The sequence below is a fragment of the Bowmanella denitrificans genome, from assembly GCF_039522935.1.
In the GTDB taxonomy this organism is placed as follows: Bacteria; Pseudomonadota; Gammaproteobacteria; order Enterobacterales; family Alteromonadaceae; genus Bowmanella; species Bowmanella denitrificans.
The window spans coordinates 1,179,678-1,237,348 of record NZ_BAAAEI010000006.1 but is presented as its reverse complement, the minus strand read 5'-3'; the positions used below and the strand labels follow the sequence as shown (position 1 = coordinate 1,237,348).

Annotated in this window: 50 protein-coding genes (1 of these 50 only partly in view); 23 read left to right on the top strand and 27 right to left on the bottom strand. The window is 50.0% G+C overall.

Features of this window, described 5'->3' with window-relative positions; genetic code table 11:
• From ABD028_RS08165 to ABD028_RS08145, 5 genes are all read right to left on the bottom strand, one after another.
• Positions 1 to 661: the beginning of a metallophosphoesterase family protein gene (locus ABD028_RS08165; protein WP_343843948.1), read on the bottom strand. It extends 1,334 nt beyond the left edge of the window; 661 of the gene's 1,995 nt are visible here — the first part of the coding sequence; it begins with the start codon at positions 659 to 661; its stop codon lies beyond the left edge, outside the window.
• Between the two features lie 167 nt (positions 662 to 828).
• Positions 829 to 2,490, bottom strand: coding sequence for a hypothetical protein (locus tag ABD028_RS08160; protein WP_343843945.1), 1,662 nt, complete (start codon positions 2,488 to 2,490; stop codon positions 829 to 831).
• A 67-nt stretch (positions 2,491 to 2,557) separates the two neighbouring features.
• On the bottom strand, positions 2,558 to 4,615 hold the full coding sequence (locus ABD028_RS08155; protein WP_343843942.1) for an alkaline phosphatase PhoX: 2,058 nt from the start codon (positions 4,613 to 4,615) through the stop codon (positions 2,558 to 2,560).
• 213 nt (positions 4,616 to 4,828) lie between these two features.
• Entirely contained in the window at positions 4,829 to 5,554 is a 726-nt protein-coding gene (gene lpxH / locus ABD028_RS08150) for a UDP-2,3-diacylglucosamine diphosphatase (protein WP_343843939.1), read from the bottom strand.
• Between the two features lie 6 nt (positions 5,555 to 5,560).
• Entirely contained in the window at positions 5,561 to 6,058 is a 498-nt protein-coding gene (locus tag ABD028_RS08145) for a peptidylprolyl isomerase (RefSeq protein WP_102796807.1), read from the bottom strand.
• A gap of 138 nt (positions 6,059 to 6,196) precedes the next feature.
• Between ABD028_RS08145 and cysS the strand changes: the two genes are divergently transcribed.
• From cysS to ABD028_RS08130, 3 genes are all read left to right on the top strand, one after another.
• The gene (gene cysS / locus ABD028_RS08140) at positions 6,197 to 7,579 is read left to right on the top strand and encodes a cysteine--tRNA ligase (RefSeq protein ID WP_343843936.1); all 1,383 of its coding nucleotides are present in this window, start codon (positions 6,197 to 6,199) and stop codon (positions 7,577 to 7,579) included.
• Between the two features lie 413 nt (positions 7,580 to 7,992).
• Complete coding sequence (locus ABD028_RS08135; RefSeq protein ID WP_343843933.1) at positions 7,993 to 9,129, top strand: beta-ketoacyl-ACP synthase III; 1,137 nt, start codon at positions 7,993 to 7,995, stop codon at positions 9,127 to 9,129.
• 13 nt (positions 9,130 to 9,142) lie between these two features.
• The gene (locus ABD028_RS08130; protein WP_343843930.1) at positions 9,143 to 9,568 is read left to right on the top strand and encodes a 3-phosphoshikimate 1-carboxyvinyltransferase; all 426 of its coding nucleotides are present in this window, start codon (positions 9,143 to 9,145) and stop codon (positions 9,566 to 9,568) included.
• Between the two features lie 71 nt (positions 9,569 to 9,639).
• On the opposite strand, the gene ABD028_RS08125 is transcribed toward ABD028_RS08130, so the two are convergent.
• Positions 9,640 to 11,811: a malate synthase G gene (locus tag ABD028_RS08125; RefSeq protein WP_343843928.1), complete on the bottom strand. Its 2,172-nt coding sequence runs from the start codon at positions 11,809 to 11,811 to the stop codon at positions 9,640 to 9,642.
• Between the two features lie 422 nt (positions 11,812 to 12,233).
• Complete coding sequence (locus ABD028_RS08120; protein WP_343843926.1) at positions 12,234 to 13,175, bottom strand: LysR family transcriptional regulator; 942 nt, start codon at positions 13,173 to 13,175, stop codon at positions 12,234 to 12,236.
• A gap of 166 nt (positions 13,176 to 13,341) precedes the next feature.
• Between ABD028_RS08120 and ABD028_RS08115 the strand changes: the two genes are divergently transcribed.
• Both ABD028_RS08115 and ABD028_RS08110 read left to right on the top strand, forming a co-directional pair.
• Positions 13,342 to 14,937, top strand: a complete 1,596-nt coding sequence (locus ABD028_RS08115; protein WP_343843923.1) for an isocitrate lyase — start codon at positions 13,342 to 13,344, stop codon at positions 14,935 to 14,937.
• Between the two features lie 98 nt (positions 14,938 to 15,035).
• On the top strand, positions 15,036 to 15,452 hold the full coding sequence (locus tag ABD028_RS08110) for a VOC family protein (RefSeq protein ID WP_343843921.1): 417 nt from the start codon (positions 15,036 to 15,038) through the stop codon (positions 15,450 to 15,452).
• A gap of 107 nt (positions 15,453 to 15,559) precedes the next feature.
• Here ABD028_RS08110 and ABD028_RS08105 read toward each other — a convergent pair whose 3' ends face one another.
• From ABD028_RS08105 to ABD028_RS08025, 17 genes are all read right to left on the bottom strand, one after another.
• Entirely contained in the window at positions 15,560 to 17,905 is a 2,346-nt protein-coding gene (locus ABD028_RS08105) for a hypothetical protein (RefSeq protein WP_343843919.1), read from the bottom strand.
• A complete protein-coding gene (locus tag ABD028_RS08100; RefSeq protein ID WP_343843917.1) occupies positions 17,892 to 18,575 on the bottom strand; it encodes an ABC transporter ATP-binding protein in 684 nt (227 codons plus the stop codon). Before ABD028_RS08100 ends, ABD028_RS08105 begins: the two co-directional genes overlap by 14 nt.
• Complete coding sequence (locus ABD028_RS08095) at positions 18,568 to 19,839, bottom strand: efflux RND transporter periplasmic adaptor subunit (RefSeq protein WP_343843915.1); 1,272 nt, start codon at positions 19,837 to 19,839, stop codon at positions 18,568 to 18,570. The genes ABD028_RS08100 and ABD028_RS08095 overlap by 8 nt, the downstream gene beginning before the upstream one ends.
• A 52-nt stretch (positions 19,840 to 19,891) precedes the next feature.
• Positions 19,892 to 20,488 (bottom strand): hypothetical protein, encoded by a 597-nt coding sequence (locus ABD028_RS08090; RefSeq protein WP_343843914.1) that lies wholly within the window; start codon positions 20,486 to 20,488, stop codon positions 19,892 to 19,894.
• Positions 20,481 to 21,065, bottom strand: coding sequence for a hypothetical protein (locus ABD028_RS08085; protein ID WP_343843911.1), 585 nt, complete (start codon positions 21,063 to 21,065; stop codon positions 20,481 to 20,483). Before ABD028_RS08085 ends, ABD028_RS08090 begins: the two co-directional genes overlap by 8 nt.
• Positions 21,066 to 21,069: 4 nt before the next feature.
• Positions 21,070 to 22,245, bottom strand: a complete 1,176-nt coding sequence (locus ABD028_RS08080) for a hypothetical protein (protein WP_343843909.1) — start codon at positions 22,243 to 22,245, stop codon at positions 21,070 to 21,072.
• 423 nt (positions 22,246 to 22,668) lie between these two features.
• On the bottom strand, positions 22,669 to 24,594 hold the full coding sequence (locus ABD028_RS08075) for a tetratricopeptide repeat protein (protein WP_343843906.1): 1,926 nt from the start codon (positions 24,592 to 24,594) through the stop codon (positions 22,669 to 22,671).
• Positions 24,595 to 24,798: 204 nt separating this feature from the next.
• Positions 24,799 to 25,605, bottom strand: coding sequence for a substrate-binding periplasmic protein (locus tag ABD028_RS08070; protein ID WP_343843903.1), 807 nt, complete (start codon positions 25,603 to 25,605; stop codon positions 24,799 to 24,801).
• Positions 25,606 to 25,783: 178 nt separating this feature from the next.
• Positions 25,784 to 26,506: a YebC/PmpR family DNA-binding transcriptional regulator gene (locus tag ABD028_RS08065; RefSeq protein ID WP_102796275.1), complete on the bottom strand. Its 723-nt coding sequence runs from the start codon at positions 26,504 to 26,506 to the stop codon at positions 25,784 to 25,786.
• A gap of 102 nt (positions 26,507 to 26,608) precedes the next feature.
• The gene (locus ABD028_RS08060) at positions 26,609 to 27,178 is read right to left on the bottom strand and encodes a rhomboid family intramembrane serine protease (RefSeq protein ID WP_343843899.1); all 570 of its coding nucleotides are present in this window, start codon (positions 27,176 to 27,178) and stop codon (positions 26,609 to 26,611) included.
• A gap of 56 nt (positions 27,179 to 27,234) precedes the next feature.
• Positions 27,235 to 28,398, bottom strand: coding sequence for a glutathionylspermidine synthase family protein (locus ABD028_RS08055; protein WP_343843897.1), 1,164 nt, complete (start codon positions 28,396 to 28,398; stop codon positions 27,235 to 27,237).
• A 143-nt stretch (positions 28,399 to 28,541) separates the two neighbouring features.
• Positions 28,542 to 29,153 (bottom strand): DUF1190 family protein, encoded by a 612-nt coding sequence (locus ABD028_RS08050; protein WP_343843894.1) that lies wholly within the window; start codon positions 29,151 to 29,153, stop codon positions 28,542 to 28,544.
• 8 nt (positions 29,154 to 29,161) lie between these two features.
• Complete coding sequence (locus ABD028_RS08045; RefSeq protein ID WP_102796013.1) at positions 29,162 to 29,578, bottom strand: DUF350 domain-containing protein; 417 nt, start codon at positions 29,576 to 29,578, stop codon at positions 29,162 to 29,164.
• A gap of 68 nt (positions 29,579 to 29,646) precedes the next feature.
• Entirely contained in the window at positions 29,647 to 30,294 is a 648-nt protein-coding gene (locus tag ABD028_RS08040; RefSeq protein WP_343843890.1) for a YjfK family protein, read from the bottom strand.
• Positions 30,284 to 31,282, bottom strand: a complete 999-nt coding sequence (locus tag ABD028_RS08035; protein ID WP_102796276.1) for a potassium channel family protein — start codon at positions 31,280 to 31,282, stop codon at positions 30,284 to 30,286. Before ABD028_RS08035 ends, ABD028_RS08040 begins: the two co-directional genes overlap by 11 nt.
• A 65-nt stretch (positions 31,283 to 31,347) precedes the next feature.
• Positions 31,348 to 32,028 carry a PspA/IM30 family protein gene (locus ABD028_RS08030; protein ID WP_102796015.1) on the bottom strand — a complete coding sequence of 227 codons (681 nt, stop codon included), beginning with the start codon at positions 32,026 to 32,028 and terminating at the stop codon, positions 31,348 to 31,350.
• A 13-nt stretch (positions 32,029 to 32,041) separates the two neighbouring features.
• Positions 32,042 to 32,431 carry a DUF2170 family protein gene (locus ABD028_RS08025; RefSeq protein WP_102796016.1) on the bottom strand — a complete coding sequence of 130 codons (390 nt, stop codon included), beginning with the start codon at positions 32,429 to 32,431 and terminating at the stop codon, positions 32,042 to 32,044.
• A gap of 161 nt (positions 32,432 to 32,592) precedes the next feature.
• On the opposite strand from ABD028_RS08025, the gene ABD028_RS08020 reads away from it, so the two are divergent.
• A complete protein-coding gene (locus tag ABD028_RS08020) occupies positions 32,593 to 32,865 on the top strand; it encodes a DUF6471 domain-containing protein (RefSeq protein ID WP_102796017.1) in 273 nt (90 codons plus the stop codon).
• 79 nt (positions 32,866 to 32,944) lie between these two features.
• Here the strand turns inward: ABD028_RS08020 and ABD028_RS08015 are convergent, their stop codons facing one another.
• The gene (locus ABD028_RS08015) at positions 32,945 to 34,582 is read right to left on the bottom strand and encodes a methyl-accepting chemotaxis protein (RefSeq protein ID WP_343843884.1); all 1,638 of its coding nucleotides are present in this window, start codon (positions 34,580 to 34,582) and stop codon (positions 32,945 to 32,947) included.
• Positions 34,583 to 35,190: 608 nt separating this feature from the next.
• Between ABD028_RS08015 and queA the strand changes: the two genes are divergently transcribed.
• The 10 genes from queA to ABD028_RS07965 all read left to right on the top strand — a co-directional run bounded on the left by queA (position 35,191) and on the right by ABD028_RS07965 (position 47,610).
• Positions 35,191 to 36,243 carry a tRNA preQ1(34) S-adenosylmethionine ribosyltransferase-isomerase QueA gene (gene queA, locus ABD028_RS08010; protein ID WP_343843882.1) on the top strand — a complete coding sequence of 351 codons (1,053 nt, stop codon included), beginning with the start codon at positions 35,191 to 35,193 and terminating at the stop codon, positions 36,241 to 36,243.
• A 181-nt stretch (positions 36,244 to 36,424) separates the two neighbouring features.
• Positions 36,425 to 37,540 (top strand): tRNA guanosine(34) transglycosylase Tgt, encoded by a 1,116-nt coding sequence (gene tgt, locus ABD028_RS08005; RefSeq protein WP_102796020.1) that lies wholly within the window; start codon positions 36,425 to 36,427, stop codon positions 37,538 to 37,540.
• Positions 37,541 to 37,682: 142 nt separating this feature from the next.
• Entirely contained in the window at positions 37,683 to 38,021 is a 339-nt protein-coding gene (gene yajC / locus ABD028_RS08000) for a preprotein translocase subunit YajC (protein ID WP_343843879.1), read from the top strand.
• Between the two features lie 65 nt (positions 38,022 to 38,086).
• Positions 38,087 to 39,931: a protein translocase subunit SecD gene (gene secD / locus ABD028_RS07995; protein WP_343843876.1), complete on the top strand. Its 1,845-nt coding sequence runs from the start codon at positions 38,087 to 38,089 to the stop codon at positions 39,929 to 39,931.
• A gap of 11 nt (positions 39,932 to 39,942) precedes the next feature.
• Positions 39,943 to 40,884 carry a protein translocase subunit SecF gene (gene secF / locus ABD028_RS07990; protein WP_343843873.1) on the top strand — a complete coding sequence of 314 codons (942 nt, stop codon included), beginning with the start codon at positions 39,943 to 39,945 and terminating at the stop codon, positions 40,882 to 40,884.
• A gap of 126 nt (positions 40,885 to 41,010) precedes the next feature.
• Complete coding sequence (locus ABD028_RS07985) at positions 41,011 to 42,966, top strand: TonB-dependent receptor plug domain-containing protein (protein WP_343843871.1); 1,956 nt, start codon at positions 41,011 to 41,013, stop codon at positions 42,964 to 42,966.
• A 109-nt stretch (positions 42,967 to 43,075) separates the two neighbouring features.
• Positions 43,076 to 43,690: an aspartyl/asparaginyl beta-hydroxylase domain-containing protein gene (locus ABD028_RS07980; protein ID WP_343843868.1), complete on the top strand. Its 615-nt coding sequence runs from the start codon at positions 43,076 to 43,078 to the stop codon at positions 43,688 to 43,690.
• On the top strand, positions 43,662 to 45,812 hold the full coding sequence (locus ABD028_RS07975) for a phytanoyl-CoA dioxygenase family protein (protein ID WP_343843865.1): 2,151 nt from the start codon (positions 43,662 to 43,664) through the stop codon (positions 45,810 to 45,812). The genes ABD028_RS07980 and ABD028_RS07975 overlap by 29 nt, the downstream gene beginning before the upstream one ends.
• A complete protein-coding gene (locus ABD028_RS07970) occupies positions 45,809 to 46,993 on the top strand; it encodes a hypothetical protein (RefSeq protein ID WP_343843862.1) in 1,185 nt (394 codons plus the stop codon). Before ABD028_RS07975 ends, ABD028_RS07970 begins: the two co-directional genes overlap by 4 nt.
• A 101-nt stretch (positions 46,994 to 47,094) precedes the next feature.
• The gene (locus ABD028_RS07965) at positions 47,095 to 47,610 is read left to right on the top strand and encodes a GNAT family N-acetyltransferase (protein WP_343843860.1); all 516 of its coding nucleotides are present in this window, start codon (positions 47,095 to 47,097) and stop codon (positions 47,608 to 47,610) included.
• A 24-nt stretch (positions 47,611 to 47,634) separates the two neighbouring features.
• Here ABD028_RS07965 and ABD028_RS07960 read toward each other — a convergent pair whose 3' ends face one another.
• Entirely contained in the window at positions 47,635 to 48,114 is a 480-nt protein-coding gene (locus ABD028_RS07960; protein WP_343843858.1) for a hypothetical protein, read from the bottom strand.
• Positions 48,115 to 48,205: 91 nt separating this feature from the next.
• A complete protein-coding gene (locus tag ABD028_RS07955; protein ID WP_343843856.1) occupies positions 48,206 to 48,964 on the bottom strand; it encodes a sulfotransferase domain-containing protein in 759 nt (252 codons plus the stop codon).
• Between the two features lie 713 nt (positions 48,965 to 49,677).
• On the opposite strand from ABD028_RS07955, the gene ABD028_RS07950 reads away from it, so the two are divergent.
• The 7 genes from ABD028_RS07950 to ABD028_RS07920 all read left to right on the top strand — a co-directional run.
• On the top strand, positions 49,678 to 49,974 hold the full coding sequence (locus ABD028_RS07950; protein ID WP_343843853.1) for a DUF6916 family protein: 297 nt from the start codon (positions 49,678 to 49,680) through the stop codon (positions 49,972 to 49,974).
• A 39-nt stretch (positions 49,975 to 50,013) separates the two neighbouring features.
• A complete protein-coding gene (locus ABD028_RS07945; RefSeq protein WP_343843850.1) occupies positions 50,014 to 50,556 on the top strand; it encodes a phage tail protein in 543 nt (180 codons plus the stop codon).
• Positions 50,557 to 50,567: 11 nt separating this feature from the next.
• Positions 50,568 to 51,089: a phage tail protein gene (locus ABD028_RS07940; RefSeq protein WP_343843847.1), complete on the top strand. Its 522-nt coding sequence runs from the start codon at positions 50,568 to 50,570 to the stop codon at positions 51,087 to 51,089.
• Positions 51,090 to 51,100: 11 nt separating this feature from the next.
• A complete protein-coding gene (locus tag ABD028_RS07935; RefSeq protein WP_343843844.1) occupies positions 51,101 to 51,658 on the top strand; it encodes a phage tail protein in 558 nt (185 codons plus the stop codon).
• A gap of 87 nt (positions 51,659 to 51,745) precedes the next feature.
• Positions 51,746 to 52,978 (top strand): S8 family peptidase, encoded by a 1,233-nt coding sequence (locus tag ABD028_RS07930; protein WP_343843842.1) that lies wholly within the window; start codon positions 51,746 to 51,748, stop codon positions 52,976 to 52,978.
• A gap of 35 nt (positions 52,979 to 53,013) precedes the next feature.
• Positions 53,014 to 54,279: a TIGR03032 family protein gene (locus tag ABD028_RS07925; RefSeq protein ID WP_343843839.1), complete on the top strand. Its 1,266-nt coding sequence runs from the start codon at positions 53,014 to 53,016 to the stop codon at positions 54,277 to 54,279.
• 90 nt (positions 54,280 to 54,369) lie between these two features.
• Positions 54,370 to 57,671, top strand: a 3,302-nt coding sequence (locus ABD028_RS07920; protein ID WP_343843835.1) for a beta strand repeat-containing protein, incomplete at its 3' end; no start/stop codon positions are given.

Sequence of the window (57,671 nt, the reverse complement as noted above, 5' to 3'; positions counted from 1 at the left end):
TTTGACCGTATTTAGCGCCAATCAAACCGTCATGGCTGGCCACCACAATGTGATCCACCTCGTCCCTGTGACTGAGTACAATGTCTTTTATCCATGTATAAGCCACGGGCAAATTGTAGTAAGCCAGGCCAAAAATCAGCACATTTTCTCTTATCACATAGTAGTTTACCCATTCATAGCCGGGCATATGCACCGCGTCTTCGGGAATAAAACTACGCATATTGTCTATCCACTCCAGGGTATAGGCATAGCTGGTTTCGTGATTGCCCATCACCGGCAGAAACTCAATACCCTGTTGCTGGTACTGTTTAGCGACAGATACCCACTCGGCAAATTCAATGCTGCTGCCATTGTCGGTGAGGTCGCCAAGGGCGATCACCATGTTTACTCCCTTGTCGGCCTGATGCTTGAGGACCTCATCCATAGGGTGCATGGCCACATGCGCCTGACCGCTGGCGTCACTGCCGCCCTGGGTGTCAGGTAATAATCCCAACACAAAACTGGTGGGTTGAGCGGGCTGCGGCTCAGGTTGAGGTACGGGCACTGGGTTAGGAGGCTTAGGTGTGTCATAGTCGGAGCCGCCACAGGCACTAAGTACCGTGGCAACTAAGGCGCAAACTAAGGATTTGGAGAATGTTGTTGGATTTTTGAAAACGGTCATACAGTTTCCCTGAAGTTAAAAGACCGCTACTACAACAGCTGCAGATGAATTATTTATTCAGGGAAAATGAAGATTATTTGAATGATTTTTGACCATTTGTCGGGGCGTTTGATATCTATTGGTTTACACGATAAAGGCGCTCAATAGAGCGCCTTTAAGATTAGTGATTAGAAAGCACTGAGAATTTTTTCAATGCCGGTTGGCTGATTGGCTTCCACCTCTTTATGCAGCACGTTATCAAGTGGGGCAATCACCGCATCGCGGCCCTGAATATAGCTTTGTTCCTCAACAATCACTTTATAGGCTTTGTTTAATGCCAGGGCCCGTTCGAGACTGGGTAGCAACAAGGTGGAGATATCCTTGTTCAACCTTGCGAACATGGCTTGTCTGGGCTGCCCCTGGGCGTCGAAAAACTTGTCTTTCACTTCCTGATTGGCACGGAATTCATCCCCGGTAGGGTTGTTTTTCAGGTAGTAGCTGTATTCATATTCACCGTCACTGTCGCGTTTGGGCTCTGGGATGCCGACCAGAGACTTTTGCTCCCAGTGATACCAGCCTTGCTGAAAGCTGTCTTGCCCCAGCTTGCGGAAAAAGGAGATATTGGTATCCATCAATACGCCCATGCCGCTATGACAACCCGCACAAGTACCATGTTCCTCAAAGGTTTGTGGACGCAATTCGCCGCTTTTGTCTTCAATGAAGCCTTGATAGGTCCAGCCCTGTGCAACCTGTACACCTTGCTCGGCGTTACCACGCAGCAGCTTGGTGCGACTGGGAAAGTCATGTCGTTCCTTGATTTCATCCGCCACAATGACTTCTAATTGGTAGTAGTTAAGCCATTGATCTTTGCGGGCATAACGCAGCTCTTTCATGCGGGGGGCCATGCTAACCTGCTGGTCGTTGATATCCAGATAACGCACCGAATGCAGAAACTCCGTTCCCTCCGGGAATAATTTTGCGGCGATATGCAGTTTGCCAGCCTGTTGGGCCAATCTGGCCTTACCCACATAGCTCATGTGGCGCTGCTCAAGCGGTGCCCAGTCGTATTTCACCCGCCTGGCAGTACCAAGCTGACCATCTTTATCTAAATCTACTTTCAGCTTGGTTTCGTCTGCTGCTTCAATAACAACATCCTGCTCACGGATCATCGCCTCGACTATCGCCAGATTGATTTTGTAAACACTCAAGTCGAACTGGCCTTGTTCGTTTTGTTGTAGCAAATCGGCCAGACGAATACTGACATCATCGGTGGAACCATTGGTGGGCATAAAACTACCCGGCATGGGGTAGTAGGCGTAGCTGCGCCAGCCGGTATAGCCGCCATCAGGTGAGCGATCAAAACCTTGTTGATCAAAATTAAAATAGCTGTCCGGCATATAGCCGTCCCAGCGGCCATTACCATCTTGATCAAACCTGGTCGCCTGTTCTTTAAGGCGCTGGCTTAAGCGAATACTGCCATCGCTGTTGAGGTAATTGTTCTGACGCACATAGCTGAGAATGTCCTCATCCGTGATGTTGGCAATTTGTGCCCGTCTGTCTTTAAACAGATTCAGCCAGGGGTTAAGTAAGGCTTTTTCCGGGAAACTGTATTCTTGTTGAACGTCGGTATCGTTCAATAGATTTGGCCGTTTGCTGTTGGTATGACAGGCGTAACAAGGATTGGCTGTTTGGGTTTTGCTGACAATGGGATCGGTATAGCACTGCGGGGGAATATAGGGAGTGGAATGACTGAGCTTATTGATAAATTGCGCTTCGCTGGCCTGTGCAGGTATCAGGCACTGGCTGACTACAAGCACCGACGCCAAAGTACAAAAAATACGGGACTGCATAATGATACTCTCGAATATACGGAAAAGGGGGCAAATGCCCCCAACAAAGCGTAAGTTTACTCTGTACTTATTCAGACTTGGCCGGGAAAGGCCCCACGTAACCAGTGTAGGCGCGGTTCTCACCGGTACCGGTATCCTTGTCGCCATCAGATTCACCGTAAGGGTGCTGGATGACGCTGGTCAGATATGCCCAGCCATTGATATTGGGGTACCAGTAGGGCGATGTGGTTTCTGAACCATAAGGAGTCGTCTGGATACGTGACAACTGCTGGTTTTGCAGATCATATGCCCAAATCACGTCATTCTGGTGACCGCTACCGGTATCTTCACCGATGATCAAAATGTCATGACCTGTCATATAAGTGACGTTATCCGGATTGGCGATGCCGTCGATATGGCAGTCGTTCATACCATTGGCAAATTCGGCCGGGTTAGCTTTTACAGCAATAGTATCGGCCATACCTGCCACGGCAGGGATACCCTGAATCAGGCCGCTGATGTTGCCTGCCACATAGTCAGAGCCAATAGCCACGTCGGCTGCCACATCCAGTTGGTAAACGCCGCCACATTGGTTGTAACCCATCTTAATGTCGTTGTTGCCACCCTTATCATAAGAGCTGCTGGCGCTGCCATTTTTACCGAAATCTTCCATACCACGGCCAATTTCTGACATGGCAAGGTACAGTTTGTTGCGGGTAGGATCGAAGGTAATACCTTCTTCCTTGCGCAATTCGGTGGTGGCGCCCATCATCGCGGCATAACGACGGGTTTCCAGGCGGGAAGCAACCTTTTCCATGCCGTCTTTTAGCTTTAGACATTCCTGACCGATGCCATTTTGGTTGACGGAAGTAAAACCAGCTGCGCAGGCGCCATCCACCGGGTCAACCGTATCAAAGATATCGGCGAACTTAAGCTGCATGTTGCCGTCTACATAGGGTTTGATTTCTTCATCAGTGGCGTGACCCAGCTCAATCCAGCTCAGATTGGCGGCACCCATGCTCTCAGCGCTGGTCTGGTTCCATTTCATGGCATACAGCTTTCCGGCTGTGAGGTCGCCGGCTTCATCGGCAATATACATATACAGGCCAACGTTGGTGCCATCATCGGTCAGGTAGACGGTTTTTTGATCTGGCATCACATAGGCCAGTTCATAGGCCAACCGGCCGAAAGAATAATGCTTCTTCAGGTCGGCTTCGGGCACGGCGTTACTGGCATCAATGGCCACTTCAATAGGCCAGCCCAGTTGATAAGGATTCCACTTACTGACGTCGTTATTGTGGTATTCCATAAAGGGCGCGGCATAGCCGTCATCCAATGCGTCCTGGCCGGTTACCAGGTAGCGGGCATCCGGTTCGTATTCCTCTGATGCAAAGTGGGTATTCCAGGGGGTGACGGAACCGGCACAATGTACCCAGCCACCGTTGATGTTGGACATATCCAACTGCCACAATTTCTTAACACTCAGTTCGCCGTTTGACTTGTCCTGGTTCAGCTCCATCATAAACATGGCGCCGGGACGTGATTCAATTTGAGATACCGAGAACAGACGGTCATCAATTGGCAGCAAAGAGGTAAATTCGTTGGAATCGGAAATCTTGCGAGAGCCATCTTCTGAGAACAATGGCTGCCCACTGCTGTCCACCAACTGACCAAAGGCGACATCGCCATATTCATCGCCAGAACGGGCCAGAATATGATAATCCACATTTAACATGCGAGTTTCAGTGCCATCAACAGCTTTAGCTGTACCCACCAACACCTGCCGCTTCTCATAGTTGGATGATGGGGCCGCCACACTGTCAAACTGAATGCGGGCAGAAGCGGAAAGCGGTTGCACACCTGTGGTTCCTGAACAAACCACTGTTTCACTCTGCACTTCATCTGCGTCCAATGTCTGGTTTTTGTTCTTGTCCAAACCCGCTTGCATCTTGGTGGCACCATTAGGGCACTCTGCCGTGGCAGCCATTTCTACGATAGCGGTCAGACTGGTCAGGCCGTCGATACCATTGGCGCCTTGAGCCCCGTCTTTTCCATCGTCACCGTCACCACAGGCAACCAGGGTGGCCAGGGGAATACCAATAAGTAAGGTGCGAATGCAAACAGCGAGTCTTGACTCGTTAAACATGGACTGGTCCTCTTTGTTTTAAGAATATTGTTGTTTGCTTCCTCTGCCTGGCTGATTGCACCAGAACAGTTAAAAATCAGAAGCTTGAGTTAGTAAATCCGAAAGAAAGTAACAAGGCTGTTTGACACTGCACTTGCAGTTTTATGAAGATTGCGTGATGGAATTATGACAATGGAGCGAGCGCAGAATCTCTGGATTGCGTTCGCTCAGGGACTAGAGCTTGGTATGGTGAAGCGTCAGCTCATTGTCGCTGGCGAGCAGGTAACTGCCCTGCTCATACCAGTCCCCCAGTACAATGCGTTTGGCGGGCTGGTTGTTTAATCTGAAATGGTGGATGTCCGGTCTGTGGGTATGGCCATGGATCAGCAGTGTTACACCGTTTTCCAGCATAACCCGCTCTACTTCAGAGGGCGTAACATCCATAATATATTCGGGTTTGTTGGCATTATGCTGCTTACTTTTGGCTCTGGCATTGCGCGCAACCCGGCGGCGATACCAAAGTGGCATGGCCAGCATCAGTCTTGGCCACCACCAGCCGCGGGACTTTTTACGAAAAGCCATAAACACTTCATCGCGGGTGCACAGACTGTCACCATGCATAATTAATGCTTTTTGCCCATGCAGATCTATAACCTGCAGCTCGGGTAGCAAAGTCATGCCGGTTTCCCTGGCAAAACTTTTACCAATCAGAAAGTCTCGGTTGCCGTGAATAAAAAACACGGGCACGCCGTCTTCTGTCAGTTTTCTGAAGGCCGCTTTTATCTGCTGGTTGAACGAACTCTGATCATCGTCACCAATCCAGGCTTCGAACAGATCGCCAAGCACATATAATGCCTTGGCTTGTGGGGCTTGCTGCTGCATAAAACGTAGAAAGGCCTGAGTAATATCAGGCCTGTCTTCGCTTAAATGCAAATCTGCAATAAACAGCGTTTGCGACATCAAGGCTTATTCACTGACCTCAACGGATTGAATCAGCACATCTTCGTTAGGTACATCGTCATGGTAGCCCTGGCGACCGGTTTCGACTTTGCGGATCTTATCTACCACGTCCATACCGGCGGATACTTCAGCAAACACACAATATCCCCAACCCTGCATATTTTCAGCGCGGAAATTCAGAAAGCTGTTATCGGCCACGTTGATAAAGAACTGGCAGGTCGCAGAGTGCGGGTCATTGGTACGCGCCATCGCTACGGTACCGCGATTATTGGCCACGCCGTTGTTGGCCTCGTTCTGAATGGGATCTTTGGTGGTTTTTTGCTGCATACCAGGCTCCATGCCGCCACCCTGAATCATAAAGCCGTCGATAACGCGGTGAAAAATGGTATTGTCGTAGAAGCCTTCTTTAGCGTAAGCCAGGAAATTTTCTACGGTTTTAGGTGCCTTGTCGGCCAGCATAGACAATTCAATGGCGCCGTAATTGGTGTTTAGGGTGACTTTCATAAAACAAATCCCAAAATGATAAAGGCGCTAGTTTAGCCTAAAGCGCTCAGGCTTGGAACTTTGCCCGTGCGCCCTTGGCGAGCTTGATATAAAATCGCCCTTCCTTAGCTGCCAAGAATTTTTTAAATAGGAGTGTCCATGCTACAGATTTTCAATACCCTCACTCGCCAAAAAGAGGAATTTAAGCCCATTGCGGCTGGCAAGGTGGGATTGTATGTCTGTGGGATCACTGTCTATGACGTCTGCCATATGGGTCATGCCCGCACATATCTGAGTTTCGATATGATGGTGCGCTACCTGCGCCATCTGGGATATGCAGTAAACTATGTGCGTAACATCACCGATGTGGACGATAAGATTATTCGCCGAGCGGCCCAAAATGGTGAAACGCCCGCGCAATTAACCGAGCGCACTATCGCCATGATGCATGAGGATTTTGCCGCGATTAACTTGCTGCCAGCAGATATTGAACCCCGTGTTACCACCCATATGGGGGAAATTATTGCCATCATCAAAACCTTGGTGGAAAAAGGCCATGCCTATGTGGCACCGAGCGGCGATGTGTTGTTTGATGTCAGTACCTTTAAAGAATATGGCAGATTGAGTCGCCAGGACCTCAGCCAATTGCAGGCAGGGGCCCGGGTGGAAGTCAATGAGGACAAAGATGACCCGCTGGATTTCGTATTGTGGAAATCGGCCAAAGCTGGCGAAATAAGCTGGGATTCACCCTGGGGAGCCGGTCGACCTGGCTGGCATATTGAATGTTCGGCCATGAGTGAAAAGCATCTGGGCAGCCATTTTGATATTCACGGTGGTGGTTCAGATTTGATTTTTCCTCACCATGAAAACGAAGTTGCGCAGTCCTGCTGCGCCTCCAGTCAGCCTTTTGTGAATTACTGGGTGCACTCCGGCATGGTGCAGGTCAATCAGGAAAAAATGAGTAAGTCGCTGGGCAATTTCTTTACCCTGCGTGACGTGCTGAAGGAATACGATGCGGAAACGCTGCGCTATTTCCTGTTGAGTGCACATTATCGCAGCCAGTTGAATTACTCAGAGGACAATATTAAACAGTCTCGCGCCGCCCTGGAGCGCTTATATACTGCTCTGCGGGATGTACAAGCGGATCAGTCTGTGGATATCGCCCATGGTGGCTATCTGGCACGCTTTAATGCCGCCATGGATGATGACTTTAATACCCCTGAAGCGTTTTCTGTACTGTTTGACCTGGCCCGCGATATTAATAAGCACAAAGCACAACCCGAAGCGGCCGGAAAACTGGCTGGTGTGCTGCTAAAGCTGGCCTCCGTATTAGGTATACTGCAGGGTGACGCTAAGACGTTTTTACAATCCGGCACAGATGCCGATACCGATGTGGCCGAGATTGAACGTCTGATTCAGGCCCGGGCCGATGCCCGCGCAGCTAAAGACTGGGCTGCCGCCGACGCTGCTCGCAACGCACTGACCGAAATGGGGGTGGTGCTGGAAGATGGACCTCAGGGCACGACCTGGCGTAAAGCCTGATTGCCTAGCCTGCGTTCCCGTTTTTAGCTGCTGAGAGAAAATAGCCCCAATATTCAGAAAGATGGGGCTATTTTTGTTGGGCTAAAGCCCAACCCACAGTGGGTCGGAATTTATTCCGACAGCAAAGCTCATTTAAAGCACCGTGGGTCGGACTTGAGTCCGACGGGATGTAAGCTAAATGGTCAGTAATCAGTCGGCAGTTAGCAGAAATCCGTTGACAGCGCGCGAGGGCGAGTCAGACTAAACAGCCAACAGCCAACAGCCAACAGCCAACAGCCAACAGCCAACAGCCAACAGCCAACAGCCAACAGCCAACAGCCAACAGCCAACAGCCAACAGCCAACTCCGACCAGTGAATGACAACATAGTCCCTTTTCAGTATCCTATGGGCTGAATCACAGCGGGAATTTTCCATGTCGCAAGCAGTTTCTCAGACCGTGGTAATCAGCGGTAGCGGTCTTTGGACCCCCCCTTATAGCATCAGTAATGAAGAATTGGTTAGCGCCTATAACGCCTGGGCCGATCAATATAATCAGGAACATCAACAGGCGATTGAGGCTGGCAGCATGGAAGCCAAACCCTATTCCAGTGCCGAGTTTATCGAAAAAGCTTCAGGCATTAAGAGTCGCTATATTTATAGCCGGGAAGGGGTACTGGATATTCAACGTATGTATCCCAGCTTTCCCGAGCGTGCCGACGATGAGATTTCTCAGCAAGCCGAAATTGCTATCGCTGCCGCCAAAGCAGCCTTGCAGGCGGCCAATAAGCAAGCCGCAGATATCGATGCCGTTATCGTATCCTGCGCATATACCCAGCGGGCCTATCCGGCCATTGCCATAGAAGTGCAGGAAGCGCTGGGGATTGAAGGCTTCGGCTTTGATATGCTGGTGGCCTGTTCGGCGGCTACCTTTGGGCTGCACCGCGCCTATGAGATGGTTAAAGCCGGTACGGCCAGGGCCGTATTGGTAATTAACCCGGAACTGGTGTCCCCGCAAATTAATTACACTGACCGCGACAGCCATTTTATTTTTGGTGACGTGGCTACCGCCAAGGTCGTTGAACGGGCAGAGACGGCAACCAGTGAGCATCAGTTTGAAATACTCAGCACAAAAGCGGTGACTAAGTTTTCTAATAATATCCGTTCCAATTTTGGTTTTATGAGCCGTGCTCAGGATGTGGATCCTTTCGCCATAGATAAGCTGTTTCATCAAAACGGTCGCAGCGTGTTTAAGGAAGTGTGCCCAATGGCCGCAGCGCATCTGGAGAGCCACGTGGCACAGCATGGTTTAAGCGCAGCAGAGGTAAGACGCTGGTGGCTGCATCAGGCCAATATCAATATGAACCTGTTAATTGCCAAAAAGCTGTTAGGTCGCGATGCCAGTGCCGATGAAGCACCCATTGTACTTGACCGTTATGCCAATACCGCCTCGGCAGGCTCAATGATTGCCTTTAATTTGCATCATCAGGATATGCAGGCCGGTGATATTGGTGTGCTTTGTTCCTTCGGTGCCGGCTATTCCATCGGCAGTTTAGTTGTGCGTAAACGTTAGAAGAGCTTCAGGGATGACGCAAAAAATACAGACCGGCGGCGATGTCCGCCAGGAACCGGCCATGCAAAACCTGCTTGGCCGTATGCCAAAGGCAGTGGCCGACAGCTTTAACGATGAGCAGCTTAACCATCTGAAACTGGCACTGGGGGCGCGCAACTGGGGACGTCATGCCCTGGATATCCGTACCACCTTGCCGGTACCTTTTACCCGCTGGCGTTACTACCTGGTGTTGTTGATGGGTAAAAACCGCCGGGAATTGTCCGAGCGGGAGAAAGCCTTATCTGCCCTGGCATCTGCTGCACTGTTAAGTGCGTTTATTGTGTTCTGCGTATTGCTGGGCTTGCTGGTGCTGTATCTGGTTAAATCGGCGCTGGGCATCAATCTGTTTGACGGTTTTTCGCTGGGGATTTGGAGCGAGTTTAAAAAGCTCTTCGGGTAACGTTTCGGGTTGGGACGAAACGTTACCCGTCAAGCTTAAAACCTACAGCATAGTTGAAAGATAACCAGCCACTAGCCTTGTAAACGGGCTTTCATTTCGCGGCGTTTTTTATGCAGCACAGGCTCGGTATAGCCGCTTGGCTGTTCGATACCGGCGAAAATAAGTTCACTGGCTGCCTGAAAGGCGATGGCGTTATTCAGGTTTGGCGCCATGGGGATATACTCAGGATCGCCCGCATTTTGCTTATCTACTAATACCGCCATTTTTTCCAGTGACGCTTGCACCTGCTCCTTGCTGAGCAATCTATGTTTCAGCCAGTTGGCAATATGCTGACTGGAGATGCGTAAGGTTGCCCGGTCTTCCATTAAGCCGACGTTATTGATATCCGGTACTTTTGAACAACCCACTCCCTGGTGAACCCAGCGCACCACATAACCCAGAATACCTTGTACATTGTTATCCAGTTCCCGTTGAATAAGCTCCTGGCTTAACGTGCGGCCCGATTCCAGTAACGGGATTTGCAGAATGCTGTCCAGCCCGTCAAACGCCTCCTGCGCCAGTTGATTCTGAACAGCAAACACATCCACCTGATGATAATGCAGGGTATGCAGAGTTGCAGCGGTGGGCGAGGGAACCCAGGCGGTGTTGGCACCGGCCTGGGGATGACCTGACTTGGTTTGCATCATATTGGCCATTTGATCCGGAATCGGCCACATGCCCTTACCAATCTGCGCTTTGCCGGACAGACCCGACGCCAGGCCTGCGGCTACGTTGGCCCGCTCGTACGCCAGGATCCAGGGCAGGGTTTTCAGCTCTGCCTTGGGGGCAAAGGGCCCGGCCAGCATACTGGTATGGATTTCATCACCGGTTCTGTCCAAAAAGCCGGTATTGATAAATATCACTCTGTCACGGGCGGCGGCAATACAAGCACGCAAATTCACGCTGGTACGTCGCTCTTCATCCATAATGCCCATTTTCAGGCTATATGTCGGCAGGTTAAGCAGGGATTCCACCCGGCTGAACAGTTCATCGGTAAAGGCGACTTCGTCCGGGCCGTGCATTTTGGGTTTAACAATATACACGCTGCCGGTTTGGCTGTTTTTAAATTTACCCAGCCCCAGCAGATCGTGCTTGGCAATCAGTGAGGTGATCACCGCATCCATAATGCCTTCGGGAATCTCCTCGCCGTCAAACAAGATGGCCGGGTTGGTCATCAGATGGCCGACATTGCGCACTAACATCAGGCTGCGCCCCTTCAGGCTGAACGCCTGACCCTGGGCTGAGAGATACTGGCGATCCTGGTTCATAGTGCGCAACTGGGTTTGACCACCTTTTTCCAGCTCCGCGGTTAAAGTACCCTGCATCAGGCCCAGCCAATTCTGGTAAACCAGGGTTTTGTCTTCACCGTCCACGGCGGCCACGGAGTCTTCACAGTCCATAATGGTGGTAAGCGCCGATTCCAGCAGAATGTCTTTAAGGCCGGTTGGGTCGGTTTTACCTACGGGATGATTTGCATCGAACTGTAACTCTGCATGCAGGGCATGATGTTTAAGTAATATCGCCAGAGGGTTTTCCTGGTTGCCCTGATAGCCTGCCAATGCCTCTGGGGCTTGCAGTCTGGTCTGGCGGCCGTCTGTTAGCTCAATAGCCAATTGCTGGGATTGAATGCAATAACGAATAGCATCCTGATGTGAGCCTTGCTCCAGGGGGGCAATGGTATCCAGCCAGTGTTTGGCCCAGGCCACGACTTTTTGCCCGCGTACCGGGTTATAACCTTTGCCTTTTTCAGCACCGTCAGTTTCGTCAATCACGTCTGTGCCATAAGCGGCATCATATAAGCTGCCCCAGCGGGCATTGGCCGCATTTAAGGCATAACGGGCGTTATTAATGGGCACCACTAACTGCGGACCTGCCATGCTGGCGATTTCTTCATCCACTTGGCTGGTGCGGATCCGGCTGTCTGCCGGTACGGCTTGCAGGTAGCCAATATCGGTTAAGAAGCGTTTGTAATCAGCCCTATCAAGGGCGGGGTGGCGACTATGGTAGTCGTCAATCTGCGCCTGCAGCACATCGCGCTGTGCCAGCAGCGCCTGATTTTGTGGGATCAAATCGGCCAGTAAGGATTCAAAGCCGACCCAGAATTGCTCTGCTTCCACTTCACTGCCCGGCAATGCCTGTTCCTGAATAAATTGGTACAGGCCGGGGTAAATGGCCAGGCGGCCCTTGTTGATCATCTCTGCCATGCTGGGCTCCTATTGTAGGGTAAATGGCCATCCGGCCCTGAGCCATAAACTGGCTTCGTCACTATAGTCTGTCAGGCCAGTCTAGACAGGTCTGCTCTCTTTGTTGAGTTTATGAAGTTGATACTGGGTATTCACACTATTTATAGTCTGTGTTGGCGGTTGGCGGTTGGCGGTTGGCGGTTGGCAGTTAGCCGTTAGCAGTTGGTAGATGGTAGATGGTAGATGGTAGATGGTAGATGGTAGTTTGATGCTTGATCCGCCCATAAAAAAGTAGTTAAGGTGTGTTGTCCTTTGTTGTTGGGTTGAAACCCAACCCACAGTGGGTCGGACTTTAGTCCGACAGGATTTAAGTGGTCAGTCGGCTACCATCAGGTAGCAGAACGCAGTGGGCTAAGATCCTGTGGGCTGAGCAAACGACACAGTCATTTTTCCAGTTCCTTGGCAATATCAATAATCAAGCGGCGCAGCCAGATATGCCCGGCGTCATGTTGTAGCAGCGCGCTCCAGGCCATTTTCAGGGCGATGGGTGGGATATCAAAAGGCGGCTCCAGGATCACCATATTGCTGTCGTCTTTATAAATTTTGGCAGCACGACTGGGCAGGGTGGCAATCAGATTCTGCTCGCGAGCTAGTTGCAAGGCCACATGATAATGACGGGTAAAAACGCGAATATGCCGTTTTTTGCCCAGTTTTGCCAGTTCCAGGTCGACCCACCCGAGTTTTTGCACTTCGTTGGGATCAATACCTACCCCTACGCCAAAGCCGGTTTTACTCACCCAGATATGCTGACCTTTAAGGTATTTTTCCAGGGTGAAGTGTTTGACCACCGGGTTTTGTTTATTCACCACACAGGAGAAGCTGTCATACCAGATGACTTTTTGATGGAATGACAACGGCAGCTCTTCAAAACGGTTAATGGCCATATCCACTTTGCCATGTTCCACATCATGGTAAGTCACGTCAGACGGGGTAATCACATCCAGGGTGATGTTGGGGGCCTGATGATTGAGCTGGCGAATCACCTCCAGCAACAAGGTGGATTCGGCATAATCGCTGGCCATAATGCGAAAGGTGCGTTCGCTGGTCAGCGGATCAAAGTCGCTTTGTGGCTGAATGGCCGATTCCAGGCGCGAAATGGCATCGCGCACCACAGGTTGCAGCTGCAAAGCCCGCTGGGTGGGCGTCATACCATCACTGGTGCGCACCAGTATTGGGTCGTTAAACAAGTCGCGTAAACGTTTCAGGCCGTTACTCATGGCGGGCTGGGTAATGGACAGCTGGGCCGCAGCGCGGGTCACACTTAATTCACGCATCAGCACATCAAAATACACCAACAGATTCAGATCGACCTTGGCTATATTCATAAGATTAATGACCGGTATGAGATTTATAAATTGGTTGAATCCTAACCCGGATGACTATGCTTGTCATCAGCAGATTCGCCCGTAGAGGCAGCATAACTATCTGTACACAGCAAAGTTGAAGCGCTGGATGGTGTTACCAAACCAGCAAACAAACCGGAGAACTATTATGTCAGCCTACCTACAGGATATTGAACACTTTAAGCACCTGCTCAAAGAGCGCCACACCTGGGGAGCGATTAACCCCGAGTATGCGGCGCGCATGAAGGCGCAAAACCCGTTTAAGACCGGCCTGGATATTGCCCGTTATACCGCCGCGATTATGCGTCGGGACATGGCTGAATATGACGCTGACAGCAGCGCTTATACCCAGTCACTGGGTTGCTGGCATGGCTTTGTGGGCCAGCAAAAGCTGATTGCCATTAAGAAACATCATGGCACTACGGATAAACGCTATTTGTACCTGTCCGGCTGGATGATTGCTGCACTGCGCAGTGAATTCGGTCCGCTGCCGGATCAGTCTATGCACGAAAAAACCGCAGTCCCGGCACTGATTGAGGAACTCTATACCTTCTTGCGTCAGGCTGATGCCCGTGAGCTGGGGGGCTTGTATCGCCAGTTAGATGATGCCAGAGCGGCGGCAGATACTGCCAAAGCGGCTGCGCTGGAAAATCAGATAGATAACTTTGAAACCCATGTGGTGCCGATTATTGCCGATATTGATGCCGGTTTTGGTAACGAAGAAGCCACCTATCTGCTGGCTAAGAAAATGATTGAGGCCGGTGCCTGTGCCATTCAGATTGAGAATCAGGTGTCTGACGAGAAACAATGTGGGCACCAGGACGGTAAAGTCACCGTGCCCCATGCCGACTTTTTAGCCAAAATCAATGCGGTCAGATATGCCTTCTTAGAGCTGGGAGTGGAAGAGGGGATTATTGTTGCCCGTACCGACTCCCTGGGCGCCGGTCTGACCAAACAAATTGCGGTAACCAACGAACCTGGCGATCTGGGTGACAAATACAACAGCTTCCTGGATGGTGACTATATTGACAGTGCTGACGATATCCAGAATGGCGATGTATTAGTCAAAGCCAATGGCAAGCTGCTAAAACCCAAGCGCCTGGCGTCCGGGTTATTCCAGTTTAAAAAAGGCTCAGGGGAAGATCGGGTGGTGCTCGACTGTATCACCAGTTTGCAAAACGGCGCCGATTTGTTGTGGATCGAGACAGAGAAGCCACATATAGGCCAGATTGCCGGCATGGTAAAACGCATCCGCGAAGCCGTGCCGAATGCCAAGCTGGTGTATAACAACAGTCCGTCGTTTAACTGGACGCTGAACTTCCGTCAGCAGGTGTTTGATGCCTGGCAGGCGCAGGGTAAAGATTTAACTGGCTATGAGCGTGCCAGCCTGATGAGTGCTGAGTATGACAGCACTGAACTGGCGCAGGAAGCCGATGCCCGCATTCGCAGTTTCCAGGCTGATGCGGCAAGGGAAGCGGGGATTTTCCATCACCTGATTACCCTGCCGACTTACCATACAGCGGCCTTGTCTACCGACAATCTGGCGAAAGGTTACTTTGGCGGTGAAGGCATGCTGGCCTATGTTGAGGGGGTGCAGCGCAAGGAAATTCGCGAAGGCATTGCCTGTGTCAAACACCAGAATATGGCCGGTTCCGACATGGGCGACGATCACAAAGAATACTTCTCTGGTGATGCTGCCCTCAAGGCCTCTGGTAAAGACAATACCATGAACCAATTCGGTTGATACAACCGCTGCTTGACAGGCCACCCACAACGGGTGGCCTTTTTGCTTTGGGCCGACTACCCTGAATGACGCCGCTGATCTGGTTAAGGAGTGATATTGTGCGCGTCGATTCATCCGTTTCGGATATCTACCCCTGTCTTATCTATGACAATGCACAGTCAGCCATTGACTGGCTTTGTCAGGCATTTGGCTTTACCTGCCGTTTTGTGGTGCCGGGGGAAAATGAAGAGATTATTCACAGTGAGCTGTCACTGGGCAGCAGTGTGGTTATGTTAAGCTCGCCTAAAAAGCAATTTAACTGGGTTTGCCCCCATCAGGCCGGTGGCCTGCCGATGATGCTGAGCCTGTACGTGGCAGATCCAGACGCTCATTACAAGCAGGCCCTGGCGGCTGGTGCCGAGATTATTCAGCCGTTACAGGACGAGGAATATGGCGCCAGAGGCTATATGGTAAAAGATCCGCAAGGGCATATGTGGTATTTCGGCAATTACCGGCCCGGACAATATTGGCAATAGCTGCAAGGCTAGCATAATGCCTACGTTGGCCGTTGGAGTCGCGCCTTAGCTGCCATGACATGCTATCGTCTATGGTCGTGGCAGCGCCTGCGATTAATTACCAGTTGCTACTGCTGTTTAAGCAAACTGGCCAGCGTGGTGCGTTGCAAGGGAATAAACGGCAACCATGTCACCAGGGATATGACGATGCCTAAAAACAGTCCGCTGGCCAGAGTTTGCATGACGCTGAAGGTCAGCCCGTCGATAGACAGCCAGTTCAGTGCCAGTGCCGTCAGCCCTATCGCTACCAGCAGGCTGATAAGATTTCCCCTTACATTTTGCCAGTACAATACAAAGAGGGGAGCGCCAACCGCCAACTGAATACCAAAATCGAGCCGCTGCAGGCTGAATTTGGCTTTAAGCTGATAATAGAGATTAAGCACCACCACACCCAGCAACAACAAGGCGATCAATGCGGCGCCGCCGAGCAGCTGATTGGCCAGTCTGTCCTGCGCCGCCACCACCTCAGTGATGGAGCGCTTGTGCGTAATTCTGGCACCCGGCATAGCGGTTTGTAGCCAGGTTTCTAATGCTTGTTCCAGAGAGTCGGCCGGGCTGGAGGCAAAGTAAAAATGCAATTCTGTGTGCCGTTCGTTATCCGCCCCTTTTAAGGGTAAATACAGCATCGGCATCGGCGCATTGTACCTGCCTGTATGCGGGGCATTGGCAACCTGACCAATAATATTCTGTTTGCCTTCAAAGCCGATATCTAAGCGGCTCCCCTTAATCTGCTCAAAACCCGCATCTTGCAGTAGCGCTGCCGCTGCCTGATTAACTATCACACCTTGTTGCCAGTCTGGTGGTGGTCGATCGCCCGAGAGCGATAACAACGCAAAATAAGACGGGCTGACCCGCAATACCCCAACTTCCACTGCTTTGCTGAATCTGGGATCTTCAATCATCAGCGAAATTGGCTGGTCAAACGCACGATCAGACAGGGCTAAATCACCTTTTGCAAGGCCGGGATACTGCCCGGATAGCAAAGGCTGAATCAATACGCTGCGCGGACGCTGAGCCACACTTTGCTGAATTAAATCTGGCGGTAAATTGCTCTGTTGTTCAAATCGCCACCGATCTTGTGCCACGGCAAACACGATGCTGACGATACCCGTGGCCAAACACAGCTGCAGGCAAAGCATGGCCTGCCCAACCATTAGCTGACCGCGTGAAGCGGCTTTGGTCATCTGGCGATTAAACAAGGTGGTTTTGAGCATTTGCCACAGTGGTATGTGCATGCAGCATCCCAATAAAATGGCCATGACCAGTATGGCAATAACGAAGTAGCCGGATGACGTTGACAGGTCACTGGTCTGCAGATATTGCGCCAGTCCCGGTAGCTGGTGTAAGGCTGCCAGGCCCAGTTTAAGCAGCAGCCACGCAATTGATGCCATCAGCGTCAGCATAATAGTGGCCATTAGCCACTGCGGCCGTAAAAGATGCAGCATATCCGCGCCCAGTACCAGCCTGATCCTGTTGTTCTCCATCTCTGTCATCGCCTGGTGGCTGAACAGTGCGGTGGTATTGGCGACAAGCAGCACGGCCAGTCCCAGCAACAGCACTATTGCCAGCAGCCACAAGCGATAAAGATGGGCAAATTTTTCCGGTTGTAGCTGTATTCCTGGCAATACCAGCAGCTTTGAACCGGCGGTATCCATACGCATGCCTTGCACGCTCAGGTCCATGGCCGACAGGCGTTCGGTCAGTGCCTCGGCACTCAGCTTGAGCTGAGCTTTGGGGTTTGCGACCAGAATGCCGTAATAGCCCGGCACCGCCAGCAGAAAACGACTTAACATGGGTTCATTGGTAAAGGGCGCAAGCATATGCATATATTCGCCCGACAGAAAAACATCGTTTTGCCAGGGGCCAAGCTGATTAACCGACGCGGGCAAGATCCCCTGAATCACCAGACCGTGGGCTAATCTGGGGTGTGACAGCCGCTGACCTATTGCGGCCTCGGCAGAGGCAAAATGCAGGTTGGCCATCGCTTCGCTGATATAAACACCCTTTTCATGGTCACCGCTAAGAGGCAGTCCCAGTAAGTCTGGTAACCCAGGGGAAAAATACACCAGATTAAACTTATGCTCGGTGCCATCTGGCAGCATAAGTTGCCCTGGGCGTGGAAACAGATAGCCTGCCTGGGCAATGTTGTCCATCTGCCCGGCCGCCAGCAGGGCCTGGCGGTTTATGCCGGCCAGACGTCCGTCCTGCTGCACCCGGGCTAAGGTAAAATACTGCTGGGACTGGGAAACCCAGACGGGGGTGGGCTGAAACAGTATACTGCCAAACTGCATACACAGGGCGAATAAGGCGCAGCACAGGGCGAAGCCGCAGGTCAGCCACAAGGCTTTACCCAGGTGTTGTTGCCATTGTTGCCACATAAGGGTCAGGTTAAACATCCGGTTAGTCTGCTGCATCGAAAATTCTGCCGTCTTTAAGAAAAATCTGCCGCTGACAGCGCTTGGCTAAACCATTGTCATGGGTAACCATCAGCAGGGTCGTACCCCGTTGATGGCATTCCAGCAGCAACTGCATCACGGCTTCGCCCGAATGCGAGTCCAGATTGCCGGTGGGTTCGTCGGCTAGCAGCAGGGCTGGCTGGTTTACCAGTGCGCGTGCCACTGCGACCCGCTGTTGCTGCCCCCCAGACAACGCATCGGGCCGCAGGTGCAATTTGTCCGCCAGTCCAACCTGCTCTAATACTTGCTTACTCAGTCTTGCATAGTCAGAAGTTGGAATGCTGGGATTGTAGCGCAGGGGCAGGGCGACATTTTCCAGCGCGCTGAGGCTGCCAATTAAGCTGAAATTCTGGAACACCCAGCCAATATGGCGATTACGCAAAATGCTGGTTTGGCGGCGGGTCAGGGCGTTAACGTTCTGGCCTTTGAGCTGGTATTCCCCGCCGCTGGTTTTGTCCAGCAGGCCCAGAATAGACAACAAGGTCGACTTGCCGCCACCGGACGGCCCGACAATGGCCACGGCTTCACCGGCATCAATACTCAGATCGATACCCTTAAGTACGTTATGGGTGGTTGCGCCCTGACCAAAGGCTTTACTGGCCTGTCGCAGATGGATCAGATTATTCAATGTTCATGTCCTTTTGGGTGATGCGCGGTTTGTTTTGCCAGGCTGGCGGATACTGAATCAGCACCTTTTGTTGTGCCTCGATCCCGTGCAGAACCTGCACATAGTGCTGGCCAACCAGACCGGTTGCCAGGGGTTGGCGAATATAGTCCTGCCCTTGTTGTACATAAAAGAGATTTTCGCTGTTGGCTTTAATGGGGTATGCCGGCAGGGGCAATCGCAGGCTATGGGCAATGTCCGCCACCAGGATACTGGCAGACAGCTCCATATTGTCTTTGGCGGCCGCGGGCAAAGGTGCGTCGAACGCCAGGGTGACCTGCATCAGGTTGTTTTCCACCTTAGGGTAAATCCGATATACGCTGGCGGAAAACTCTCCTGACAGCATACTGACTTCGGCAGCCATGCCCAGGGTAAGGTGTAAGGCATCGGCGGCACTGACAAATACATCGGCCATCAGCATATCCGGGTCCAGAATCACCCCCAGCACATCTCCTTCGCGGGCCACTTTACCCAGTTCCACCTGTTCACCCAGGCTGTTCAGAATGCCGTCTTTGGTGGCGTAGATATTTAGTTTGTCGATATCCTGGCGGGCGATATCCAGCTTCTCTTCGGCGGCTTTGAGGGTATACTCGGCGGCCTGGCGTTTTGACGACAATGCCTGCTGCCAGAAGGTATAGCTTTGCTGGGCCTGAGTCAGTTGCAGCGTTGCCTTGGCCAGAATGGCTGTGGCGCGCTGATGTTCCAGTTCAGAAACAATCTGCTTCTGCTTTAATTGCGTCAGTATATCCAGTTCCTGCCGGGCCATTTCCACATCAATACCGGCCACATCCAACTGCTTTTTAACCTCCATGCCCTGACGTTCAATGTCCACCAGAGCAGACTGATATTCGGCCTGCGCCTGATACCAGTCCAGCCTGGCTTGTGCCAGTTGCCTGACCAGCCTGGGGCTTTGCAGTTGTACCAGCAAGTCACCTTTTTTCACTGTGGTGCCGGGATACACTTTCAGATCGGCAATCACCCCCTCCACTTGCGCAATGACCGAGGTATTACTGACCGCACTTAAGCGCCCATAGCCGCTGACCCTGGCCTGCACTGGCCCCCAGTCGGCCTGCGCAACTTTCAGATCTGCCGGCGCGGCAGGGGATAACTGCTGCCCCAGCAACAATACAAGCCAGATCAGAATGGCCAGTCCAGCGGCTGTTGTGGTTAACAGTAGCGCCCTTTTCCAAGGGCTGTTGTTAGCCGGTATCGTTAATGGTTCCTGCATTTTTTATCCTGCATGCATCAGTATGGCTACACACTGTGGTGCGAATTGCCAGTTAGTTTCCCTCAGGCGGCTGATTCAGTTTTGCTTCCATCTCTCGCCTTTGTTTAAATTCGGCATAAGGAATCTCACCTTTAGTGACCATATTGATTCTGAATTTAGGCAGTGGTAGCTGCGCTGATAGTTGCAAACTATTCCGGTATAAATTCTTAGCCTTTGCCGAAACATCTAAAATATCTACCCAGCTGGTAGGGTCCTGTTGACTCATCACGCTATCAAAAAATATAAAGATTAAGCCTGAATCTTGCTTGGGTACGATATCCAGTAAAGTTGTTAATCTCTCAGGACTTATTTCTATATTACACACTTGATTTGTAAACAGCTCACTGTAGTCAGGATAGAGCTGAACCGACTCTTTATAGCTTAACCACTTTCCTTCATTTAAATTGTATAAATAGGTTCCAGGAAAAACGAGATCACAGCCCGCATCAAGGAAAAATCGCTCCAGTTCATAAAATTTAGGGGTAAAGACAATTTGTTGCCAATGCTGTTCTTCCTGCATTTCGACCGCAAGGCATGCTTTACTCATTAAACTTGAAACAAATATCGAGAAAACAGTTTTTTTGAAAGTCTCTCTCATCTTTTTAATCATCCAAAGGTGGCTGGTTTAACTGTGCCTTTTTTTCGTGTGCCTTCTTGAATTCAGCATAAGGAATCTCACCTTTAGTGATCATATTGATTCTGAATTTAGGCAGAGGCAGTTGCGCTGATAGTTGCATTCTTTTCTTGTATAAATTCTTATACTCTTCCGAAATGTCTAAAATATTTACCCAACTGGTAGGGTCCTGTTGACTCATAACGCGGTCGAACAATATAAAGATCAAGCCGGTATCTTCTTTAGGAGAGATATCCAGCAGTGCAATTAGTTTTTCGGGTGGGATATCAATGTTGCAACGCTGTTTGACAAATAATTCGGTAAAACCTGGATAGAGTTGCACTGATTCTTTATAGCTTAACCACTTCCCGTCATTTAAATTGTATAAATAGGTTCCCGGAAAAACAAGATCACAGCCCGCGTCCAGAAAGAAACGCTCCAGTTCATAAAATTTAGGGGTAAAGACAATTTGTTGCCAATGCTGTTCTTCCTGCATTTCGACCGCAAGGCATGCTTTACTCATTAAACTTGAAAAAAATAGCGAGAAGACAATTTTTTTGAATATCTCTCTCATCTTTTTAATCATCCCAAGGTGGCTGGTTTAACTGTGCCTCTTTTTTGTGTGCTTTCTTGAATTCAGCATAAGGAATCTCACCCTTTTTAATCATATTGATTCTGAATTTAGGTAGTGGTAGCTGAGCTGATATTTTTACTTTTTTTCTGTATAAATTCTTGGTTTTAGCCGAAACATCTAAAATATCCACCCAACTGGTAGGGTCCTGTTGACTCATGACGCGATCAAAAAATATAAAGATCAAGCCTGAATCTTGCTCAGGTTCTATATCCAGTAATGCGATTAATCTCTCAGGAGTTATTTCAATATTACACACTTGATTGAAAAACAGAACGCTGTAGTCTGGATAGAGCTGTATCGACTCTTTATAGCTTAACCATTTACCTTCAGTTAGATTATAGAGATAGCCTACGGGGTATTTTAGATCACAGCCCGCATCCAGAAAAAAACGCTCCAGTTCATAAAATTTAGGAGTAAAGACAATTTGCTGCCAATGCTGGTCTTCAATCTGATTAGCTGTGGCAAGAACGCAAGTATTGAACAGTCCTGACAGCAATAACAACAATGCTTTTACGCCTGAAAATTTATACATACTATTATCTCTTAATGGGCTGATCTCTTGACTTTCTTCCTGCTCTCGTACTTTTTTGAACTCTGCATAAGGAATTTCACCAATCTGCACCATATTTATTTTAAATTTGGGCAGACTTAATGTGGCTGATAATTGCATGGTTTTTTTATACAGTTTTTTTGCTTTTTTAGATGCTTCAAGTACAAATATCCAACTGGTAGGGTCTTGTTCGCTGATAACTCTATCAAATAATAAAAAGATCAGTCCAGAGTCTTGCGTAGGTGTGATATCCAATAGTGCGGTTAATTTTTCAGGACTAATTCTAATATTACATACCTGATTGGTAAAAATTTCACTATAGTCCAGATAGCGCTGAACCGACTCTTTGTAGCTCAACCATCTGCCTTCAGTCAGATCATAAAGATAGCTTCCAGGAAAATAGAGATCACAGCCCGCATCGAGGAAAAGCCGCTCCAGTTCATAAAATTTAGGGGTAAAGACAATTTGCTGCCAATGCTGGTCTTCTTCATTCGCCATAGCAAAAAAACAAGTACCAAAAAGTCCAGATAATAAAAATAAGAGAGCCGTCCGGCTAATAAACTGAAACAAGTTTTTAACTCCTGCTTAATCAATTTAATCAGGGCGCATTTCAGCATCCTGTTATTCAGTCTATGGACAGCGAATACTGTTTGGTTTGGCTTCAGTGTATACCAGCTGTTATTTTCCCGAGCCTTTCGTGACGCATGTATTTCCAATAACCTAGAGATTAACTAGCAAACCCACAATGTGGCTCTATGGCCGAGGCCAGAGAAACTTAACGCGTTAGGACAGTGATTTAAGCATGACGCACCATACAAGCCTTCAAGGTCTTGTTGGGGATAAGCAGAACGGAAGTCAAAATAGAGGTAATACATAGCGTTCCATGCTAAACAGGTCCAGATAGATTTACGCTAGCATTTTGATATAAAGTGGTCAATAAGTTGTTTTGTTTTTGTTAACTATTATTGGCTGGGCGGGGAACGAAAGGCCTTGTTAGTCACTATTAATGCTATGGTTATTAATTTTCAACGGCAGGACAATTACAAAGCAAGCGCCGCTGTCTGTGGGTTCAAGATAGACTTCCCCCCCCAGAATATGCACTACTGCGTTATACAGAATATTCAGGCCAAGGCCCAGATTGCCTTTGCCCAGCTGGCTGGTGTAGAAGGGGTTGAAAATATGTTTTTGTTTGTCTTTACTGATACCCGAGCCGTTGTCCTGATACACCAGCGTTAGATTTTTACCACTTTGAATCACACGGATACTGACCTGGGCAGCCTGTTGTTGGCTAAAGCCATGTTCACAGGAATTCTCCAGCAACTGTGAGATGGCTTTAAACAGTACATCAGGATAAGAGTAAATCTCCACGGGTTCTCCCTGAATTACAATATCCACGTCCTTATTCAGGGTGCGCTTTAATAATTGCAGCCGGTCATTAAGAAAACCCACCACATCGAAGTGTTTCATTTCAGACGATTCCAGGCTGGTGGAGATAAGTTTGAATCTGGCAATCATATCAGCGGCCCGCTCGGTATTGCGATTGGTAAGCGCCAGTATTTCATCTGCTTCTTCAAGGAAGCGACTCAGTTGGTTGCCACTCAGTTGCTTATTATGCAGTTTTTCTTTGGTTTGACTGAGCCGGTCTTTCAGCGTGGATACCGACGTAATGACCAGTCCAAGCGGGGTGTTCAGTTGATGAGCCATACCGGATACCAGGGTGGTCATGGCTGACATCTTTTCCGCGTCGGCCAGTTTGCGCTGGGTGCTTTTAAGGTGCTGCAAGGTCTGACTCAACTGCTGATTTTTGGCTCTGATTCTGGCAATAAACAGCAGGGTGATCACCCCCACCAAGGTGACTGCCACAATTAGGGTCAGCATTTGCTGGCGGGCCGATTCTGTTTTGGCACTGGCAATGGCATTTTGCTGGGTGAGCCTGGCAATATCATTGTCTTTAGCGGCTAAGTCCAGTTGTGCTGCATAGAATGCCACACCGATTTGGGCCTGGCGGTTAAGCAGATCAAACTTGCTCTGCGCATATTGATTTGCCGCGCTCAGCGCCGCCGGCCAGTTTTCCTGGGCCTGGTGATAGCGCATCAGCAACTGATAGGCATCGGCGCGCTCCTGGAATCGCTGGCTGCTTTGGGCCAGACTCAGGGCTTCGGTGAGTAGCGGCTCGGCCGATTGCCAGTCAGATTGGTCGATTTTGATTCTGGCCAGATCCAACATTGGGCCAATGCTTTCGGACGGGTTACTCTGCTGCCGGATCTGAATAGCCAGGGTTAAATGCCTCTGCGCTTTTTGTATGTCACCAAGGGCCAGGTAGGTACGTCCCAGATTATGGTGTGACCAGGAGGAGTGGTAGGTAAATTGATGCTGCTCGCGGATTGCCAGGCTCTGCTGATGGGCCCTGAGCGCTTCCTGATACAACTGCTGGCCGTACCAGGCTTCACCCAGATTGTTCAGCCCAGTGGCCATTTGCGAAGGAAGCTCTCTGGCCTTGGCGTCATCATAAAAACGCTGGAAATATTCCTGCGCCTGAATATAGCGGCCCATTTTTAAATAAATGTGGCCAATATTGTTCTCGGTCTGGCGCACATACTGCTCGGTATCCATCAACCGGGCGATACGGTAGCTTTCGAGAAAATTTTCCAGCGCGCGCTGGTACATGGCCAGATTACTGAAAGCCGACGCGCTGATGCTGTAATAGCTGAACAGAATGGTGTCACTGTCTACCGTCTGGCTCATATGTTTGCACTGTGCCAGGGTTTGCATGGCCAAATCAATGTCGTCCACCTGAATCTGAAACCAGGCTTTACCATAGAGCAGACGGATTTTTTGTGCCTGGGTGAGTTGCATCTGATGAAGCTGAAGCAGCTCGTCGGTTTTGTCTGCCGCCTGGGCCGGAGAGTTTGCTGCCACGGCCCTTATTTGAGCTCGTAGTGACTCAAATTCTTCCTCGCTAAATGGCGCACAATGGGCCTGAGGAAGATATAGCCAAAGCACAACAATTGCATACAAAAGACGCATAAAAACGTATGGGTAAAGGAACACTGCCTATTAAGCATAGCAATAGCCACAAATTTCATGCAGTTATGTGAGCAGCGAAGGGGCCTTTATCCGGGCTTACTTCAGATGGCGCATCACCAGTTCCGGTCCCAGTCCATACTCGTCCAGCAATTGCTGATATTTGCCATTGCCACGCAGCTTGAACAGGGACTGCTGCAGATGCTCGGCGGTTTCCTTACCTGATGCTTTGTGCAAGGCCGCATACAGGGGGAGTTCCATAACCATCTGACGCTTTTCTACTTTGTCCTTGAGCTTCTCCAGCAGTGTAGCTTTGTCTTTTTCCATATTGCTGGCCATCAGAACGCCGTCCACCCGTCGGTGCGACAGCATTAACAAGGCATCTTCAATTTCCGTGACCGGGTAGGTGTTTTCCTTAGTAAAGCGCTTATCAATGGCCAGTTTCTTTTCCACGGCACTTTTGCGGATCACCGCAATTCTGAATTTTCGCATTTGCTGGCTGTCCTGCAGATCCAATGCCGGATCGCCAGGCGGTTGCCATAACCAGACATTAATACTGGCCAGCGGCCCGACCCAATAAAAGCTTGCTTCACGCTCTTCGGTGCGCCCCACCGAATAGAGCAATGTATTGGGGGTATCCAGCGCCAGTTGATAGGCTCTTGCCCAGGGATAGAGGGAAAACTGGTAAGTCAGGTTATTGTCTTCCATCAGCAGCTTGACCAAATCGGAGGAGAAGCCCTTCATCTGGCCCTGTTGTTCATAACTAAATGGGGGAAAGTGCTCGGTTACCAATTGCCAGGTGGGGGTGTCGGCATGGCTGAAAGCAGAGTGGCACAGACAGTACAGGCTAAAAATTCTGAACAGGGCACTAAGCCGATTTATCACCCGGTATTTGCTGGTCGGCATACTAGCTTCGACATGGTGGCAAGCTCGCGGTGGGTCGGCGTAAAAAAACATCGTCACTACTCGGGTTTAGCCCATCCAAGGCGAATTGCAGGCATAATTCATCTTCGCCCTTTTATGGCAGGGATGCAAGTCAGACAAAAAGAGGGTAGAAAGCCGCCGTGATACGGCGGCCAAATAGTTAGGCGTCGATATCGGCGTTGTGATAAATATCCTGAACGTCGTCACAGTCGTTCAGCATATTCATAAACTTTTCAAACATGGCAACATCATCGCCACTGACCTTAGTGGTGGTTTGCGGTACGAAGGTGATTTCTTCGGTTTCAAACTCAATACCGTCAAAGGCCTCGGTGAGTGCCGTTTTTACTTTGTAAAACTCGGTATGAGGAGCAAACACAGTGACCATACCGTCTTCCACTTCCACATCGGTCACATCCGCATCTGCCATCATCAGTGCTTCCAATACCGGCTCGTCATCGTCACCCTTAAAGGCAAATATGGCCTGGTGATCAAACATATGCATAACAGCACCGGGGGCGCCGATTTTCGAATTGGTTTTGGTAAAGCAGTTACGTACGTCCGTAATTGTACGGTTGTTGTTGTCGGTCAGACAGTCAACAATCACCATGCAGTTGCCGGGACCGTATCCTTCATAGCGAGCTGGGGTATAGTCTTCGCCACCGGCACCCTTGGCTTTTTCTATGGCTTTTTCTACCACATGAGCCGGTACCTGATCCTTTTTGGCTTTTTCCATCAAACGCTTCAGTGCGACGTTGGTGTCCGGATCCGGGCCACCACTTTTAGCGGCGACATAAATTTCTTTTCCGTACTTAGAATACACTTTGCTTTTTACGGCCTGGGTTTTGGCCATCGCTACCTTGCGGACTTCAAACGCTCTACCCATGGGAACACTCTCTTTATGGTTTAATTCGCGGGATAACCCCATTCCATTGGCAACTGGCTTTGGCCAATCGAATGGGTATCTGAAAGGGTTGGGATTTTAACGCTATTGCGCCCTGTTTGACCAGTTTTTGCTGGTATTGCTACCGTGCCAGAATTTCGCTGCCAGCAGGCCGGCAATAAAACCGAATAAGTGCGCTTCCCAGGACACAAAAGGCTGGCTGGGCAGCACGCCCAGTACCATTCCGCCGTATAAAAAGCCTACCGCCAGGGAAATCAGTAACTTAATTAACTGGCGGCTATAAAAACCGGCCAGTACCAGAAAACCAAACTGACCGTAAATCAAACCACTGGCGCCCACATGATAGGCAAAACGGCCGAACAGCCAGACCATCAGCCCGGTAACAAGTACAATCCAAACACTTACCCATAAGGTGCGCTTCAAACCATATTCCAGCATCAGTAACCAGAAAATAGCCAGCGGCACTATATTGGCGATAAAGTGGCCAAGGCTGCCATGCAGCCAGGGCATAAACAGGATGCCGGGCAGCGATGTCACTTCGCGCGGCAGAATAGCGAAGTGATTCAGGGCCCGACCACTGAGCAGATTCACCAGCTCAACCAGAACAAAAGAAGCCAGCAACCACAGCAGCACCTTCACTTGATTTTTCAGCATCTGTTCATCTCCGCCTAATGCCTCACAATATAATCTGTTCATCTCCGCCTAATGCCTCACAATATAATATGTGGCAAGTACCTGGACATATCCTGGGTAATGATGTGTTTATCTTCCCGCACAGAAATCCCCGCCGCCTGGTCATTGACCAGCCATGAGCCTATCAGAGTATGATTATCGGCAAAACGTGGCAGTGCGTTCCAGGCCTGGTAAATAAAGCCTTCCTCGCCATAGGGGCCGTCACTTTGTACTATGGGCTGCCCGCCCTGATAAACACTGATATTGGCACCTTCCCTTGAATACAGCGGTTTTTTCACCAGTTTGCCAGCAATGCTGTTGGGCAGTTCATCTTCAAACCAGGCTGGCAGCAGGTTAGGGTGGTCAGGATACAGTCGCCACAACATGGGTAAGATGGCCTTGTTCGACAGCAAACTTTTCCACAGGGGTTCCAGCCAGTTTACCCCGGCGCCGGGAATCGCGTCGGCAAACGCTTCCCGTTGCATAAATTCCCAGGGATAGAGCTTAAATAACGTCTCAATACTGTGGTCGTTAAGATCGGTAAAGTGGCCGCTTTCACTCAGACCAATTTGTTCGATAAACACAAAATCATTTAAGACACCGGCCTCACGAGCACAGTCCTGCAGGTATTGCACTGTGCCTCTGTCCTCCACGGTGTCCTCGCAGCAGGCGAAATGCATATGCTTTATCTGATAATGTGCAGCAATGTCGGCAAAACGCTTAACCAGCTTTTCCTGCAAGGAGTTGAACTGATCGGCCCCTTTGCTTATCTGCCCCTGATTCACCTGATCTTCCAGCCACAGCCATTGCCAGAAGCCGGATTCATACAAAGACGTCGGCGTATCGGCATTGTTTTCCAGTAGTTTGGCAGGCCCCTGGCCCTGATAGACCAGATCCAGGCGCGAATAGAGACTAGGATCACGTCGTTGCCAGGAGTCGGCTATTTGTTGCCAAAATGGCTCAGGCACGGCGAATTTTGCTAACCAGCGTTCGTCCCGTATAACCACGTCCAACGCTTCCAGACACATCTGGTGCAACAGCTCGGTGGGGCCTTCCAGATCATCCTCTATCTGCCTGAGGGTAAACTGATAATAGGCACTTTCATCCCAGTAGGGTTCGCCATACATAGTATGAAAATAAAAGCCAAACTCGGCAGCTTTCTGTTGCCAGTTGGCCCTGGGGGTGATGGGCAGTCTTAGCATGAAAATAGTTGTCAGTTGTCAGTTGTCAGTTGTCAGTTGTCAGTTGTCAGTTATGAGTCATTCGCTGCGCCAATGGCCGATTCTGCCAATTTCTCATTGTATTTCCAGAATTCAGCCAACGGCTAACAGCCAACCTAAATACCTTACCCACCCCATCCTTTAGAACTGCTCCCCCAACTGGATTTGGCCCGGACCGTACTGCCAAACCCACCCCGTTTGATGGTGCGGTTTACCGCTGGCTTAGGTTTAAAGGCATCCTTGTCCACTTTCAGCCGCCGGTCTTTGTAATAGCCATAGTCCCAGCCGTCTGCGGTGGTCCAGCGATAGCGATAAGGGGAGTAGGGCGAATAGGACGTAAACAGCGGTTGGGAATGATAGCCACGCGGTGACATCAGGTTACTCAGCATATATCCGGCCATAAACGGCACGAAAAAAGAGCCGCCGCCGGATTCCACCTGGTGGCACTGCTGCTGGCCGAAGTCGTATTCGCAGTCGGTGGCGTTATTGTATTTGGGGGCGGTACGCGCCGCTTCTTCCAGTGCCTGCTGATAGGCCGCTGTACATTGCTCGGCAAACTCAGGGTTTTTCTCAATACAGTCATTGGCCGAGGTATAGACGTCGGCGTCCTGACGATTACCGCCACAGGCACTGAGCAATACCGTCGCCACACCCACGGCCAGAGGTTTGGGGGCAAAGCCCTTACGCATACTGGCCAGATTTATACTGACCGAGCGTTTTTGTTTGCGCTGTTCCATACGCCCTCCTAGTAAGACATGCAGGCCGCGTTCAACAGGCCCACTGCAACAGACATGGCGGCTAGCATGATCCCAGCAGAAATTTCGTTATTGTTGATACGCTCAACAATCTTGGGCATAAAAGTGAAGCGCAACAGGGCAAAAGCCAGCAGCTGCGCTATCAGAGCCACCGCACCCCACAGGGCAAAATCCACCAGTGACACGGCGTTGGTGGCCGCGCCCGCCAGTGCCAGGCTGAAGCCGACCATGGCACCGCCAAACCCAACAGCAGCAGCAATGCTTTTTTCTTCCTTTACCAGTTTCCACTCATCGTGGGGAGTGACAAAGGCATACAGAATTTTAAAAATAAACAGCAGGGCAATAGACACCGCAAAGTACAGGGCAAAGTTGCCAAGTCCGGCCAGAGATTGAGTGATGACATCCATATAGGTCTCCTTATTCTTATGTCAGCCACAATGCTAAAGCATATGTGGCTTGTTTAGTACCCGTTGGCTCAACCGTTAATGCGGATATCCGCCGGCTGCAGATTAAAGCCTGTGCTAATGACCAGGCAACGATCGGCGCGGTTATCGATAATTTTCTCTTCACCACAAACCAGCAAGGCTTCCACTTCATCCTGGCCTATGGGGCGCTCATACAGCATCACAAATTGGTCTGTGTCGCTGATATCGCCGTCTTCCTCATAGGTTTTTTCGGTCATGGCCACCGGCGGCGACACTTCGCCTACGGCGTCCCAGACGCGATTGAAGGTATGATTTTCCAGAGCAAAGCTTGGCGTGGAAATTTCACGGCTGAGTAACTGTTGCCACTGGCTGTCTGAGCCAACGGTTTTGGTCTCGTAGAAATACCACAATTTTACATCTGTAATGTGCTGCTCGGTGTCACCACCGTCCAATACCACCTGCAAGAAGGCATCATCGTCGGTATAAAACCGCAGGATTTTGCCGCCGGTATCCAGCATCACTTCGCCGACCGCCTGAATCAGATGAGTGCGGGCAGCTCCTTCGATGATCAGTTCAGGCTCCAGCAGGCGTAGTCTTAAATCATCAAGCTGAAATGAACCGCCCAGGTACAGGCCCATAATTTCCGGCGCTTTGGGCCCTTTGACTTGCTCTTGCTTGCCAAACCATTTACTGAACATACAGACTCTCCCAGTCAATCTGGCGAATACGATTTACCGCAATATAGTAAAGCTTGTCACCACTGTTGAGTGGCTTTTCTGACGGTGGATTAAGCTCAATTCTTTTACTGTGATCGGCCAGCCCGATCAGCGTTGCGTCATACTTTTCTTTCAAGGCACGAAAGGCCTGACCTACCGACAGTGGCTTAGCCAGATTTGGTATGGTCACCGAATATTGCGCCTGGCCTTCCTGCACACTGAGCAGGTCATGGTGCAGGGCGCTGGAGCCAGGGTCAAAGGCCGACTTGGCCAACATTTCTACCGCCACACTGGGGGTGCATTCCACATTCGGACAATGTGTTTGTAGTAAACGCGCCAGGCTCTCATCCTGAAAATAAGCCAGGATATGGCTGCCGGCATTGCGCTGGTTGGCATACAGCGCAGTGGTCATGGTGATGTCGTCATGTTCGTTGTCAATAATAATCACCGCCGCGTCACTAATGCAGGCTCTGTCCATATCGGCATCGAGATTGAAGGATTCCACCCGCACAAAGTCGATACAATCTGGCATGGGGTTATCAATCTCGGCTTTTACACAAAGGACGATTTGCTGCTGTTCGGCCATATGCTGGCGTTCCCGCAGCAACAGGTTGAGCAAATGCAAGGTGCGCTGACCATTCCAGCCAATCACCAGAATATGCTGCTGTACATGAAGTTTTTTCAAACCTTTGACTCCTTTGAACCATTGGCTGGATACCCAGGCCGCTGCTCGCCCCAGAATCAGGGCAAAGAGGCTGAGGCCGACCGGGATAACAAACAGGGATACCACATAGCGACCGGCTTCAGTGCCAGGTGACAGATCGCCGTAGCCGACAGTGGAACTGGTCACCACCAGGAAATACAGAAAGTCCGGCCAGCGGGTCAACGCCTGCTCATCGGCCCATGCCAGCAATAACCAACTGCTCAGGCCATACAAAAAAAACGCCAGTACAATACTGTACCAGCGCATTTCCTGAAAATAGCGGGCAACCAGCTTGCGTAGTTGATATAACGTCAAGCCTGTTCTCCCCCTGGTTACTGGCCGAGGATTCGGCTCAGTTCATCATCGGCGCTGCTTTTGCCACCTTTGACTCCAGCGGCCGCCAGACGACTTTCCAGATCATCATTCGACTCACTGCTGGCCAGTTCTTCAGCGGCTTCCAACTCAGCACTGCGCATGGTCTGGCGCTTTTGGATGCGATCCAGTGACTCAGTCGCGGTTTTCATCTTGCTGTTAGCGCCAAGGTGACGGGATGATACGGCAACCTGGGCTTTTTGCACCGACTCAGTGGCCTTTACCATGTCTACCTGTTGCTCCAGGCGGCGCAAATTGGCTTTGGCCTGGTTGATATTGGCTGCCAGCTTCTGCTCTGAGGCTTTAAACTGATCCAGGTACTTTTGTTCGTTGTCCATATCGGCGCGCAGTTCGACCACTTTTTGCGCACAATCCAAGGCCAGTTGCCGGTCTTTTTCCACCGCCTGACGGGCATGTTGCTCGTAGGTTGCGATAGACTGTGCCAGGCTGTCGACTTTTTGTTGCGACAATTTACATTTGGCCAGTATTTGCGTGCGGGCATGATCAGACTTGCGCAGTTCTTCCTTGGCTTCACGAATTTCCTGCTCAAGGATACGGATGGCCTGGCTGTCGGCAACCGCTTCGGCTGCTTCAGTGACGCCGCCTTTTACCGCAGTAATTAATTTTTTCCAAACAGACATAATCGGCTCCTCGTTACTTCAAATGATCCTGATAGGCATCCAAAAAGGATGCGACATTCTGGAACAGGGTTTCCACTTCAATCACAATGCTTTCGGCCTTTGACTGAGAGCTCAGGGCACCAAAAGCGGTGTAATATTCTTCACCAGCCACCTGGGATATACCCACTGTGGTGAGGGGGAAGAGCATGTGAGTCTTGAGAATTTCATCATTCAGGGCGGCCCTGTCGCTGACTTCGGTGGCGGCAAATAACAGGGTTTCAACAATGATCTGTTCACCGCTTATGGCCAACCAGGCATCGATGCCGTCGGTATTGGCAATCAACAGGCAGTCCTGTTGTCTGGTTACTACCAGGTCATTGTGCTTTGTCAGCAGGCTTTCCAACTGATCAAGATCCCAACTCATGGTTCACTCCTTCAAAATGGGTTGTTTGCAAAAACCGCTGGGTGGCTTTGCAATGGACATAATCTTAGACAGGCAATTTTACTGTCGTCAAATATTTTTTCTCTTTTTGTATAAAATAAGTTTTTTGTGTAAATTATACGTCACGTTTAAGTGGAGGCATTATGCGAAATCACAACGCCGACTGGCGACAACTGGTACAACGGTTAATTAAGGCCGAAATGTCCAGACGTGGCGTCAAATATCAGGATCTCAGTGACAGGCTGGCCCATATCGGGGTTAATCAAAGCGCAGATAACCTGCGAAATAAAGTCAACAAAGGCATTCTGGGTGCTGACTTGTTGTTACAAATTATTACTGTACTCAATGTCAGACGTATCGAGCGGGATGACCTGATGGATATCTTCGCCGATATGGGGGTCACCCTGCCAGACTAGCTGGCGTGCTCACTATGAATGGCTTTACAGCCGGGCAATCAGACTTGCCTGTCGCCCTGGCTGAGCCGCTTAACTTCCTTCAGGCAGTCTGGCTGCTAAGGCGCGAGATAACTTCCGCCATGCGGTTTTTGACATCCAGTAAGGTCTGGTTATCTTCTGCACAGGAGTCAGCATGGACACCATTGAGTTTGGCGATATCCATTAATTCATGCAAATTGGCCTGAATGCGCTGAGTAATGCCGGACTGCTGTTTTACCGATTGAACTATCTGTTCATTTAGCTGCGCAATCATTCCTACTGAGGACGTGACATCCTGTAGTTTCTGATTGGCCTGGTGAACCTGCTCGACACTTTGTCCGGTTTGCTCCCGGCCTTGTTCAATGGCATTGACGGCACTGTTGGCACCTCGCTGCACATTGGCAATCATCTGTTGAATTTCTTCGGTGGATTGCTGTGTACGGGCAGCCAGTGTGCGCACTTCATCGGCCACCACCGCAAAACCCCGTCCCTGCTCACCAGCCCGGGCTGCTTCGATGGCGGCGTTTAAGGCCAACAGGTTGGTTTGTTCAGCAATACTTTTGATCACGTCCAGCACAGAGCCTATTTTTCGGGCATCCTGGTCCAGGGTGGCAATCACCTCTGCGGTTTGCTGAATTTGCGCCGAGGACGCAGTGATGACGTTAATGGTCTGCTGCATCACCTGAATACTTTCATCGGCCGATTGGTTTGCCTGCTGGGCTGCGTCTTCAGCCTGATGCGCATTAATGGCGATGCCATCTGCCATTTCCACCAGATTTTGTACCGACTGCTGGACGCTGTTGGTACCACGATTTTGTTCCGTTACGCCCTGGCTGATAGCGCCAGCACTGTCCACCAGGCTGTAGCAAACTTTATCCAGATCCCGCTGGGTGTTGTCCAGCCCCTGACAGATACTCAGGGTATTTTTACGCAGAATTTCAATGGCTTTCGACATTCGGCCAATTTCATCTTCGCTGTAAATAATCAGTTGCTTGTCCAACTGGCCACGACTGACATCGCGCAGGTGATTGATCAGGGTGGTCAGCGGGCGGACCACTTTGGCATTCATAAACCAGGCCGTCATCAGACCGATCACCATTATGGCAAGCAGGATCCCTATTGAACTGATCAAAGTCGCCTGGCGCGCAGCAGTATCGGTTTTGCGGCTTTGCTCTAATATATAGTCATGCAATTGTGCACCAAGCTGCTCCAGTTGTTGGGTTGGCGCGCGATCAATGCCAGTCACAGCGGCGTCGCCTGCCTTGTGGTCCAGGCCTGCTTGAATATAAGCTTGCAGGCCTTTTTGATACTGACCCAGCAACTGCTGGTGGGTGCGTTTGAATTCACGCATCTGCTGCTTGAGATTGTCGTCGATATCCAGTGCCAGAAATTCGTCAGAAGAACGTTCAATACGCTGGTGGTAGTCCATAAAACTGGCCCAGTATTTATCGCGCTTCCCTTTGTCGTGGCCCCGAAGCAGAACGTTCTTCCATTCCTGAACCTGACGTTTGAAGTTCAGGTTAATACCGTCTGATAAGGTCGCGGCTGACACTTCCTGCTGCATAAGATGATCATACTGCTTAATTTCCGAAGCCAGCAGCGATATACCATATTCTGCGAAGAGCCCAACCAGCAATATTCCCCCTCCCAGTAATCCAAGGATTTTAGGACGCAGTTTTTTAAATTGGGCAGGGAGCATTGGTACCTCAGGCGCTATAAAAGACGGCAGAATTCTAATCTATGCGACAATGAGAATAAAAGGTTAAAATCATGATCTTATCGTTAATGGCGATATTCCATCTGAAAAAAGTTGTGCTGGGATAAGCTGGGGGCTGTTTATCTTTCGAGTATGATTTTGCAGCAGCTTGTGGGCCCTTTATACAAGGCAGAGCGAACGTGGTGTAGTTAGTCTACATGAGTGAGTGACAAGTCCGTATGGAACGGACTTGAACAGCTCTGCTGGCCTTTGGCGAAATACAAGGAAGTATTTCGTATAACGCCGTAGAAAGGGCCCACAAGCGCTGCCCGAAGGGTTCAACCCAGCCCTCCGGCTCTGTATGACAGGCTCCTGCCTGTCACCGCAAGCGGCCAGCTAAAGCTGTTCAATGACGTTCCCTACGTCATTGTGTTGCCGGGCTTTGACTTAGGCCCACTAAGCCTGCAACCCGGCGTCGTGACCAGAAGGGGCTGGATTTGAACAAAATCTATACTTGAAAGATAAACAGCCCCTAGTATGTTGTGGTTTAAGGGTGGGATTTTTGTGCGCTTGCGCCTAAAATGTGCAGCCCCGAAAAACAGGCTGATTGCATGAAAGTTTCTGATTTCCATTTTGACCTGCCCGACACACTGATTGCCCGTTATCCCATGGCTGAGCGCACAGCAAGCCGTTTACTGCATTTAAATGGCCAAAGTGGCACCTTAGCGCATTTGCATTTTCCGGATATCTTATCGCTTTTGGAGCCGGGGGATTTGCTGGTTTTTAACAATACCCGGGTGATACCCGCCCGACTGCTGGGGCAAAAAGAAAGTGGTGGCAAAGTGGAAGTGCTGGTTGAGCGTATCTTGGATGAGCACCGGGTGCTGGCCCATGTGCGGGCCAACAAATCGCCTAAGCCTGGCAACATTCTGGTACTGGAAGAAACCGTAAGGGCAGAAATGACCGCGCGGCACGACGCCTTATTTGAATTAACTTTTTTGGATGCAAGACCGGTGCTGGAAGTGCTGGAAGCCCATGGGCATATGCCATTGCCACCTTATATCGACCGGCCGGATGAAGCATCAGATAAGGAGCGTTATCAGACGGTGTACAATCAAAAACCCGGTGCGGTTGCTGCACCGACAGCAGGTCTGCATTTTGATGACAAGCTGCTGACAGCGCTTAAAGACAAAGGGGTGAATACCGCCTTTGTGACCTTGCACGTGGGGGCCGGAACATTTCAGCCGGTGCGGGTAGACAACATCCTTGAACACCAGATGCACTCAGAATATGCGGAGGTGCCGCAGGAGGTGGTAGAGGCGGTATTGGCCACCAAGGCGGCAGGTAAGCGGGTAGTGGCGGTCGGTACCACCTCGGTGCGCTCGTTGGAATCCGCTGCCCAGGCTGCGCTTAAGGCCGGTACTGAACTAACGCCGTTTTTCAGCGATACCGATATCTTTATCTACCCTGGTTATTCATTCCAACTGGTGGATGCCATGGTCACTAACTTCCACTTGCCTGAGTCCACCCTGATTATGCTGGTCAGTGCTTTTGCCGGTAAAGACAATATTATGCATGCCTACCAGCATGCCATTGAGCAACAGTACCGCTTTTTTAGCTATGGCGATGCCATGTTTATCGAACGTCAGGATGCGACTGGTTGAGGATGTCAGGCGTCAAGGTAGGACATGAGCATGCTGTAGCAGGTACAGTGTGCAGTGTTGCTGACTTTTAGGCGTACCAATTTCTGTCCCTGACTGTATGAATCCTTTATAATCGCCGACGTTTTTAACAGCCTGTTTAAGGGTCAGCCTCGGACTGTTTTCCGATTCGCTGAGGAGCAATATGAAATTTGAACTGATAAATACCGACGGCAAGGCCCGTCGGGGGCGCCTTGTTTTTGAACGTGGTGTGGTGGAAACCCCGGCGTTTATGCCAGTAGGTACTTACGGTACGGTGAAAGGCATGACCCCGGAAGAGCTGGAAGCCACGGGTGCACAAATCTGTCTGGGTAATACTTTTCACCTGATGTTACGCCCTGGCACGGAGATCATGAAGCTACATGGCGATTTGCATGACTTTATGCATTGGCAAAAGCCGATTCTGACTGATTCTGGCGGTTTTCAGGTATTCAGCCTGGGGGACTTGCGCAAAATCAGTGAGGAAGGAGTAACCTTCCGTTCACCCATTAACGGCGAAAAAATCCTGTTGACCCCCGAAAAGTCCATGCAGGTGCAGCGTGATCTGGGTTCAGACATTGTGATGATCTTCGATGAATGTACTCCTTATCCGGCCACTTACGAGCAGGCTCGCACGTCCATGGAACTGTCGTTACGTTGGGCCGAGCGTAGCAAAAATGAACATGCTGATAACCCCTCGGCCTTATTTGGTATTGTGCAGGGCGGGATGTATGAGGACCTGCGTGAAATTTCCCTCAATGGTCTGGAAAAGATTGGCTTTGATGGTTATGCCATTGGTGGTTTGTCTGTGGGTGAACCCAAAGAGGATATGATCCGCATTCTTGATTCTACCGCGCATAAAATCCCGGCCGATAAGCCGCGCTACCTGATGGGAGTGGGTAAGCCTGAGGATATCGTTGAAGCAGTGCGCCGCGGCATCGATATGTTTGATTGTGTGATGCCAACCCGCAATGCCAGAAACGGTCATCTGTTTGTCACTGATGGGGTGATTAAAATCCGCAATTCAAGGCATAAGACCGATACCGGGCCGCTGGATGAAAAATGTGATTGTTACACTTGTAAAAATTATTCCCGGTCATATCTACACCATCTTGATAAGTGCAACGAAATTCTTGGTGCGCAGCTCAACACCATTCACAACCTGCGTTACTATCAGCGGGTGATGGAGGGTTTGCGCAGCGCCATTGAAGTCAACCAGCTTGAAGAATTTGTCGCCGAGTTTTATGCCCAGAAGGGCATGCCGGTACCCGAGTTAAACTAGTTAGCCAGTGGGGCAGGACGCTCCGCCACTTGTAACTCTCGGGTTAAAGTGCAGGCAAAGAGAAACCACGCTTTTCGAAGCATTAATGCCCCAAGGCGGGACGCTGCAGGGCAATTATAAAAACAAAATTTAGGGGAAAATGATGAGCCTATTTATTTCTAATGCCTACGCGCAATCAGCACCTGCTGCCGGACAAGGTGGCGGTTTTGAGATGCTGATAATGCTGGGTGTATTTGGTCTGATCTTCTACTTCATGTTGTACCGTCCACAGGCCAAACGGGTTAAAGAGCATAAGAACCTGATTTCGTCGTTGGGTAAGGGCGATGAAGTGTTGACCCAGGGCGGCCTGGTGGGGCGCATTACCAAGGTTAGCGACGATAAGGACTTTATCGAAATGGCGCTAAATGACTCCACTAATATCGTGATCCAAAAGGCATCGGTATCGGCGGTATTGCCCAAAGGCACCATGAAAAATATCTGAGTATTAAAGTGAAGAGGCGACCCGTTCGCCTCTGCCATTTTTGCAGAGTAAGAAAGGACAAGTTCGTGTTAAACAAATACCCCATGTGGAAGTACCTGATGGTGGTCCTGGTGATCGCTGTTTGTGCGCTCTACGCCTCGCCTAATTTGTACGGTGAAGACTATGCGGTACAAATTTCTGCAGGTCGTAATGCCGAAGTGGATACCCGACTGTTTGAACAGGTCAAAACTGATTTACAAGCAGCCGGTATCGATATTAAAAGTATTTCCCTCGAAGAATCTCACTTACTGGTACGCCTGAGAAACGGTGATGATCAGTTAGTGGTAAGAGAAAAGCTCGAGGCCAGTCTGGGTAATGATTATGTGGTTGCCCTGAACCTGGCGCCTGCCACACCGGATTGGTTGGAGAGCCTGGGCGCCAGCCCGATGAAATTAGGCTTGGACTTACGTGGCGGTGTGCACTTTTTGATGGAAGTGGACATGAAAGCGGCCATCAACCGCTCTATCGAACAGATGGAAGACGACTTCCGTAATAGCCTGCGCGAAGAAAAACTGCGTTATCGCCGGGTCGAGCAAAAGAGTGATCGGGTGGATGTGCAATTCCGCGACCAGGAAACCCTGGACCAGGCGATTAACTTCCTGGAAAAAAACAACCCCGGTTTGCTGTTCAAAGACGAAGGCGAGCTGACCATGAGCGCGGTGCTGTCGGAGCAGCGCCTGAAAGAAATCCGCGAATATGCCCTTAAGCAAAACATTACCATTATGCGCAACCGGGTTAACCAGTTGGGTGTGGCTGAGCCGGTGATTCAACGTCAGGGTTCTGACCGCATTGTGGTGCAATTGCCAGGGATTCAGGATACAGCCAGAGCTAAGGAAATTCTGAATGCCACCGCCACCTTGCAATTCCGTATGGTGGATCTGGATCACGATGTACGTGATGCCGTGGAAGGTCGCGTACCACCAGGTGCACAATTGCTAATGGACAGAAAAGGCCAGCCGCAGTTGCTGGATAAACGCATTATGCTGACCGGTGACCATATTGTGGATGCCAGCAGCAGCTTCGACGAGTACGGTCGTCCGCAGGTTAATATCAAGCTGGACTCCGAAGGCGGCAATAAGATGTCCCATGGTACCAAGGACAATATCGGTAAGCCGATGGCCACCGTGTTCATTGAGTACAAGCCCACCAATGAGAAAGACAAAGACGGCAAGATCGTGTTTGAAAAACACGAAGAAGTCATCAACGTTGCCACTATTCAGGCCCGTTTAGGCAATAGTTTCCGTATCACAGGTATCGACTCACCGGCAGAAGCACAAAATCTGTCACTGTTACTGCGTGCCGGTGCCTTGGTGGCACCTATTTCTATTGTAGAGGAGCGCACGGTCGGCCCAAGCCTGGGTCAGGAAAATATTGAACTGGGTATGCAGGCTATTTTCTGGGGCCTGATGCTGATTCTGGCCTTTATGCCAATTTACTACCGTAAGTTTGGTTTGGTGGCCAATGCAGCTTTGCTGGCGAATCTGGTGATGATCGTCGGTGTCATGTCGATGATTCCTGGTGCAACACTGACGTTACCAGGTATGGCCGGTATTGTGCTGACGGTTGGTATGGCGGTGGACGCCAACGTGCTTATTTTTGAACGTATCCGTGAAGAATTGCGTGATGGTCGTAGTCCACAGCAAGCCATTCACCACGGCTACGACAGTGCACTGTCCACTATCGCCGATGCCAATATCACTACTCTAATTGCGGCCTTGATTCTGTTTGCCGTGGGTACCGGACCGGTGAAAGGTTTCTCCATCACCCTGGCCATCGGTATTTTGACCTCCATGTTTACCGCCATCGTCGGTACGCGTGCGCTGGTTAATTCGGTATGGGGCGGTAAGCGCCTCAATAACCTGTCCATTTAAGGGAGATAAACATGCGCGTATTTGATTTCGACAAAGAAGTCCGCTTTATGTCCCTGCGCTGGCCGGCGTTGATATTTTCTACTTTGCTGATACTTGGTTCTATCGTGTCTCTGGCGGTTAATCAGCTTAACTGGGGACTGGATTTTACCGGTGGTACCGTTATTGAAGTAGGTTATCAGCAACCGGCTAAACTGGCACAGGTGCGCCAGCAACTGGACGAGGTTGGTTTTGGTGATGCCGTGGTGCAGAACTTCGGCAGCAGTGAGGATGTGCTGATTCGTTTGGCACCGCGCGAGGGCGTGAAATCCGAAACCCTGGGCGACCAGGTTATGGCGGCCTTGCGTGCCAGCGGCGAACAAGTGGATATGCGTCGTATTGAGTTCGTTGGCCCGCAGGTTGGTGAAGAACTCACCGAGCAGGGCGGCCTGGCCATGCTGGTGGCGCTGATATGTATCCTGATGTACGTGGCCATGCGCTTTGAATGGCGTTTTGGTCTGGGCTCGGTGGCCGCACTTGCACATGATGTAATTATTACCCTGGGGCTGTTCTCGATTCTGCAACTGGAGTTTGATCTGACCGTACTGGCCGCTGTACTGGCGGTGATAGGTTATTCACTGAATGACACTATTGTTGTGATGGACAGGATCCGTGAGAACTTCCGCAAACTGCGTAAAGGCGAGCCAGAAGAGATAATCAATATCTCATTAACCCAGACCATGAGCCGTACCATTATTACTTCGGGTACCACGCTGTTGGTGTTACTGGCATTGTTTTTTAAAGGTGGTGCCTTGATCCATGGCTTTGCTACCGCATTGCTGTTCGGTATCTTTATCGGTACTTACTCCTCCATTTATATTGCCAGTGCTGTGGCGATGATGTTGGGGATCAGTAAAGAAGATTTGATGCCCACCGAAGTGGAAAAAGAAGGGGCCGATCAGGACCCTCTGCCATAAGCTTCAATTCCCCGTCTGATATTCCGGCCCCTGCTAGGGGCTGGCACTTTTCTGAGTTGTGTATTTGTTCTGCATGGTTTAGTTTTCAATGCATCGCAGTCTTCCTTGCTGCCAGGAATGGCGTATATGAAATTTCCCGTTCTATTTTTATGTGCTGCAACGTCTTTAAAGCTGGCTGCTCAGACGGAACAACTGAGTGTTTTTGACCTGTCTTTTGAGCAACTGTTAAATATGGAAGTGGTGGCACCGGGTAAGTTCAGCCAACCTTTGGACAGTGCGCCGGGGGTGACTACCGTTATCAGTCGCGAAGAAATTCAGTCTCTGGGGGCTACGTCTCTTCTGGAAGTGCTGGAACAAGCCCCAGGTGTGTTAATGATGGGGTCTTTTTTCTATCCGCAAAATCTGGCTGTTATTCGCGGATTACAACTAACGCATTCTAATAATGAAGTGCTGCTGCTGATAAACGGCAGGCCGGTGCGGGACAGTTTTACTGGCGGACAAAATTTTGCCATCTATACGGCCTTCCCAATACAAAGTCTGGAGCGCATAGAAATTGTCAGAGGACCCGGCTCCGTGCTGTATGGCAGTAATGCCTTTAGCGGCGTCATCAATCTGGTAACCCGCAGCCAGGATAATGCTGAATCGGTGTATGTGGCGGCAGGCAATCTGGGCAGCCGCGAAATGCAGATTCAGGGCGGTATGGAAAGTGGCGAAGGATATATAAACGGGGCGGCACGTTTTTACCAAGACGATGGTTGGCAATTTAAAGCCAAGGATAACAGCGGCCTTGACGGCAGTTTTGCTGCCGAGCAGCAAAACCATGCATTGATGCTGCAAGGGCAGTGGCAAGGCTGGCGTGCTAGCGCGGTTAATCTGGTTAGTGAACAGGCATTCTGGGGCAGTGTGTCCAGTTGGTCCGGACCGCCTCAGGAAGATAGAACAGTACGTTCACGTCGTTCGATACTGGAATTGGGCAGAAGCTGGGAGCTGGCATCACAGCTTCGCCTGGACACCGATATCAGCTACAACGCATCGCGTTTCAGCCATTATAACTACCGGGCTAATTCCGATAATGTTTTGTTTGAAGCGCTGCTTGACTACGACCTGCTGGACCAGGGCCGCTGGCTGTTTGGTGGTACTGCCTGGCATCAGCGCGTTAATACTGAACCGGGCCTGGCCAAGGCACCCATTCCGGCTTTTTCGCGCACCTGGTATAGCCTGTATGGTCAGTATCAAACCACCAACAGTAACGCCCTGAACTGGAGTTTGGGTGCGCAGTACAACAAAGTGCCGGATGTCAATGCCAATTATGAACTGCGGGCCGGTCTGATTTATACACTAAGTGCTAAAAGCGGTATTAAACTGGACTATGGCGGCGCCTTTCGTGCCGCCTATGGGGTGGAAACCCATTTTAATCTGATTGTCTGCTGTGATGCCGAGGGCAATAATACCGGTGGGCTGCGCGGTAATCCGCAGCTTGAGCCGGAGCAGATTACTACATTTAACCTGCAATATTTCCATACCGGTGAGGATAGTCGTCATACCCTCACCTTGTTTCACAGTGATTTGTCTAATCTGGTGTCTCGCCTGCGTGCAGCCGACCGGGTGCTGGATTTTGTTAATGCCGGCGACCTTGAGGCGTATGGCACTGAACTGGAAGGAAAATGGCTGTTTGAACAGGGGCAAATTAACTACTCCTACAGTTACCAGCACAATGAATCCGGGGAGTTGGAAAATTACACCCTGATGCCCAACCACATGCTTAAGTGGAGCCTTATTTATGCAATCGGACAGGACTGGCGATTAGGTCTTCAGCACAGTTGGATTAGTGCCTTTCATGCCAATCAGATTCGCAACCCCAATACCCAAAGCTACAATCCTGAGCCTTCCTCTTATCATCAGCTGCGCTTGAAGCTGGCACGCAAACTAACCTGGTTGCAACAAAGCACGGAGTTGACGCTGAGTGTCAGTAATATGCTTGACGAGGACATCTACCAGCCGGAAATCGCCGGGCGCAATATCAACAGCCATCCCATGCGCAGTGGGGTTCGGGTGAATATGGGGCTGAATATCGGCTGGTAATTATGTGAATAGACATTCCTGGTTACGCTTAGTCTGAACAGCGAAAACTGGAGAAATGTTGACTTTATGTACTACACATACTGTTATCAACTGCAATTGAGATAACAGGATGTTGTTCGCCTGCTTGGATTTTCAGGTGCCATTGGAGGCACTGAAAAAGGACGTTTTCAGATTACATAACGCTGAGTGGCTTCCTCATGTTAATCAGAAAGATTACCAGGGAAATTGGGATGTCCTGCCGCTTAGGTGTCTGGCTGAGCATAAAAGTGCTCACCCTATCATGCAGGGTTTTGCGGTACAGACCGGTGACGACTGGGTTAACCTTCCCGTCTTGGAGCAACTACCTGCCATACTTCAGGTGTTGAGTTCTCTGCAATGCTCTATCAAATCGACCCGCCTGATGCGACTACATGCTGGCGCGCAAATCAAACCGCACCGTGACCTTGGCCTTTCCATCGAATTCGGGGAAGCACGTCTGCATATTCCTATCCTCAGCAATGAATTACTGGAGTTTCGGATTAATAGCCTGCTTGTCCCCATGCGGGAAGGGGAGCTCTGGTATCTCAATGTAGACCAGACTCACCAGGTCCTGAACAGGGGCGATCATGAACGCATCAATCTGGTCATTGACTGTGTGGCCAATGACTGGTTGAAGCAAAAAATTCAGGAATCATCACTTTGTGTAAAGGATTACAATGACAACCAATGCCTCTCAGCCATCTGATATTCCCATCGAGACTGTCGTCCAGGATGTTTCTGTCCGGGATACATTCATCTCTGAGACATCTATCCAGGAGACATCGTTAGCAGAACAACTTTCCGAACATGCTATTGTCCATCATACGCGGCCGCTTATCGAGAACCTGCCTGACGCTGGATTTGCCAAACCCCACATAGATGCATTGGCCAGCCTTCTGGATGACATTACCGGTATTTCTGCCCATAGTGATCTGGGGCACACCCTGGGTATGAATCTGAAGTCCGGGGTGGCTCTGTCGCCGGTACAGGCGGCCAAATGCCTGACAGAGCTAATGCGTACACACTCCTTCATTTATGCGGTGGCCAGAGCAGTTAAAGATCTGCTTGAGCGCAAAGGACAAGTTGAGATTGTTTATGCAGGCACTGGGCCCTACGGTTTATTACTACTGCCACTTTTGGCCTGCCTCAAAGATTCACGTATCCAGGCAACCCTGATTGATATCCATGAGGAAAATGTCCAGGCGGTCAGGGCAGTGGTGAGTCACCTGAATATCGCCTCGAATATCCGCTCAATAGAGCAGGAGGATGCGACCTGTTGGACGCCGCCCTCTGGTCGCAAGTTTGATATTGTTCTGTCGGAAACGATGAACTGGATGCTGAACAACGAGCCTCAGGTGATGATTTTCAGTCATCTTGTCCAATACCTTCGCGATGAACACAGTACCCTGATTCCCCAGAAAGTGGTGATGGATGCCTGCTTATATAATGCCGCTGAATCCAATCAATTCAGGATGGGGAAAAGAAAGGAACCTCCGCAAGAGTCCAGGCTGGGAGTGGTCGGTTGTTTGGACCGGGAGGCTGCTGGTACCATCGCTAACGGTGATCGCACAATGCTGAATGCCCGGATTACCATTCCTGATCCATTGCCCCCAGACCAGACAACTCTCAAATTCCGAACTGAAATCCAGATCTATCAGGATTTCTGGCTGCGAGACGGGCAGTGCAGCCTTAATACCCCTATGTGTTTTGGTCAGAGTGATTTCCACCCGGGCGATGTTGTGAGTCTTTCATATATCTATGGCGAGAGCACTGAGACAACACCGGGCTATGACATTCGTTTTCCTCCACGAAAGAAGGTGATCGACGAACCCGTGTCAGATCAGGAGGTCGGGGAACTGGGGATAATTCATCTGAAACGTTTATGGCATAAGCTCCGATTGCAACGAGAAGGAAAACTGACCGGGGATGATGCTAAAAATGAATGGAACCGGGATCTGCTGTTAATGGACTTGCTACATCTGGGGTTGCAGGATTGTCTCAGTTGGATTTTCCAGGAGGCATCCACCTTTTCTCAGTTTGAGCAATGGGTTCTCGATAAGAATGGCGGTCAAATAAGCCGTGAGAGGATTAAAGAAATCAATACCGCCATGTCTGGTGGCCCGGAACGCCGGTCAAAGGGACAAGAGAAACGGGGTTATCTGAGCCCTGAGCAGCACATATTCTGGGAGGAAAACGGCTTTCTGGTCGTCGAGAATGTTCTTGATCGTGATCAATGCCAGAAGACGGTGGATCTCATTTACCGATTTTTGGATAAAACGCAGGACAATCCTGAATCCTGGTATCAGGATCATCCGTCGCAGCAGAATATCATGGTGCAACTTTTCCAGGACCCGATTTTGGAAATGAACCGTCGCTCCTTGAAAGCGCAACGGGTATTTTTTGATCTGTGGCAATCTGAGAACCTTCGCTTTTCCACTGACCGGGTCGGTTTCAACCCTCCGGAGACCTCCCAATATAAATTCCCCGGAACCAGATTACATTGGGATCTGGATTTTTCCTGTCCTTTAACATTTGGGACGCAGGGACTGTTCTATCTGACCGATGTTGCTGAGAATCAGGGCGCTTTTCGTTGTGTTCCCGGGTTTCATCATCGGCTACGGGACTGGTTGAAGGATCTTCCCCTGCAGGCAGATCCAAACCTGCAAGACCTTTCAGCTCTGCCTGTCCGGCATGTTGCTGCACCGGCAGGATCTCTGGTTGTGTGGCATCAGTTTCTTCCTCATGGCAGTAGTCCTAACACGGCAGCTACGCCGCGTATTGTGCAGTATTTTAATATGTTGTCCGTGAACAGACAGGCGATGACATGATGATGGCTGATGGTGATCTTTCAAGCCGGGAAATACTGGAAAGATTGGTGGGCTCTCCGGAAATACTTCTGGCTCATAGTGAGATCTGTGATCCATACGACCTTATGAGTAAGTTGGTACAGGTGTTTGATTTAAAAGGAGTTTCTATGGAGTCTCTACTGAGGGTCATCCAGTCCGGAGAAGGGGATTCAATTGAACCCGACCTGGCTGTTTTTTTCAGGTACTGGCGCCCTGCAGGATACTGTATAAAAAACGGTGAGATTAACTGGCGTTTGATCCTGGGGGACTTACCTTTTGCCCCATTTTATGATGAGCAGATCGCTAATGCGACAAACCGGTCTTTATTGGCGACGCTCTTGAATCCCAGGGTATCACTGACCTATATCCTGCAATTCATTTCTCAGTATGCAAATAAGACACAAGGGCGATACCAGACAGATCCGGTGACTCCTGCAGGATTTATATTCCATTGCTCGCGATGTGGTTCAACCCTGGTATCGAATGCAATGGCGGCCACGAAATTTTATACGATCATATCCGAAGCCTCTGTTCTGACTGACCTGCTACTGGACTCTCAGTTGAGTGACCACAACAAAGTTGCCATGTTGAAGTTGTTGCTCCCAATATTGGGAGATCGCCTGATAGTGAAGCTGAACGCCTGGGATATCAGATTCCTGCCGCTGGTTCATCAAGCTTTCCCTGCTGCGAAAGTACTGTTTCTCACTCGTCAGCCGGAGGAGGTTTTGCATTCACATCAGCGAACAGTTGGTATCCATATGGTTCCGGGCCATCAAATGGCGGAGATCTTTGGTTGTTCAATCTCAGTGTCGTTGTTCGATTATCAGGCTGAAGTGTTGCTCTGGATCTATGAAAGGATGCTTGAACAATACAAGGCACTACCGGCGGAATCGGTGGCGTTGGTGGATTATTGTGATCTTGATCTGGAAGGCATGTGCCATATTGCCGGGTTCTTTGGGGGGCGTATGAATCTGTTACAGAAGCGTGCAGTGTCTGCCATGATGAGGTGCTACTCCAAAAATACAGACGATCTTTATAAGGATAGAGAGGTTGTATCTGAATCCTCTGGCAGATCTGTTATCAGCAAGAGCCTCCTGAGTCAACTGACAGCTTTGTACCGGGTATTGCGCGGACTGTCCGAGCGAGGCTCATACAGCATCTAACGGTGCAGGTGCGTCCTTATGCCCGGTGATTAACCTACCAGCAAATTGTTTAAGAAAAACGTTACTTGCAACAGCATACAACGACAAAAAGAGGATGGGTTATGAATACAATGAATGGAATGAACCTTGGGCAGGGCCTGAATATTCGTCCTTCCAATCCAACGGATAAACCATTCCTGGAACAATTGCACAACTCTGCAAGAGAAGACCTGAGGTATATGGAAGGTGAGCTGGACTATGTTGAGTCTATTATCCAGATGCAGTTTCGTGCCCAGACGGAAGGCTACGGCTCACAGTTTCCCAATGCCATGTATTTCGTTGTTGAAAAACAGCAACAGCCTATCGGTAAGGTCACGATTGACTTTGGCCCGAATGAGATCAGGATCATGGACATCGCTTTTATTCCCCCAGCCAGAGGAAAAGGGTTTGGCGAGGAGGTGATGCGGTGCTTGCAGAATGCCGCTGCGCAAGTGGGAGTGCCCCTGACATTGTCGGTGTTATCGACCAATATCCTGGCTAAACGGCTCTATCTCAGGCTGGGGTTTGCGGTACAGAATATTACGCCTCCCTATGAGTTCATGGCCTGGGTTCCAGAGGCACGAAAAATTATTGTCTAGTGGGAGTCAGTTCAGTCACTTTCTTCAAAGCCGGAGCCAGCGTGTCATCTTCGGGTATCCGTCTGATTTTCCGGGAGGATTGGTGAGTCCCCAGTAAATAAGCATGGGATAACCAAACCCATGGGCTTGCAAAAAGGCTTCGATATAATTTGGGGAAGCGCCTTTATAACCATCGGTATGGAACAAGACTTCAGGATGAATTCCAATCTCGCGGCTGGCGGCCCAGGACCATGCGATTGCTGACATTTCCTCCGCAGGGCCATGCCCGCATTGGTGAATATCTCCCGTCAGCTTTAGTCTATTTTCGGAAGCTGTAACGGCTATATGCCCGGCTTCATGCAAAAGATCGCCGGGATATTTCAGTTTTTCTCTGTCGATAAGAAGCTGACCCTGTTCGATGAGAATACCGGGCAGGAAGGTTTTGCTTTCGATTGAGGTATAACGGATGTTTATGCCCACATTCTTCAGAAAATCAACGATTTTGTCTGTATCCGATATTGTCATCTTGCACCTGCCAGGCCGTTCTCAAACCTCAGACTTTGGTCCATTCATGAAAGACTCTAACTCATGAAAGATCCAGTCAAGAAAGATCCTGTCATGAAAAGTAGCTGGAATATCCAAGCTTTTCGGCTTCCTGGAGGATGTCGGGATGGCGACGTATCAGGGTTTCGTCAACGACATCTTGTTCAATACCCTGGAAACGATCCCGTGGGACGGCATCAATATTTCCGATTTCCACATCGGTGTCCAGAAAACCCATTAAATCCTGAAGTACACATTGATCAGTTAACTGGTGGAAAGGCAGCTCGAACCAGTTTTCCGTTGACCACACCGTTTTGTATCGGGCAGCCTGTGCCTGAACTTCCGCCCAGTAGTAAAGTCCTTTTTCAAAAGATGTTAGCCCACGCCAGGAATTTTGATAGTGGGTAAGTTGTGCTTCTGGGGCCGCAGGATGAAAAAGTTCCTTTATACCCAAGTGTGGAAGAATAGGTTGAACGAAGGCATTCTGCTTGAGCCAGGATCGTGAGACCTGAACCGGATCCCGGTGCAGATAGATGATTTTAACCGGGCAATCCAGTTCTTCAGAAAACCAGCCCAGATGGCGCCAGCAGGGGAAGCCGCATTCAACATAGGACTGATGGTTTTTCACTCTATTTTGAATGTATGCCAGATGGTTCAGCAGTTTCTGCGGGTTCTTGTTTAGTGGTTGAGAGGGGGAATTATCTGTGGGGGCATAGTCAAAATTTATCGGCTCGTGGGAGGCCTCCCAGCTATCCGGCAGCCTGGAGTTGAGAAACTGGTGTAGCCACTGGGTGCCGCACCTTCCCGTTGAGAGTACAAATACGACGCTCATCTTTCCCATCCCTTGAATCATTCCCTGATACGCCCCCTTGATTTGTGTAGGCTGCCAATGGCGTCAAAATCACTTTCTGTTCAATGCCAATGCGGACCATCATTCTTATTATGGTTTAGCTGTCAACGTTTGCAAACGAGTGACCACATCCACTTCTGATTTTATGGTGTAAAGGTGACCTTAACTATAGGGATGCTGTTTTTTTATACTTTCCTTGTGATTTTCATTGCTGAGCTATACTGATTGCTAATTGAACAGGTTATTGCGACCTGTCTAGATAGGGCAACAGATTGAAATCTTGGCCTTTGTGGCGACAGTTAGATCTGAAGAGTGCGGTTCTACTGTGGCTTAATGGGATTCACTCGGTCACCCTGTACTAGCTTATGATTCCAAGGACTACTGAAATGGAAGACATTGGGAAACAGCTTCGGGTGGTTGGCAGGACAATCGACATAGTGCATAGACAATGCTCTTACCTCTTTGGATGTAGGCACAGAGTTCGTCATACCTTTTCTCACTTTCTTCATTCAGCTACGGCGTTTTCTTCTTTCCTGATTCCTGAGCGTCAGTCCAGAGTTTTTTCTTTTGTCTTTATAGGTATTGCTGTGAATGAGTCGTCACGATAAGGGCAAGCCGTGGGCGAACGGAAACCTGATGTATTTCGCACCTGAGGTTGTTCTGCTTGACACAACAACCATTAAAGGAGGATCAACATGGAAAAATTCACTTATGACTTACTGGAGCAAGCTATCGGCAAAGATGTTCAGGTGTTTGAACCAGACTCAGAAAAGCAGATTGCAGAGCTCAAGATTACGAAAGTAACCCGTCCGGATAAGGAAGACGAAGAGTTTGAGTCCTTTTCTGTCCTGCTTTCAGGCAAGGAGGAAGAACACTGTGGTCAGGGCAATTACAAACTGAAAAGCGATGCTTTTGGCGAAGTTACTTTGTTCATGTGTCCCCATGCTGTGGATAAATACCAGATTGTTATATCCCGTAAGAAGTCTGGATAACGCAGGATTTAACTGGATCAATAACAAGGAGAAGACCTTATGTCACAACCATTTATAGGCGAAATTAAACAGGTCGGATATACCTTCGCGCCTGTTGATTGGGCTGAGTGTAATGGTCAGCTAATCACTATCAGTGACAATGCAGCTCTGTTTTCATTGCTGGGGGACGCTTATGGTGGAGATGCCAGAACGGTTTTTGGTATTCCCTCGCTGAAAGGAAGAGTGCCGATACACATGGGTAACTATGCTGAAACCGATTTCGCAACGACATACACTCGCGGACAGATCGGTGGTCAGGAATATGTCACATTGACCCTTGCGCAAATGCCGGCGCACACACACAACTTCAATGCGGTCAATGAAGCAGGAGATACTCCGGTACCTTACTCCAATCAGTCTGGTGTCGGCAACACCATGGCTGTCGCAAATGCCTCCTACTACACCAACGCGCTTCCTGACGTTGCCCTAGTTGCGGATATGATTTCCTACGCAGGGGGAGGGCAATCTCACTATAACATTCAGCCTTCAATCGGCACGTTGTTTGTAATTGCCCTGGAAGGTCTTTATCCGAGCAGAAACTAGGAGGGTTCACCATGGCGCAACCATATTTAGGCGATATTCGTATGTTCGCGGGAAACTTTGCCATTCTGCATTACGCATTTTGTAATGGAACACTCATGGCTATTTCTCAAAATCAGTCCCTGTTTTCCCTATTGGGAACGAGCTACGGCGGAGATGGGCGTACCTCTTTCGGACTCCCGGAAATGAGAGGACGGGTGCCAGTCAACAAAGGTACGGCAGTGGGACAATCATTCAATTGGAATATTGGCACGTTGACCGGTGTTGATACTGTGACCCTGACGGTCGAGCAGTTACCCATTCACAATCACAGCTTCAAGGTCAGCAGTGAGTCTGCCATCACTGAGACTCCACAAGGAGGGGCGGTTGCCGAGGGATCTCACTACTTCACAGCCAGTACACTGAAGACGACAGGCAAGTTGGCGGATAATGCTCTGTCACCTGCTGGCTGGGGGGGAAGTCATACTAACCAGATGCCTTATTGTGGAATCAATTTCATCATTGCCCTGCAAGGCACTTATCCCTCAAGAAATTAAGGAGCTGAATTATGTCAACGCCATTTATTGCTGAAATAAGAATGTTGCCTTATACGTTCAGCCCGGCTGACTGGTATTTTTGTAACGGCCAAATTCTTGCCATCTCTCAAAATCAAGCGTTGTTTTCCTTGATCGGCAGTATCTACGGAGGTGACGCCCGCACGACCTTGGGGTTACCCAATCTTATGGGACGAGCTCCCCTTCATGTGGGAGGGAATAGCGGTACTGGGCCGGGAGTGATGCCTCATTTTCTTGGCCAACGTGGAGGGGACGCCGCTGTCACCCTGACCATAAGCGAGATGCCGAGCCATGATCATACTGATGTTACAACGGCCTTTGGGACTTTGGCGGACTCAACCGATACTGCATCAAACCAGACCTACCTTGGACCCCAGTTCGGACCTCCAGTGTCTGTCTTTAAGACTCCTCCGGTAAGTACCTCGTTGCTCACATTTAATAGTGACGTGGTCGGCAATACAGGGTCAAGTCAGCCCCATGAGAACAGGCAGCCCTTCATCGTGGTTCCGTTTTGCATCTGTTCCTTCGGCCAGTATCCATCTAGAAATTGACGAGCAGTTGCGGCGGTATTCCTGGCGACAACGCCTGGGAATACTGCCGCAGGAGACTACAGGAAGAATGCTGAGACTGATATTGAAATGAATTTGCACCTCGCGTTTGTATTGACCTTGATTTTTCCCTTCTTTGCGTTGGCCGACGAGGGGGTGCATTTCAGTAATTTTTTCCAGCGCATTGAGGCGGTGGAACAATCGGGAGTTTATCGTCTTAAAACTGGGGAAATAAACATCCAGCTCTCCAACCGCATCGTCATAAAAGTTTTGCCGTCGTTGAGTCAATCGGAAATCGCGAGCCTGGATAAGAGTGTCGTCAATATCACCGAGCTCTATCTGGCACAGGACTTCCATTACCTGATGGTTGAACTGACATCGCGTGAACATCTGCCACGGATCATTGACCAGTTGGAGCGGCATCCGGGGGTATTGCTTGCACAACCCGATATATTGCAGCTGAATCGCTTGAGTGGCCTTGACCGGAATGCTCCGCGGGTGGAAGCCGCGAATTCTGAACAGGGGGCCGTGACAGAAGACAAGATCTCGTTGTTGCAACATGCCGCTGAAACGATCCCAGAGAAGCTTCATTTACAGATGCTCTCTTACGGCGGGGAGGTCAGGGTTGCCATTATCGATGATGGCTTTGATCTGACTCATCCGGAGTTCATTACGACCAATGTGGCTTTTCAGTATGACACGGAGACCCGAACCCTGGATGCATCCCCGAAGGTGCCTGAGGACAGCCATGGAACCCGAATCGCCGGGATATTGTTCGCAGACCGTAATGGTAATCAGGTTGAAGGCCTTGTTCCCGGTGCGGCGCTGATTGCCATCCGGCAACCCAATACCTGGACTTCCCAGACATTGCTAGCGTTCCAGGTTGCCCGGCTTGCTGGCGCAGATGTGATCAATTGCAGCTGGCACAGTGACTGGTTGCTGGAGCCAATTCGTGACGTAGTGCGCGATCTGGCCACTTCAGGCCGTGGTGGGAAAGGTATTGCCGTTGTGTTTGCTGCCGGTAATGGGGGCCGTGCCATAACGCGATATCAGCATGAGGCTAGCATTGACGAAGCCATTGTGATTGGCGCCACGACAAACACGGGGCTAAGAGCCCGTTACAGCAATTGGGGGGAAAGCGTTGATGGATATCTTGATGGTAGCAGGCATTTGTCAACGGCAAACAACGGCGGCTTCAAGCAAATTAATGGAACGTCCCTAGCGGCAGCGAAAGCCAGTGGCATTATCGCAGGACTGCTGGCAAATCACCCTGAGATGTCTTTAGCGGAAATAGAGCATCAGATCAGAATCCGCTCTAGATAAAGACAAACACAGTAGAGGTTGAACAGGATTGTGGAATGATAGATGAAACAGGTAAGCTGAAAGACCACTACAAAGAAATGGACTATGCTGCAGAGTACAGCGCGAATCTGCCTGTCATTTTAAAACATTTAAATGTGTCTTTGGCCTTCACTTCGTACCAGGCGGGACGGTTGATGCTGGTTCGCAGTGATGGTCATAAACTGGATATCAATTTCAAGCGCTTTTCGCGTCCTATGGGCATTGCTGTCACGGAAGATTCACTGACGTTGGGAATTTTTACCCAGATCCTCAGATTTCAAAGGGAAGACGGATTGCTGGAAAAGATCAAGTTGCCTTTGGAAAGAATCGAGGACGATATTACCGCCCCGAAGGTGAATTCTGACAATGATAATGAAGGGCTGAATGAATCGCTGGAACAGTATGGTTTGGTGGCGCCCTCTTCAGTATTGGCAGAAAGTGAGGAAGATCAGGAAAGGCTGGAGCGTCAGTTCAAGCGTTGGCAAGAGTATCAGGAATCTTTGTTCCAGCCGGCAGACCCGCGTGTGGATGCGTGCTTTATTACCCGCTCCTCACATTACTCCGGCATGATCAACATCCATGATATTGACTGGGGAGATGACGGATTATGGGCCGTCAATTCCAGTTTTTCGTGTTTATGCACCCTAGAACCGGATTCTAGTTTTATTCCTCGTTGGAAACCTCCGTTTATTTCAGCGCTAGTGCCCGAAGACCGTTGCCATCTCAATGGTATGGCGCTCAAAAATGGTCAGCCAGGATATGTCACCACATTTTCAAAAGACGACCAGCCAACCAACTGGCGAAAGAGCGCAGGTAAATTTGAAGGAACACTGATAGATGTTCAGGGAAACCAGATTTTGCTTGAAAACCTGTCGATGCCCCATTCTCCAAGGTGGTACAGGGAGAAGGTTTATTTTTGTAATTCCGGGCTAGGTGCTATTTGTTGCTACGACCCTGCAACTGGCGTGCTGGATACTATTGCACAAGTACCTGGATTTACCCGGGGAGTGGCGTTTTACGGTCCCCTGATGTTTGTTGGCTTATCAAAGATCCGCACATCTGATGTCACAAGCCCAGCGCCTCTTAGAGAAATGTATCAAAAAACTTACTCAGGGATATGGATTTTTAATTTGGAAGACCATTCGCAGGTGGGACAAATCCGATTCAGCGGTAATGTTGATCAGATATACGATGTGGCAATTTTGCCAGGCTGCAGTTTCCCTGAGTTAATCGAACCTTCTCATCCGAGAATGAGAAATCATTTTTGTTTTCCGCAGCTATAGAGTGGAACGATGGGAATAACCACCTGCTATATGGAAATATCGAGCATTTAGAATAAATGTGCTCTTGTTCAATGTCTTAGGGGCAGTGCAATGACAGGTAAAAACAACTCTATTCGTGAAGCATTACATTTTGCGGTCAAAGCTGGTGTCCCTGCAATGTTGCTGGCTCAGCCTGGATTTGCGTCAGTGCGCACCCTTGGTGCACAGTCGAGGTATCGCGCACAGTTCTACACATCAGTATCCTTGCCGCACCCTGATACCAACCAGCTTACCACCAGAGTAGGTAACAATCCGTTTGCTGCATATAACCGCGATGGACGTTCTTTTGATCAGAGGAAAAACCTACAAAAGATAAATCGACAACCAGATGCGGATGCTTTTCAGTTTCTTAAGGACAATGGACTTTTGAATGGAACATCAACTGTCATAAGCGAGCTAAGTGGTGACCTATCCGGATATACTGGTCGCAAGAGTTTCGCCTCCTGTACTGTTCTGCCAAGTGTTTACACGACCATATATGCCTGCACCGGTGCTGGTCATAATTGGAACAGCGGCGGTAACAACGCCCCCACCAATATCGGCCTGGACAACAGTAGTATAGGGGACGCCTCCACGGGTGCCGGTGCAGTGATTGGTAATCTGAGTACTACGGATGCCGATGGAGGTGACACACATACTTACTCACTTGTCACTAATGGTGCGTCTGGCAGCGGCAGTTGCGGTGCCTCAGGCGATGATGACAACGCCAGCTTTCAGGTTGACAATGTCAATGATGACCTGGAAGCGTCCGGTAGTGTGACAGCGGGAAGCTACAACGTTTGTATACAAACCCACGATGGCACGGATTCCTACCAGAAAACCTTCTCAATCACCGTCAGTGATACGACGGCTCCCGCTTTTGAAAATTCCACCCCCTCTGTTGGAACTCTGACATTCACTGGCGGTACCTTATCTGTTGACTTGAATGAGGAAGGAACCGCCTACTATGTTGTCGTGACGGATGGTGCTGGGGCTCCGAGTGCCAGTCAGGTGAAAGCGGGCCAGGACAGTGGCGGTGGAGCTCCGCTTACAAGCGGTAGTTTTGCTACGGCCGGTACGACTGGCAGTGAAGCATTTTCAGGTCTGTCATCAGGTACAGCCTATGATCTCTATGCTGTGGCTGAGGATGATGAGGGGAGCCCAAATCTTCAGGCTTCGGCGACGTTGGTGAATTTCACAACCAATTCACCCGATAGCGACGGCGACCTGACCGCCTCAGGAACGGTTACCGAGCCCGTCGGGCTGGATACCACTGTGGATACGGTAGGCGAAGCTGTCGATGTCTTTGATTTTACCTTGAGTGATGGTGGAACGGTAGACGGACTGGCGATGACGGTTAGTCAGATCGTTATCAACGTGTCGGGAACCTCGACGGACACAGAAAGGGGCAACATCACCTGGCGCTTGAACGGAAACGATGCGTCCAATGTGACAGGCGTCTACAACGCAGGTTCGGATATCATCACATTTTCTGGCTTAAGCATTTCCGTTGCAAACGGCAGCAGTGAAACCTATACAGTCAACGCTTATTACAATAACAACTCAGGTGTTACAGAAGACCATACGGTGATACTGAGTGTTGATGGTGATACGGATCTGACGGTGGGTGGCTCCGGCACCAGCATGGGAGCCACTTCTGCTGTGACCAACGGAACGGGTACCACTCTGGATGTCGTTGCGTCGACTCTGGTATTTACAACACAGCCATCCGGCTCCACCTCTGGTTCAGCCTTAACAACACAACCGGTAGTTGCGGCACGGGACGCATTTGGCAATACCGATGTAGATTTCACCGAAACTATTACGCTGATTGAATCCAGTGCTGGGGCCATCTCTGGTGATGTGGACATCATGGCCGCGAATGGTGTTTCAACCTTTACTAACCTGATTTATACCGCAACCGCTGATCAGCAGAGTTTTACCTTAACCGCTAACGATGAAGATGGCGTGGGGACTAACTTGCCGGCGGTGGATGCTAACTCAGTGACCTCAGATGTTGTGGCGACCAAGCTGGTGTTCAGCACACAACCCGCACCAACTTCTATTACCACTGGCATTAGTAACAGTTTTTCCACCGTGCCGGTGGTGCAAGCCCAGGACGGCAACAATGTTACTGATACTGGCTACAGTACAAACATAGTGTTGTCTGTGACTGACCCGAATGACAGTGTGGTAGATGGAACGGTAAATAGTCTTAGTGGTACAGGCGACATCGATGGTTCTGGCACCACAGTGACGCTGACACCTACATCAGGCTTGGCTACCTTTGCTGGCTTGGCTATTCAATACACCAATAACGCATTGGTGGATACGCTGGCACTTCGCGCTACATCTGGTGGCCTGACAGCCGTTAACAGTACCAATATTACCTCCGGAACGCCCCCAACAGTGACAGACGGCAATATCAACATCAGTGGCGGCAGTGGGCAGGGCGGGGCGTATAAAACTGGCGACACAGTGACGGTCACCTGGAATAACAGTGCAGGAGGTGACAATAACAGTGGCATCACAGCGGTTAGCGTCGACTTCAGTGCGTTTGGTGGTGGGGCGGCAGTGGCAGCCAGCGAGAATGCGGGTGTCTGGACGGCAACCTATACCATCACCAGTGGTACAGTGGATGGTACCAATCTTAATGTGTCGGTGTCGGTCACAGGCTCCAGTGGCGTCACCACCAGGTCAGATACCACCAATGCCACGGTAGATAACCAGGCACCGGTTGTGACTGATGGCAATATTAGTGTGTCGGGTGCCAGTGGTATCGGTGGAGCGTTTAAATCCGGTGACCAGGTGACGGTGAGTTGGAATAACGGTGCTGGGGGCGATAACAACAGTGACACCTTGAATGGTGTGACTGTCAATTTCAGCGCCTTTGGCGGTGGCAGTGCTGTGGCAGCTACTGAGAATGCTGGTATTTGGAGCGCCACTTATACCCTGGCAGATGGTCTCGATGGCAGTAACTGGAATGCATCGGTGAGGGTGGTGGATAATGCGGGTAACAGCACCACCACGGCCGATACCAGCAATGCCAGAGTGGATACCACATTGCCGGTGGTACCCGTGTTAGGTTCGCCTACTGAGGCGATATTTATCAATGCCGCCAACTACCAGCTACAAGGGACCCATAGTGAAAATGCGGTCAGTATCGAACTGGAAGAATATCTGGATGTTTGCGGCACACTGGAATACACCTTTGTTGATAGTATTGCGGTGGCGTCCAACAGTTGGCAGTTTACGCGAGCCTTAAATCAGGACAGCGAGCATCAGTACCGCATAAGGGCAGTGGATGCAGTGGGCAATGCATCGAGCTATGTGGTGGTGCCGCTGATAACAGAAGATTCCACGGCCCCGGTTGC

What these genes read in the sequence shown, in the direction of transcription:
- ABD028_RS08160 (WP_343843945.1), bottom strand. Translation starts at nt 2,490, where the DNA reads ATGCAGTCCCGTATTTTTTGTACTTTGGCGTCGGTGCTTGTAGTCAGC.
- ABD028_RS08155 (WP_343843942.1), bottom strand. Translation starts at nt 4,615, where the DNA reads ATGTTTAACGAGTCAAGACTCGCTGTTTGCATTCGCACCTTACTTATT.
- lpxH (WP_343843939.1), bottom strand. Translation starts at nt 5,554, where the DNA reads ATGTCGCAAACGCTGTTTATTGCAGATTTGCATTTAAGCGAAGACAGG.
- ABD028_RS08145 (WP_102796807.1), bottom strand. Translation starts at nt 6,058, where the DNA reads ATGAAAGTCACCCTAAACACCAATTACGGCGCCATTGAATTGTCTATG.
- cysS (WP_343843936.1), top strand. Translation starts at nt 6,197, where the DNA reads ATGCTACAGATTTTCAATACCCTCACTCGCCAAAAAGAGGAATTTAAG.
- ABD028_RS08135 (WP_343843933.1), top strand. Translation starts at nt 7,993, where the DNA reads ATGTCGCAAGCAGTTTCTCAGACCGTGGTAATCAGCGGTAGCGGTCTT.
- ABD028_RS08130 (WP_343843930.1), top strand. Translation starts at nt 9,143, where the DNA reads ATGACGCAAAAAATACAGACCGGCGGCGATGTCCGCCAGGAACCGGCC.
- ABD028_RS08125 (WP_343843928.1), bottom strand. Translation starts at nt 11,811, where the DNA reads ATGGCAGAGATGATCAACAAGGGCCGCCTGGCCATTTACCCCGGCCTG.
- ABD028_RS08120 (WP_343843926.1), bottom strand. Translation starts at nt 13,175, where the DNA reads ATGAATATAGCCAAGGTCGATCTGAATCTGTTGGTGTATTTTGATGTG.
- ABD028_RS08115 (WP_343843923.1), top strand. Translation starts at nt 13,342, where the DNA reads ATGTCAGCCTACCTACAGGATATTGAACACTTTAAGCACCTGCTCAAA.
- ABD028_RS08105 (WP_343843919.1), bottom strand. Translation starts at nt 17,905, where the DNA reads ATGCAGCAGACTAACCGGATGTTTAACCTGACCCTTATGTGGCAACAA.
- ABD028_RS08095 (WP_343843915.1), bottom strand. Translation starts at nt 19,839, where the DNA reads ATGCAGGAACCATTAACGATACCGGCTAACAACAGCCCTTGGAAAAGG.
- ABD028_RS08090 (WP_343843914.1), bottom strand. Translation starts at nt 20,488, where the DNA reads ATGATTAAAAAGATGAGAGAGACTTTCAAAAAAACTGTTTTCTCGATA.
- ABD028_RS08085 (WP_343843911.1), bottom strand. Translation starts at nt 21,065, where the DNA reads ATGAGAGAGATATTCAAAAAAATTGTCTTCTCGCTATTTTTTTCAAGT.
- ABD028_RS08070 (WP_343843903.1), bottom strand. Translation starts at nt 25,605, where the DNA reads ATGCCGACCAGCAAATACCGGGTGATAAATCGGCTTAGTGCCCTGTTC.
- ABD028_RS08065 (WP_102796275.1), bottom strand. Translation starts at nt 26,506, where the DNA reads ATGGGTAGAGCGTTTGAAGTCCGCAAGGTAGCGATGGCCAAAACCCAG.
- ABD028_RS08060 (WP_343843899.1), bottom strand. Translation starts at nt 27,178, where the DNA reads ATGCTGAAAAATCAAGTGAAGGTGCTGCTGTGGTTGCTGGCTTCTTTT.
- ABD028_RS08055 (WP_343843897.1), bottom strand. Translation starts at nt 28,398, where the DNA reads ATGCTAAGACTGCCCATCACCCCCAGGGCCAACTGGCAACAGAAAGCT.
- ABD028_RS08050 (WP_343843894.1), bottom strand. Translation starts at nt 29,153, where the DNA reads ATGGAACAGCGCAAACAAAAACGCTCGGTCAGTATAAATCTGGCCAGT.
- ABD028_RS08045 (WP_102796013.1), bottom strand. Translation starts at nt 29,578, where the DNA reads ATGGATGTCATCACTCAATCTCTGGCCGGACTTGGCAACTTTGCCCTG.
- ABD028_RS08040 (WP_343843890.1), bottom strand. Translation starts at nt 30,294, where the DNA reads ATGTTCAGTAAATGGTTTGGCAAGCAAGAGCAAGTCAAAGGGCCCAAA.
- ABD028_RS08035 (WP_102796276.1), bottom strand. Translation starts at nt 31,282, where the DNA reads ATGCGCTGGTACAGTATTGTACTGGCGTTTTTTTTGTATGGCCTGAGC.
- ABD028_RS08030 (WP_102796015.1), bottom strand. Translation starts at nt 32,028, where the DNA reads ATGTCTGTTTGGAAAAAATTAATTACTGCGGTAAAAGGCGGCGTCACT.
- ABD028_RS08025 (WP_102796016.1), bottom strand. Translation starts at nt 32,431, where the DNA reads ATGAGTTGGGATCTTGATCAGTTGGAAAGCCTGCTGACAAAGCACAAT.
- ABD028_RS08020 (WP_102796017.1), top strand. Translation starts at nt 32,593, where the DNA reads ATGCGAAATCACAACGCCGACTGGCGACAACTGGTACAACGGTTAATT.
- ABD028_RS08015 (WP_343843884.1), bottom strand. Translation starts at nt 34,582, where the DNA reads ATGCTCCCTGCCCAATTTAAAAAACTGCGTCCTAAAATCCTTGGATTA.
- queA (WP_343843882.1), top strand. Translation starts at nt 35,191, where the DNA reads ATGAAAGTTTCTGATTTCCATTTTGACCTGCCCGACACACTGATTGCC.
- tgt (WP_102796020.1), top strand. Translation starts at nt 36,425, where the DNA reads ATGAAATTTGAACTGATAAATACCGACGGCAAGGCCCGTCGGGGGCGC.
- yajC (WP_343843879.1), top strand. Translation starts at nt 37,683, where the DNA reads ATGAGCCTATTTATTTCTAATGCCTACGCGCAATCAGCACCTGCTGCC.
- secF (WP_343843873.1), top strand. Translation starts at nt 39,943, where the DNA reads ATGCGCGTATTTGATTTCGACAAAGAAGTCCGCTTTATGTCCCTGCGC.
- ABD028_RS07985 (WP_343843871.1), top strand. Translation starts at nt 41,011, where the DNA reads ATGAAATTTCCCGTTCTATTTTTATGTGCTGCAACGTCTTTAAAGCTG.
- ABD028_RS07980 (WP_343843868.1), top strand. Translation starts at nt 43,076, where the DNA reads ATGTTGTTCGCCTGCTTGGATTTTCAGGTGCCATTGGAGGCACTGAAA.
- ABD028_RS07975 (WP_343843865.1), top strand. Translation starts at nt 43,662, where the DNA reads ATGACAACCAATGCCTCTCAGCCATCTGATATTCCCATCGAGACTGTC.
- ABD028_RS07970 (WP_343843862.1), top strand. Translation starts at nt 45,809, where the DNA reads ATGATGATGGCTGATGGTGATCTTTCAAGCCGGGAAATACTGGAAAGA.
- ABD028_RS07965 (WP_343843860.1), top strand. Translation starts at nt 47,095, where the DNA reads ATGAATACAATGAATGGAATGAACCTTGGGCAGGGCCTGAATATTCGT.
- ABD028_RS07960 (WP_343843858.1), bottom strand. Translation starts at nt 48,114, where the DNA reads ATGACAATATCGGATACAGACAAAATCGTTGATTTTCTGAAGAATGTG.
- ABD028_RS07955 (WP_343843856.1), bottom strand. Translation starts at nt 48,964, where the DNA reads ATGAGCGTCGTATTTGTACTCTCAACGGGAAGGTGCGGCACCCAGTGG.
- ABD028_RS07950 (WP_343843853.1), top strand. Translation starts at nt 49,678, where the DNA reads ATGGAAAAATTCACTTATGACTTACTGGAGCAAGCTATCGGCAAAGAT.
- ABD028_RS07945 (WP_343843850.1), top strand. Translation starts at nt 50,014, where the DNA reads ATGTCACAACCATTTATAGGCGAAATTAAACAGGTCGGATATACCTTC.
- ABD028_RS07940 (WP_343843847.1), top strand. Translation starts at nt 50,568, where the DNA reads ATGGCGCAACCATATTTAGGCGATATTCGTATGTTCGCGGGAAACTTT.
- ABD028_RS07935 (WP_343843844.1), top strand. Translation starts at nt 51,101, where the DNA reads ATGTCAACGCCATTTATTGCTGAAATAAGAATGTTGCCTTATACGTTC.
- ABD028_RS07930 (WP_343843842.1), top strand. Translation starts at nt 51,746, where the DNA reads ATGAATTTGCACCTCGCGTTTGTATTGACCTTGATTTTTCCCTTCTTT.
- ABD028_RS07925 (WP_343843839.1), top strand. Translation starts at nt 53,014, where the DNA reads ATGATAGATGAAACAGGTAAGCTGAAAGACCACTACAAAGAAATGGAC.